This is a genomic window from Streptomyces sp. BK340, from assembly GCF_007827595.1.
Classification (GTDB): Bacteria; Actinomycetota; Actinomycetes; order Streptomycetales; family Streptomycetaceae; genus Streptomyces.
Map to the genome: position 1 here is coordinate 396,322 of NZ_VISR01000005.1, position 57,543 is coordinate 453,864.

Consider the following 57,543-nt stretch of genomic DNA (forward strand, 5'->3'; position numbering starts at 1 on the left):
GATCTGGGACTCGGGCGGCGGCGCCCACCAGCACTGGCACCTCAGGACTTCGACGCCCGCGCCGACGGGCGCCGCATGTGCTCTTCCGTCGACGTACCGGTGGTCGTCGACGGGTGCGTTGGCGCAGCCGGCGAACGGGTGGGACGCGGTGAAGGACTTCACCGACGTGACGTACAACGGCAAGCACCTGGTCTACGCGTCGAACGTGTCGGGGTCGTCGTACGGCTCGATGATGTTCAAGCCCTTCACGAACTGGTCGGACATGGCCTCGGCCGGCCAGACCGGGATGAGCCAGAAGGCGGTTGCGCCCACCCTGTTCTACTTCGCCCCCAAGAAGATCTGGGTGCTGGCGTACCAGTGGGGTCCGTGGCCCTTCGTCTACCGCACGTCGAGCGACCCCAGCAACCCCGACGGCTGGTCCGCGCCGCAGCCGCTGTTCACCGGCAGCATCCCCCGCACCGAATCCTCCACCGGCCCGATCGACCAGACCTTGATCGCCGACGACCAGAACATGTACCTGTTCTTCGCCGGTGACAACGGCAAGATCTACCGGGCGAGCATGCCGATCGGGAACTTCCCGGGCAACTTCGGCTCGTCGTACACGACGGTCATGAGCGATACCGAGAAGAACCTGTTCGAGGCGCCGCAGGTCTACAAGGTCCAGGGGCAGAGCCAGTACCTCATGATCGTCGAGGCGCGGGGTGCGAATGAGCAGCGCTACTTCCGCTCCTTCACGGCCTCCAGCCTGAGCGGTTCGTGGACCCCGCAGGCCGCCGGCGAGAGCAACTCCTTCGCCGGCAAGGCCAACAGCGGTGCCACCTGGACCAACGACATCAGCCACGGCGACCTGGTCCGCAACAACCCCGACCAGACCATGACCATCGACCCCTGCAACCTGCAGTTCCTCTACCAGGGCAAGTCCCCCACCGCGACCGGCCCCTACGACCGACTGCCGTGGCGGCCGGGCCTCCTCACCCTGCAGCGCTGACCCGCAACTGCCCCTGCTGACCGATATCGCCCCAAGGAACCCCAGCCGTGTGTCGGCTGGGGTTCCACTCTTTTGTGGAGCAGACGGAGGCCCGTAGGGGCTTGTCCGGCAGACGGGTGTGCTCCTGATCCTGCGCGGCGTGGGTGCCGGCGTCCCGGATCGGCGTTCTGCCGTCACCTGTCAACACCATCATCCCCTTCGCCGAGGCCGCCTCGATCGGCGCCCGCACCGACGGCGGCATGGCCGGCGCCGACCGAGAAGTCCTCAGCCCGACGAAGAGGACGAAATGCGCCCCCATCGAAGAGATGGGGGCGCATTTCATCAGCCTTGCCTACTTGAGCGGCGTGCCGCCCGAGTTGTGGTACGCGATCGTCTTCTTGATCAGGTTTCCGCCGTCGGTCTCGGCCGTGGTCTGTTCCTGCTGCCCTGGACCGAAGAGCAGCCCGGCGACATGGGCGTTCGCGACCTGGCCCATGTGTGCGAAGAACCAGTCCACCTTGTCGTCCTTGTAATGGTTGAGGGTGTTGTTCTGCGCCATGTTGCCCACGGGGATCTGCCACAGGACCACCGGCTTGCCCACGGACTCGGCCATCGTCTTGTAGAACTGCAGCGCGGCGGCGGCCTTCTGGTCGGTCCAGAAGTGGTCACTGCCGCCGTGGGCCGGCTGTGCGTACCAGCCTGCGTCGCGGTCCGACACATCGGTGACCAGGAAGTCGGCGTTCTTCGCTCCGAGGTCCGCGTAGTCCTTGACGCATGCCTGTGTGTTGGTCTGCCAGTCGAAGCAGGAAAGGTGCAGCCCCGCGGCGGTGTTCGGCGCGTACTTGTGCGCCATCGAGATCAGGCACTGGGCGAGTCCGGCGGCGCTGTTCTCCTGCGATCCACAATCCGTCGGATTTGCGCCCGAGACCTGCGCGGCGACGTGGTGCGGATTGCCGAGCGACCGGACGTAGCCCCAGAAGTCGGGCTCAAGGTCGATCGCGTCGTGCGACGTGCCGATCTTCTGGAGGAAGAAACGGTAGTCGTTCAGGTAGCGGGTGAGCAGGTCGGTCCTGTTGATGGCCTTGACCTCGCCCGGGCCGTCGCCCTCGCCTGCCGCATCCCCGAGGTCGCGCAACGAGTACCAGGTCCAGAGCATCTTCTGCGGACGCGGGCTGCCCTTGTACGTCGCCTGGGCCGCCACGGTGTCCCGATAGGTCACGTAAGTGCCGGGCGCCGTGGTGCTGCCGGTCCAGCAGCCCCACCAGCCCGACCACCCGTCGTGGCAGCGCGCTGCCGAGTAGTAGTCCGACGAGGGCGCGGGCTGGCTGTGCACATAGGCGTACCGCACGTCGAACGGCGCGGCGGCCGCCGAGGCGTCGGACACCGAGCCGCCGATGAGCACCGTGCTGCTGCCCATGAAGCGTGTCGTCGAGCCGGCGTCACCGGGCGTGGGAGACGACGGCTGCGTGCCGACACTCCCGGCCGGGACGAGTTGCCACTGCTGATCGGCGCCGCCCCGGTCGCGATCCTGGACGACGTCGCCCCCATCAGCCTTGGCGGCGTTGTGGACCCCGACGGCCATGCCACTGAAGCGATTGATCAAACGCACGTGGTCGTCCGACGACTCGGCCAGTTTGAACTGCTGGTTGGTGCCGTTCAGGTCTTTCCACTGCACGATGGCGGAGCCGGCGGTCTTCGACCAGCCGAGGTCGTCCAGCACCTTGCCGGAGTTCCGGTTCTGCAGCCGGTAGTACCCGTCACCCGCGTCGATGAACCGCCACTGCTGGTTGGCCCCGCCGTGGCGCGCCCACTGCACCACCGCCGCGCCGTCGTTCGCGGCGAAGCCGCGGTCGTCCAGCACCTTGCCGCTGTTGCGGTTGACCAGCACGTACCACTTCTTCAGATCCAGGGTCTGCTGCGCCGAAGCCTGGCTGACCACGACAGCCGAGCCGGCCACGACCACCATGACGAGGCCCGCCCAGAAACCCCGACGCGCGAGCAACCGGCGGCCACGATGCTTCGGGTGACCACCGCGGGCGTGGCCGTCGGCACCGCGGCCGCCGGCGCGGGGCGCCACCGATGGCGTGGGCGGCCTGGGGACATCTCTGTGCTCTCCTTCAAGGGGCATGCCTGTGCTCTCTTTCAGCCGTGCATCTGACCGGACCACCTGGCCGGACAACACTGAGTGGTCCGAGAGGCCGAAAAGGTTGCCGCGAAGAGCCACAGATTTTTTTCCGCCTCGACCGCTTCCCGTCCGCCGCGGAGCACGGCACGGCGAACGCCAGGCGCGGGGGTGTCTTCTTCTTTGTGCAAGCCCGGTGTGACGGGTGGTGTCAGTAGTCGGTGATGCGGGCGCCGGGTGGCCTGCCGGAAGCGGGAGTTGAGGGACTCGATCATGTTCCAGCGGCCAGATGTTCTGGATCGAGTCCGGCAGGCCCTTCAGGCCGTCGCAGCAGGCGATGAGTACGTCCTGCGCGCCGCGGTTCCTCAGCTCCGTCAGACAGGTCATCCAGGCTTTGGCGCCCTCGCCGCCGGTACCCACCCACATGCCCAGCACGTCGCGTTCGCCCTGGAGGTTGATGCCGATGGCGACGTAGACGGGCCGGTTGGCGACCGCTGCGTCTCGCTATTTGAGACGTTCGAGGGCGGATCGCCGAAATTGGCGCCCGCGCGCGCCCCGAATTGGACTAGACAACAAGCAAACCCCAGGCCGCTGACCTGGGGTTTCTCTCTGGAGCGGGTGACGAGAATCGAACTCGCGCTCTCAGCTTGGGAAGCTGATGTTCTACCATTAAACTACACCCGCGTAATACGGACAGTTCGACTCCGCTGAGTTGATGTCCGAACGCTCGCTCACTGTACCTCATCACGGACCCCCGGTGCTCGGACCGCGGGGTCCGTGTGCGTTGGGGGTGTGTCGGGGGTGGGTCCCAGGGGTGGGATCCCCGTGCGGGGCACGCGAGTTGGGGCGTACGGTGGAGGTGTTGGAGTGGGTCCGGGTGGGGCCGGAGCGCCGCCTGGAGAGTCGCCTCTTTGATCCCGTAATGTGGCTTTTGTCGTCAGGGCAGTAAGCCGGATGCGGCTCTTGGGGAAGGGACTTGAGGGACTTGATGGAACGCACCGTCGTTCGCTGTGCGGACGGGCACGTGTTCAGCACCGCTTCGTTCCCGATGCAGCAGGCCGAGCGGCTCGGCCCCGGCCGGCTGGTGAGGTGTCCGCAGTGCGCCCGGCTCCGCAGTGCGGTGCCGGTCACCCTGCAGAAGCGGTAGCGGGCTGGGCGTTGCAAGATCGAGAGGCGCGCGGAGTCGTCACGATTGTCATGGCTCCGCGCGCCTTGCGTATCCTCGGGACGTGCTTCTCTCAGACAAGGACATCCGGGCCGAGATCGACGCCGGGCGGGTGCGCATCGATCCCTACGACGAATCCATGGTGCAGCCGTCGAGCATCGACGTGCGTCTCGACCGTTTTTTCCGGGTGTTCGAGAATCACCGGTACCCCCACATCGACCCGGCCGTCGAGCAGGCCGACCTGACGCGACTGGTCGAGCCCGAGGGCGACGAGCCGTTCATCCTGCACCCCGGTGAGTTCGTGCTGGCCAGCACGTACGAGGTCATCACGCTGCCGGACGATCTCGCCTCGCGGCTGGAGGGCAAGAGCTCGCTCGGGCGGCTGGGGCTCGTCACACACTCCACCGCCGGGTTCATCGACCCGGGGTTCAGCGGTCACGTGACCCTGGAGCTGTCCAACCTCGCCACCCTGCCGATCAAGCTCTGGCCGGGGATGAAGATCGGCCAGTTGTGCATGTTCCGGCTCAGCTCGCCCGCCGAGTTCCCGTACGGCAGCGAGCGGTACGGCTCCCGGTACCAGGGCCAGCGCGGGCCGACCGCCTCGCGGTCCTTCCAGAACTTCCATCGGACCCAGGTGTGAGGTCGACGACGACATGAGTGACGTACGGGAGAACCTGACCTACGAGCGGTTCGGTGCCGCCATCCGTGAGCTGGCGCAGACCATCGCCGACGACGGGTACGAGCCCGACATCGTGCTCAGCATCGCGCGCGGGGGTGTCTTCGTCGCCGGCGGGCTCGCCTACGCCCTCGACTGCAAGAACATCCACCTCGTGAACGTCGAGTTCTACACCGGCGTCGGGACGACGCTCGAGATGCCCGTCATGCTGGCGCCCGTCCCCAACGTCATCGACTTCTCCGACAAGAAGGTGCTCATCACCGACGACGTCGCGGACACCGGCAAGACGCTCAAGCTCGTGCGCGACTTCTGCCTCGACACCGTCGCCGAGGTGCGCTCCGCTGTGATCTATGAGAAGTCCCACTCCCTCGTGAAGTGCGAGTACGTCTGGAAGCGCACCGACGAGTGGATCAACTTCCCGTGGAGCGTCTTGCCTCCCGTGGTGAAGCGGGCCGGACAGGTCCTCGACGCCTAGGCGGCGACAGCAGCGGCGACAACCGCGGTTACGCGAGAAGGGCCCCCGGCACAGTGTCAAGGGCCCTTCTTCTCGTCGTCACGTCTAGAACGTGCCCAGCTTCACTATCGACAGCAGCGCGATCAGCTGGATCGCCGACGCGCCCAGCGCCTTCGGCCAGGGCAGGTCGTGGGACCGGGAGACCATCAGCGTCAGCAGGGCGCCCGCGCCGATCCAGGTGGCCCAGCCGAGCAGCTGGACGAAGCCCGCGTCGCCGCCGAAGAACATGGCGAAGACCAGGCGGGGGGCGTCCGTGAGGGACATGATCAGCATGGACAGGCCGACCGTGGGCTGCCAGGCGCCGTCGCCGCCGAGCTGGCGGGCCAGGGTGTGGGTGACCACGCCCAGGATGAAGGAGCTTATGACCAGCGCGACGGCAGTGATCAGGACGATCGGGACCGCGTTGGACAGCGTCGCGTTGATCGCGTCCGAGCGGGCACCGTCGAAGCCGAAGACGGCGAGCAGGCCGTAGAGGAACGTGACGATCAGGGCCGGGGCCCACATCGTGTAGTCCCGCATCCGCAGGAAGGTCGGGGCCGGGGAGAGGATGATCCCCTTCAGCAGTTCCTTCCAGTGCAGCGGCGGGCCGGTCGGTCCGGACGGGGCGGCCGAGCCGGCGTGGTAGGTCGCGCCCTGGGTGTAGCCGGCGGCCTCGTCGACGGAGAAGGCCTGGGTGTGGCCCGGATTGTTCGCGGCGTACGGATCGTGGCCGCCGTGCGCCTGGCCCGGGTGGCCGCCGTCGCCGAAGTACTCCGGTCCGTCGTCGGCCTGGCCCGGGTAGCCGTACGACTGCCCCTGCGGCGGGTACGACGGCTGCGGCGCCGACGGGTAGCCGTACGACGGGCCCGGGGGCCGGCCTCCGGGCTGTCCGTAGCCCTGGCCCTGGCCCCGGCCGCCGGGTCCGCGACCCTGTCCGTGCCCGTACGACGGTCCCTGCGGAGCCTGTTGTCCCTGGGGGGTGCGGTTGTCCCGGCCCCCGCGTCCGTTCCTGAATCCAGCCACGTCATCGAACGTACCTGGTCCCGGAGAGTGACGTGCCGGGCCCAGGGGTACGGACCCGGCTTTGCGGCCGACCTGTGACATCCCCTAAGGGACCGTCAGGGGACGTGCCAGGGATTCCCCCGGTTCCACCGGCCCTTCACCCGCGCTTCATCGAGCCCTTCACTGGCCCATCAGGCGGCCCAGATGCGGGTGGCCCGTGGCCGGGACGCCGGTCGCCGCCGGGCCGAAGGACACCGCGCCCGTGGTCCGGATGCCGGAGGCCGAGCCGCGCAGGCTCCACACCGCGCCGTCGGAGTCGTTCTCCCCGTGGGCGCCGACGGACAGGTCCGCCCTGCCGTCGCCGTTCAGGTCGGACAGCCGGACCGCCGAGCCGAAGAAGTCGTTGTCCTCGGCGGAGCCGGGGACGCCGGCCGTGTCCTGGGAGAAGGACTGCGCGCCGGTGCCGGTCAGGCCCGCGGCCGAGCCGCGCAGCAAGGTGACGGCGCCGGTCTGCCAGTCGGGACCGATGGCCTCGTAGATCGCGCCGACGGCCACGTCCGCGTACCCGTCGCCGTTGACGTCGCCGACGGAGAGGGAGTGGCCGAACCAGTCCTCGTGCTCGTCGGTGCCGGGGACGCCGGGGCTGTTCTGGGTGATCGTCGCCTGGGGCGTGGTGCGCAGGCCGCTCGCGCCGCCCAGGTAGGCGCGGACCGAGCCGCCGTCGTTCGCGGAGACCGAGCCGGGGGCGGTGGCCGCGACCACGTCGTCGTAGCCGTCGCCGTTGAGGTCGCCGACGGCGGCCGTGCGCCAGGCGCCGCTGTGCACGAAGGTCTGCAGGGACAGGGGCGTGGCGGGGTCCGCCGAGCCCGTGTAGACCAGCTGGCCGTCGTCGTACGTCCGCTCGTCGGTGCCGCTGATCACCAGGTCGTCGATGTGGTCCCCGTTGACGTCGGCGGCGGCCAGGCCCTGGGCGCCGTGGATGACACCGGCCTCCAGCTCGGTCCGCAGCACGAAGCGGGACGCGGCGCCGGAGGCCTTGGTGAAGCCGCCCCTGAGGACCCACACGTCCTTGCCGAGGCTGCCCACGGCGAGGTCGGCACGCCCGTCGCCGGTGAAGTCGCCGACCGCCAGGGTCAGGCCGTACTGGTCGTGTGCCGCCGAGGACCCGGGGCCGGGGACGGTCCAGGCGCCGGAGAGGCCGGTCTTCCCGCCCCAGACGACGACCGCGGTGCCGGCGCCGCCGTTCTCGTCCGGGGTGCCCACGACGAGGTCGGCGTAGCCGTCGCGGTTGAGGTCGCCGGAGGCCAGAGCGGCGCCGAACTCGTCGTCCGTCTCGGCGGTGCCCGGGACGCCCGCGGTGTTCTGGGTGATCACCGTGTGCCGGGAGGCGCTGATCCCGGACTTGGAGCCGTAGTTCACGACCACCGCACCCGCCCGGGCCTTTCCGCCGACCGTGGCCGAGGGGGCGGCGGTGACCAGGTCGCGGTAGCCGTCGCCGTTGAAGTCGTCCGAGAAGCGGGCGGGGGCGGCGGTGGCCGCCGTGGCGGGCAGGGCGGTGAGCAGGCCGGTGGTCAGGGTGGCTGCCAGCAGGAGGGTGCGGGTGCGCAAGGCGGGGCTCCGGGACGAAGGAAGAGGCCGGGCCCGCGGGCGGGCCCGGCCTGTGGAGGGGGTGCTCAGTCGGCGAAGTTGGCGCCGAAGTACGGCGTGCCCGTCGTGGAGACGCCCGAGGCGCTCGGGGAGACGCTGCGGGAGCCCGCGGTGATGATCTTCGTGCCGTCGGAGGGCAGGTAGGTCACCGCGCCGTTGCCGGCGTTCTCCTCGGAGCCGACGAGCAGGTCGGCCTTGCCGTCGCCGGTGACGTCGTCGAGCTTGACGTCCTGGCCGAAGTAGTCGTCGTCCTCGTCGTTGCCGGGCACGCCCGCGCTGGACTGGGCGAAGAACTGGGCGCCCGAGTCGGTGTTCAGGCCGCTCGAGGTGCCGTAGAGGACGGTGACGGCGCCGGTGTTCGTCGCGCTGCCGATGTTCTCGCCCGCCACGCCGATCGCGAGGTCGAGGAAGCCGTCGCCGTTGACGTCGCCCAGGTCGAGCTCGTAGCCGAAGAAGTCGTTGCCCTCGGCCGTGCCGGGGACGTTGCCCGTGTCCTGGGTGATGCCGGTGGAGCTGGGGGTGAGGGGGCCGCCGTCGGAGCCGTACGTCACCCAGACCTTGCCGCCCTTGCCGGAGTCGGGCACGGAGGTGCCGTCCTCGGTGGTGGGGTTCCAGTAGGCGCCGCTGACGACGTCGCCGTAGCCGTCGTGGTCGATGTCACCGACAGCGGTGATCACGCCGGGCTTGAGTGTCATCGCCTCGGACATGTGGAGGCCGTTCACCCCGCCGGGGATGTAGTAGTTGCGGTTCCAGCCGGCGGCGGTGTCGGTCTCGAAGCCGTCGACGACCAGGTCCGTCTCCTGGCCGCCGTTGATGTTGCCGGCGGTCAGGTTGAGCGGGCCGTTCGCGTCGCTGCCCATGATCGGGGGCTTGATCGTGTACTTGCCACCGGGAGTGCCCGAGGCGTTGATGCCGCCCTTGAGGACGTAGATGGTGGCGGCGGAGCTGCCGACGGCCAGGTCGGCCTTGCCGTCGCCGTCGAAGTCACCGGCGGCGAGGTTCTTGCCCCAGAGGTCGTGCGCGGTGGGGGCCGGGTCGGCGACCGTGACGCCCTTGCCGGTGATGCCGGAGGCCGAGCCCCACAGGATGGCGATGGTGCCGCCGTCGGTGTCGCTGCCCACGTCCTCGCCGGGGGAGCCGACCGCGAGGTCGTCGTAGCCGTCGCTGTTGAAGTCGGCGTACGCGGTGTCCGTGCCGAAGTAGTCGCCGGTCTCGGCGGTGCCGGGGCTGCCGGCGGTGTTCTGGCTGATCGTGGAGCGCTTGGCGGAGGAGACGCCGGCGTCGGAGCCGTAGAGGACGACCACCTGGCCGGCCGCCTTCTTGCCGCCCACGTAGGCGCCCTGGGCGGAGAAGGCCGTGTCGCCGACCCCGTCGCCGTTGAAGTCGGCCTGCGGGACGCTTGTGGAGTCGGCGGCCGTGGCGGTCACGGCCGAGAACGTGAGCAGACCGCCCGTCAGCGCGGCGGCGCCGGCCGTCGCGAGGGCGAGTCGCAGAGGCTTGTGCATGCGTGTTTCTCCTGCGGCATGCGGGAACGCCTGGCGGGGCGTCCCCAGTCGATGGGGTGCGGACGTCCGTGTTCGTCGTGTGTTGTCCCACGGTTCACGGAGCGTTCGGTGATCAGGAGACAGGCGCCGGGGGGTAAGGGTTGTACAGGAGTTCGGTAACTTTTTGATGCTGCTGTGACCTGAGTGGTCACGGCTACGGCGTGCGGAACTCCGAGCTGGAGAAGGTCACGGCCGGCTCGGCCTCCAGAAGCCCCCTCTTCGTCCCCCGGTACACGGCGACCGTGTCCTTCGTCTCGCCCCGGTACGTCCGCACCACCAGGTCCGCCCGCCCGTCCCCGTCGAAGTCGGCGGCCGCGAGGACACGGGTCGTGCCGGGTGCGGGCGGTACGACGGTGACCGCGTCCTTCGCCGAGAGACCGGCCGTGCCGGCGTGGAAGAGGCGCAGCCGGGAGGCGCCGGCGACGAGTTCGTCGCGGCCGTCGCCGTCGAAGTCGGCGGCGCCGAGTATCGGGCCCGGGGCGGCGAGCGTGGCCCGCGCGGCTACCGGGAGGTCGTAGCGCAGGGACGTCTTCCCCGTGCCGCCGACCGCCGCGTCCAGCGCCGCGCCCCTGCCGAAGCGGCCGAGGGCGACATCGGTGCCGGCGGGAAGGACGGCTCCGGTGCGCGTCGGGCCGCCGGGGCCGCCGAGGACCAGCGCGGACACCGCGGTGCCTTCCGCTCCGCGGACGATCAGGTCGTCGCGGCCGTCGCCGTCGACGTCGGCCGCGGGGCCGACGGGCACCTCGCCGGGGGAGGCCAGAGGCGCGCCGGCCGCGCGCGGGGCGCCCCCGCGGCTGAACGGGCCGCGCGGGTACGACAGCCGGCCCCCGGACGCGTGCAGCACCAGGTCCTGCTTACCGTCCCCGTCGAAGTCGCCGCACACCGGCTGGTCCGGCCAGTCGTTGCCGAAGCGGGCCGCGTCCGGCACGGTCAGCTTCACGGCGCGGCCGGTCAGGCCGGCGGGGGAGCCGAAGAGGAGCTGCAGCGGCACCGGGGGCCGGCCCTGGCCGTCGTACGGCGGGTCGGTCGACACGACGAGGTCGGTGAAGCCGTCGCCGTCCAGGTCGCAGCTCTCCTCCGCGTCGAAGACGGCCGGGAGTCGTCCCTCGGTGGGTGCCGCCTGCTTCTGGGGGCTGAGCAACTGCCGGGCGCCGGGCGCGAGTCCGTGCGGGCCGCCGTAGACGATCCCGACACCGGCGTCGTCGGCGTGACTCTGCTCCTTGACCAGGTCGTCGATGACGAGGTCGCGGTGACCGTCGCCGTTGAAGTCGTCGGGGGTGCTGCTGCCCCTGCCGTGCGGGACGGGGAGCCGGGCGGGAGCGCCGGCGACGCGGGCGGGGGTGTCGTGGCCGGCGTCCGGGGCGGCGGGGCCGCAGGCGGCGAGGAGCAGGGGGACACAGAGGGCCGCCGTGGACACCCCGCCTCTTCGCACGCGCACCGTTCACCTCGTCAGCACCGTCGCCCGGCAACCTCGCAATGATGCACGTGTTCGAGGAGTGGGGTAAGGGGCGGGAGGTGCGCGGCGTGTGCGCGCCTTGGGGCTGGGTCAGTGGGCGCACTCCCTCAGAGATTGGACCCACCCCCGTGCCCAGACATGCGAACGACCGTCCACCACAGCGGGCAGACGGTCTCTCAAGCGGGCCAGGTTCACTCCGTGTCGGCAAGCGCCCGGTACAGCGTCGCGCGGGACACATTGAGCGCCTTGGCAATGGTCGTGACGCTCTCCCCCTTGGCCTTACGTGCCTTGGCCGCAGCGAGCTTGTCCGCATCCATGACAGTGGGCCGACCGCCGGTCCGACCCTGAGCCTTAGCAGCGTCCAGCCCGGCACGGGTCCGCTCAACGATCATGTCTCGCTCCAGCTCCGCAAAGGCGACCATCATCGTGAAGAAGAACTTGCCCTCACCCTTCGGGGAGTAGCTACCGGCCAGCGTGCCCGTCAGAATCCGCAGCGCGATCCCCCGGGCGTGCAGATCCTCGGCGATCGTGAGCACGTCCTTTGTCGAACGACCCAACCGGTCAAGTTTCCACACAGTGAGGGTGTCCCCCTCCCGCATGTAGTCGAGAGCAGCGCGCAGCCCAGCACGGTCGGCGTTCTTACCTGACGCCTTGTCCTCGAAGATGCGGGCGCACCCAGCCTCAGCGAGCGCATCCGCCTGAAGCTGCGCATCCTGCGCGTTGGTGCTCACTCGCTGGTAGCCGATCAAGGTTCCGGTGTTCGTCGTCATGACCCGATCGTCTCATAACTCGTCTCAAAACATCAAGCTTCTCGGGCGCGTTCTGAGACGGGTTTTGAACACCAAAAACGCCCCTTGGATCACCTTGCAGCGACCGTCTCAATAACCATCGATTGTGAGACTGTATCCGGCGGTCACTCTCCGCGGTGAGTGCGCCCTCCCCCAGGCCAATCCGCGATCACTCGGGCGTCACCTTCCCGTCTCGAAGGATCTGGCCCACGTCTCAAGTGTCCTGGTCTGATTCGTCGTTGATCTCACTTGATCTGGTTCGCGATCCTGATCACTGCACTACTCTGTCGAGCCATGAACGCGGACCGCTGGTTGGCAGACACCCGGACCTCCTACGACACGGTCGCGGACAGCTATGCCGACCAACTACGCGAAGCTCTGGCTGGGGCGCCGTATCTTCGGGCGGCTCTGGCGCTGTTCGCCGACTTGGTGCACGCCGCTGGCGGTGGGCCGGTGGCGGACGTGGGCTGCGGACCTGGACACGTCACCGCTCACCTGCACGAGCTGAGTGTGGACGCTTTCGGCATCGACCTTTCGTCCGGGATGATCGACGTGGCTCGACGTGACCACCCCCGCCTGCGGTTCGAGGTGGGCTCGATGACCGACCTCGACCTCGCCGATGCTTCAGTCGTCGGCCTGCTCGCATTTTGGTCGTTGATTCACGTCCCCGACGAAGCAGTACCCACGGTCTTCGGCCACTTCCGGCGCGTGTTGCGTCCCGGCGGACCACTGCTGCTCGGCTTTCACGTCGGCGACGGGTCGAGGCTGAAGACGCAGGGCTACGGCGGCCACCCGATGAATGTCCACGTTCACCGCCGCCAGCCTGACCAAGTGGCGGCCTGGCTACGCGATGCCGGGTTCACCGTCGAGGCCCAAATGCTGATCGACCCCGACGAGAGCGTTCCAGGTTCAGTCCTCTTTGCACGCCGTCAGTCCTAGCCACATCAGCGGTCCCGTTGCGGCCGACGACACAACGAAGTTGGACCACATCAACTGAAACAGCCTCCGGCATCCGCTCGCCCGGGGCCACATCACTTGAGATTCCCGGCTTCCCCACGTCTCAACTGAGCTGGTCGTCGCAGGTCAGCGGCCCGACTCGGAAGCAGATCATGTACGACGGGACAGTGCCGCGCTGCAATCCGGGGTCGGTCGAGCTTTGACCAGCGGTTTTCCCACCAGTTCGGGCGAATCTGCGCGCATTCGCATTTCGCGGAAGGCGGGGGTGCCAAGGAGGGAGCCGGAAAAGTTCCAGACCCCCCGTCCCGCCTGCCAGCGACCGTCAGTCGTTCAGCGCCACGCCCCTCCAACCCTCGTATCCGGCCAGCTTCCGGCGCGCACCAAAGCGACCGTCCATCGCGGCGAACAGCGCCCGCTTCCCCCCGGTGGTGCCTAGCGAGCGAGCAAGCACCGGCTCGGCGGCGCAGAACGCTTCCCAAACGGCAGACGTGCGCACGTGGACGCTGTGTGGCACTGAGCCGAGACGCTTGACCCACTCGGCAGGATCGCGCAGCGGAGCTCGGAAGGCGTCGAACTGTGAAGCCAGCGATAGGAGGTGAGTCGCGCGGCCGTCGGGCGCCGACAGTATCTCGGACGCCACGGTGTCAAGCGATTGCAGGGTTTTCAGCGTGAACGGAGCCGGGGGAGTGGTGACGGCGGCAGCGGCATGGCGCAGAGACGCAGCTTCCTGGTGCAGGAGCGCCCGTGCTTGCGCTTCGGCGAGCAGTGCGTTGGTCTCGATGGTGCCTGCCCGACGCTCCAACTCTGCGCGCCGCTCTCCGGCCTCAATGGCAGGGGCGTAGTACCAGCGAAGTCCGGCGGCCACGTCCGCCTTCCTCAAAATCCGACTCTCTGTAGTTACGTCCGAGCCTTGCCTTCCCGCTGTCCCCAAGATCGCGAAGCGACGGAGGGCCCACAGGTGACCGGAGGTGAACCAAAGGTCACCGTCAGGTGACTCCGTGGACTCACAAAACTCCAGGTCAACAGCAGAATAGGTGAAAGGAGAGATCAATATAAACATCTACCGCTGTAGGGCAAACCGAGAACGGTGTCACCATCGTCATTCGTCACCGGCCGACACGATCCACAGGGCCACAATGCCCGTAGGAACGCCCACGGCCCGTCGCCAGGGGGTTACCGACGACGGACAGTGAACGCGCTCAGGTGCCTACCTGGCTGGTGCCTCTGCCCAGTGCACGGCCACCCGTTCCGCCGTGTTCGCGTTCCGGCCCCTGCCCACGCTGCGTGCCACGCTCACACGGTCAACGAACAGCGCGAGGAACTCCCGTCGACGCGGAGTCGTCCTCACGCTTCCTTGACTGTCGGATGTAGGACACTGCGCGCACATGGTCCAGATTAGGGGTCCAGTCGGGGCCCCGTTTGACGAGAGGTGTCATGTGCCTAGCGTAGTAAAAATCAACGTGCTGACCGTCCCCGCCGAGCAGCGGGAGGTCCTGGAGAAGCGGTTCGCCTCGCGAGCCCACGCCGTGGAGAACTCCGACGGGTTCGAGTGGTTCGAACTGCTGCGGCCCGTCGAGGGGACCGACACCTACCTCGTGTACACGCGGTGGCGGGACGAGGAGTCGTTCCAGGCGTGGATGGAGGGGCCGATGAAGGCCGCGCACCAGGGTGGCGGTGAGGGCGCCGAGCGGCCCAGGCCCGCTGCCTCCGGCTCCACCCTGTGGTCCTTCGAGGTCGTGCAGCAGGCGGGTCCCAAGGGCGCCTGAGCGAGCCGCGGACACGACGGCGCCCCCTGCCTGTGCGGGTCAGGGGGCGCCGTCGGGCTTTCAGGGGCCGCTCGATGCCGGCCTCCGAGGGGCCGTTACTTCACCGGCTCCGGCTCCGGCTCGCTCTCGGTCTCCGGCTCGCCCGCCGGGTCGACCGGCGTCTTGACGGACTCCAGGAGCAGCTGGGCCACGTCCACGACCTGGATGGACTCCTTGGCCTTGCCGTCGTTCTTCTTGCCGTTGACCGAGTCGGTCAGCATGACGAGGCAGAACGGGCAGGCGGTCGAGACGATGTCGGGGTTGAGGGAGAGGGCCTCGTCGACGCGCTCGTTGTTGATGCGCTTGCCGATCCGCTCCTCCATCCACATCCGCGCGCCACCGGCGCCACAGCAGAAGCCGCGCTCCTTGTGGCGGTGCATCTCCTCGTTGCGCAGGCCCGGGACCTTGCCGATGATCTCGCGCGGGGGCGTGTAGATCTTGTTGTGGCGGCCCAGGTAGCACGGGTCGTGGTACGTGATGATGCCCTCGACCGGGGTCACCGGGATCAGCTTGCCCTCGTCCACCAGGTGCTGCAGCAGCTGGGTGTGGTGGATGACCTCGTAGTCGCCGCCGAGCTGCGGGTACTCGTTGCCGATCGTGTTGAGGCAGTGCGGGCAGGTCGCGACGATCTTCTTCGCCGACTTCGGCTTCTTGGTCGACTCGTCCTCGTCGTCCTCGCCGAAGGCCATGTTCAGCGCGGCCACGTTCTCCATGCCGAGCTCCTGGAACAGGGGCTCGTTGCCGAGGCGGCGGGCGGAGTCACCGGTGCACTTCTCGTCGCCGCCCATGATCGCGAACTTCACGCCCGCGATGTGGAGCAGCTCGGCGAAGGCCTTCGTGGTCTTCTTGGCGCGGTCCTCGAGGGCGCCGGCGCAGCCGACCCAGTACAGGTACTCGACCTCGGTGAGGTCCTCGATGTCCTTGCCGACGACCGGGACCTCGAAGTCGACCTCCTTGGTCCACTCGAGGCGCTGCTTCTTGGCCAGGCCCCAGGGGTTGCCCTTCTTCTCCAGGTTCTTGAGCATCGTGCCCGCCTCGGACGGGAACGCGGACTCGATCATCACCTGGTAGCGGCGCATGTCGACGATGTGGTCGACGTGCTCGATGTCCACCGGGCACTGCTCGACGCAGGCACCACAGGTGGTGCAGGACCACAGGACGTCCGGGTCGATGACGCCGTTCTCCTCGGCGGTGCCGATCAGCGGGCGCTCGGCCTCGGCCAGGGCCGCGGCCGGCACACCGGCCAGCTGCTCCTCGGACGCTTTCTCCTCGCCCTCCACGGTCTTGCCGCCACCCGCGAGCAGGTAGGGCGCCTTGGCGTGGGCGTTGTCGCGCAGCGACATGATCAGGAGCTTCGGGGACAGCGGCTTGCCGGTGTTCCAGGCCGGGCACTGCGACTGGCAGCGGCCGCACTCGGTGCAGGTGGAGAAGTCCAGCAGGCCCTTCCAGGAGAACTGCTCGACCTGGGAGACACCGAAGACGTCGTCGTCACCGGGGTCGGTGAAGTCGATCGGCTTGCCGCCGGAGGTCATCGGGAGCAGCGCGCCCAGCGCGGTCTCGCCCTTGGCGTTCCGCTTGAACCAGATGTTCGGGAAGGCCAGGAAGCGGTGCCAGGCGACACCCATGTCGGTCTTCAGGGCGACCGTGATCATCCAGATGAAGGAGGTCGCGATCTTCAGGCCCGCGAAGAAGTAGGTGAGGTTCTGGAGCGTGGAGACGTCCATGCCCTTCAGCCACGACACCACCGGGTACGAGATGAAGAAGGACGCCTCGTAGCTGTCGACGTGGTGCTGTGCCCCCTCGAGCGCGTGCAGCATGAAGATGCAGACGCCGACGATGAGGATGACGGCCTCGACGAAGTAGGCCTGGCCGAAGTTGGACCCGGCGAAGCGGGACTTGCGGCCCGGGCTGCGCGGGTGGCTCAGCTGGCGGATGACGATCAGGGCCAGGATGCCGAGCACCGTCATCGTGCCGATGAACTCGACGAAGACGTTGTACGGCGCCCAGTCGCCGATGACCGGCAGGATCCAGTCGGCCTGGAACAGCTGGCCGATGGCGTTGACGATCGTCAGCAGCAGGGAGAAGAAGCCCACCGCCACGAACCAGTGCGCGACACCGACGATGCCCCAGCGGTTCATCCGGGTGTGGCCGAGGAACTCCCTGACCACGGTGACGGTGCGCTGCACGGGCTCGTCGGTGCGGGTGCCCGCGGGCACGTTCTGGCCGAGCCGCATGAAGTTGTAGATCTGGAGGAGGGCGCGGGCGAAGAGGGCCACGCCGACCACGATCAGAACCAGCGACACGATGATCGCGGCGAGTTGCATTTCGGGGCTCCTCGGGCCTGCGAGGGACATTACTAAGCGGTAACTTATGCAGTCCGTTCGAGACTACCCGCATCTTTACTCGCACTGTAGCCAGGGCCGGGGTGATCTGGGTCGCTGAGGGGGGCCTGAGCGGGCCAGGCAATCGGATCGTGTTATTCATACCGAATTGCTACATTCGCGCCTAACTTAGACCCGTGCTATACGGGATCGCCGCGGCCTCCGCCGCCCTACTCCTCACCGCCGTGCTCGCGGCGCTGCTCCGGGTGCCCGCCCTGCGTGCGGGCATCGTCGACCGGCGGCGGCAGCGGCCCCTGCCGGTGCCCGGAGGGGTGGCCGTCGTGGTCGTCACCTGTCTGGTGGCATGGGCGGGGGTGTGGACGAAGGTCGCCCCGTTGGGGCAGGGGGTCGGCCGGCTGCTCGTCGCCGGCGCCGGGGTCGCCGTGCTGGGGCTGGTCGCCGACGTGTGGCGACTGCGCCCGCGGGTGCTGGTCGCCGGCACGGCTGTGGCGGCGGCCTGCGTGGTGCCGTACGACGAGACGGGCCTGTGGGGCGGGATCCTGGCCGTGGCCTGGATCGTCTTCGTCTCCCTCGCCTTCAAGGGGCTCGACCACGCCGACGGGCTGGCGGGCACGGTCGGGGTGGTCACCGCCTTCGGGGCGGGCGCCTGTGCCGCCGCCGAGGTGATGGACGGGCTCGCGGTGCTGCTGAGCGTCTTCGCGGCCGCCCTCACCGGCTTCCTGATGCACAACTGGCATCCCGCGAGGGTGGGAATGGGGGCCTGCGGCTCGCTGTTCACCGGGTTCCTGCTCTCCTCGGCCGCCGTCTTCACCCGCGCGGGCTACGCGCTCGGGCCGACCGCGGGTGTGCTGTTCTGCCTCGGTGCCGTGGCCGCCGCCGACGTCCTGCTCGTGGTCCTCGCGCGCGGGACGAGCCGCCGGCCGCTGCTCAGGCGCGGACCGGACCATCTCGCGCACCGGCTGCGGCGGCTCGGGCTCACCCCGCCGGGGGCCGTCGTGCTGCTCGGCGCCGGTTCCTTCTCCACGGTGCTCGTAGGGGTGCTCGTGCATGCCGGGTGGACGGGGGAGGGGGCTGTGCTGTGGGTGGCCGGTGGGGCGGTCCTCGCCGTTCTCGTACTCCTTCGCATCCCTGTCCAGCAGTCCCGGCGGACGGAATCGACGCAGGTCAGAGGCCAGTTGCGTGTAAGGAACGGATAAGAGTTGAGTCTGGCTGACTCAGGTCTGTTGACCCGGAGGGTCCGCTCGTGCACACTTGAGCCTGTTCCACTCAAGTCAGCTGGAGGAATCAACCATGGCACGTGCGGTCGGCATCGACCTGGGCACGACTAACTCCGTCGTCAGCGTTCTTGAAGGCGGCGAGCCCACCGTCATCACCAACGCAGAGGGCGCCAGGACCACGCCGTCCGTCGTCGCCTTCGCCAAGAACGGCGAGGTGCTCGTCGGCGAGGTCGCCAAGCGCCAGGCGGTCACCAACGTGGACCGGACCATCCGGTCCGTCAAGCGCCACATGGGCACCGACTGGAAGATCCAGCTGGACGGGAAGGACTTCAACCCCCAGCAGATCTCCGCGTTCATCCTGCAGAAGCTGAAGCGGGACGCCGAGGCGTACCTGGGCGAGAAGGTGACCGACGCGGTCATCACCGTCCCGGCCTACTTCAACGACTCCGAGCGTCAGGCGACGAAGGAGGCCGGCGAGATCGCCGGTCTGAACGTCCTCCGCATCGTCAACGAGCCCACCGCGGCCGCGCTCGCGTACGGCCTCGACAAGGACGAGCAGATCATCCTGGTCTTCGACCTCGGTGGCGGCACGTTCGACGTCTCGCTCCTGGAGATCGGCGACGGTGTCGTCGAGGTGAAGGCCACCAACGGTGACAACCACCTCGGTGGTGACGACTGGGACCAGCGCGTCGTCGACTACCTGGTCAAGCAGTTCATGGCCGGCCACGGCGTGGACCTGTCCAAGGACAAGATGGCCCTCCAGCGCCTCCGTGAGGCCGCCGAGAAGGCCAAGATCGAGCTGTCCTCGTCCACCGAGACATCGATCAACCTGCCCTACATCACCGCGTCCGCCGAGGGCCCGCTGCACCTGGACGAGAAGCTCACCCGGGCTCAGTTCCAGCAGCTGACGGCCGACCTGCTGGAGCGCTGCAAGACGCCGTTCCACAACGTCATCAAGGACGCCGGCATCTCCCTCGGCGAGATCGACCACGTCGTCCTCGTCGGTGGCTCGACCCGTATGCCCGCCGTCGCCGAGCTCGTCAAGGAGCTGACCGGCGGCAAGGACGCCAACAAGGGTGTGAACCCGGACGAGGTCGTCGCCATCGGCGCCGCGCTCCAGGCCGGTGTCCTCAAGGGCGAGGTCAAGGACGTCCTGCTCCTCGACGTCACCCCGCTGTCCCTCGGTATCGAGACCAAGGGCGGCATCATGACCAAGCTGATCGAGCGCAACACCACGATCCCGACCAAGCGCTCCGAGATCTTCACGACGGCCGAGGACAACCAGCCGTCCGTGCAGATCCAGGTCTACCAGGGCGAGCGCGAGATCGCGGCGTACAACAAGAAGCTCGGCATGTTCGAGCTGACCGGTCTGCCGCCGGCCCCGCGTGGCGTCCCGCAGATCGAGGTCGCCTTCGACATCGACGCCAACGGCATCATGCACGTGACCGCCAAGGACCTGGGCACGGGCAAGGAGCAGAAGATGACCGTCACCGGCGGCTCCTCGCTGCCGAAGGACGAGGTCGACCGCATGCGCCAGGAGGCCGAGCAGTACGCGGAGGAGGACCACCGCCGCCGCGAGGCCGCCGAGACCCGCAACCAGGGCGAGCAGCTCGTCTACCAGACCGAGAAGTTCCTCAAGGACAACGAGGACAAGGTCCCCGGCGAGATCAAGACCGAGGTCGAGGCCTCCGTCGAGGAGCTGAAGGCCGCGCTCAAGGGCGAGGACACCGCCGAGATCCGTACCGCCACGGAGAAGGTCGCGGCCGTCTCGCAGAAGCTGGGCCAGGCCATGTACGCCGACGCCCAGGCCGCGCAGGCCGCGGGCGGTCCCGAGGGTGCCGCCGCCGGTGGTGCCAAGGCCGCCGACGACGACGTGGTCGACGCCGAGATCGTGGACGACGAGCGCAAGGACGGTGCCGCGTGACGGAGGAGACCCCGGGCTTCGAGGAGAAGCCCGACGTCCCCTCCGGCGCGACCCCCGAAGACGCCGAGTCGAAGGCCGCTCCCGAAGAGGGGGCGGCCCCGGCCGGGGACGTAGCAGCAGACGCGGGTCTGGTGGCCCAGCTGGACCAGGTGCGCATGGCTCTGAACGAGCGCACGCTGGACCTCCAGCGGCTCCAGGCCGAGTACCAGAACTACCGCCGCCGAGTGGAGCGCGACCGGGTCGCGGTCCGGGAGGTCGCCATCGCGAACCTCCTGACCGAACTCCTGCCCGTGCTCGACGACATCGGCCGCGCGCGGGAACACGGCGAACTGGTCGGCGGCTTCAAGTCGGTGGCCGAGTCGCTGGAGACCGTCGCGGCCAAGATGGGCCTGCAGCAGTTCGGCAAGGAGGGCGAGCCCTTCGACCCGACGATCCACGAGGCCCTGATGCACAGCTACGCGCCGGACGTCACCGAGACGACGTGCGTGGCCATCCTGCAGCCCGGGTATCGCATCGGCGAGCGCACCATCCGCCCCGCGCGGGTGGCCGTCGCCGAGCCGCAGCCCGGCGCGCAGGCCGTCAAGGCGGAGGGCACCGAGGAGACCACCGAGGCGCCCGCGGCCGACGACAAGGAGAACGGTGGCCCGGAGGAGGGCTGACGTAATCACCGAAGACAGGAAGGAGGGACGTCGGGGATGAGCACCAAGGACTTCATCGAGAAGGACTACTACAAGGTCCTCGGCGTCCCCAAGGACGCCACCGAGGCCGAGATCAAGAAGGCGTACCGGAAGCTCGCCCGCGAGTTCCACCCGGACGCCAACAAGGGCAACGCCAAGGCCGAGGAGCGCTTCAAGGAGATCTCCGAGGCGAACGACGTCCTGGGCGACCCCAAGAAGCGCAAGGAGTACGACGAGGCACGCGCCCTGTTCGGCAACGGCGGCTTCCGCCCCGGGCCGGGCGCCGGCGGCTCCTTCAACTTCGATCTGGGCGACCTCTTCGGGGGCAACGCGCAGAGCGGGGGCGGCTTCGGCGGTGGCATCGGTGACGTCTTCGGGGGCCTGTTCAACCGCGGCGGGACCACGGGCACCCGTACCCAGCCGCGGCGCGGCCAGGACATCGAGTCCGAGGTCACGCTGAGCTTCACGGAGGCCATCGAGGGCGCCACGGTGCCCCTGCGGATGTCCTCCCAGGCGCCGTGCAAGGCCTGCTCCGGCACCGGCGACAAGAACGGCACACCGCGGGTGTGCCCGACCTGTGTCGGCACCGGGCAGGTCGCGCGGGGCTCGGGCGGCGGCTTCTCGCTGACCGACCCCTGCCCCGACTGCAAGGGCCGCGGCCTGATCGCCGAGCACCCCTGCCTGGAGTGCAAGGGCAGCGGCCGGGCCAAGTCGTCGCGCACGATGCAGGTCCGCATCCCTGCGGGCGTCACCGACGGGCAGCGGATCCGGCTGCGCGGCAAGGGCGCGCCCGGCGAGCGGGGCGGACCGGCGGGCGACCTGTACGTGATGGTCCATGTCGGCGAGCACCCGGTGTTCGGGCGCAAGGGCGACAACCTCACCGTCACCGTGCCGGTCACGTTCGCCGAGGCGGCTCTCGGCGGCGAGGTGCGGGTCCCCACCCTCGGCGGCCCCGCCGTCACCCTGAAGCTGCCGCCCGGCACCCCCAACGGCCGCACCATGCGGGCCCGGGGCAAGGGCGCGGTCCGCAAGGACGGCACCCGTGGCGACCTCCTGGTCACCGTCGAGGTGAGTGTCCCGAAGGACGTCTCGGGGAAGGCTCGTGACGCGTTGGAGGCGTATCGCGAGGCGACCGCGGACGAGGACCCGCGGGCGGAGCTGTTCGAGGCCGCGAAGGGAGAATGAGAGTGATGGACGGCCGTCGGCGCAACCCGTACGAACTGACCGAGGAGACCCCGGTCTACGTCATCTCGGTCGCGGCCCAGCTCTCCGGACTCCACCCGCAGACGCTGCGTCAGTACGACCGCCTGGGTCTGGTCTCCCCCGACCGCACGGCCGGCCGGGGCCGCCGCTACTCGGCCCGTGACATCGAGCTGCTCCGCCAGGTGCAGGCGCTGTCGCAGGACGAGGGCATCAACCTGGCCGGCATCAAGCGGATCATCGAACTGGAGAACCAGGTCATCGCGCTCCAGTCCCGCGTCGCGGAGCTGGAGGCGGCCCTGGACGGTGCGGCGGCCGCGATGCAGCAGCGCGAGGCCGCCGTCCACGCCTCCTACCGTCGCGACCTGGTCCCGTATCAGGAGGTCCAGCAGACCAGCGCGCTGGTGGTGTGGCGGCCGAAGCGGCAGCAGAACGACTGAGCGTCTGTGACAGCTGAGAGGGGCCCGGATTCCGGGCCCCTCTCACGTGCTCGGCGTGTTCGGAGTGTTCAGGGCGCGAGGGAGGCCCAGTCGGCGCCGGGTGCGGACTCGGTGCCGTCGGGCTGCAGGGCGGTCACCCGGTAGAAGTGGGTGGTGCCCCTGGCGGCGCCGGTGTCCTGGTAGGAGCTGTCCGTCGTGGCCGCCAGCTTCTCGTACGCCCTGGTGTCCGGGTTCCAGCGGTAGACCTGGTAGCCGGTGGCGTCCGCCACGGCGTTCCAGGCCAGCGCGACTCCGGTTCCCTCGGCGGTCGCCGACAGCCGGACCGGCGAGCCCCCGGGCGTCGGCTCGCCCGGCGTCATGTCCAGCTCGGCGACGGTCACGGCCTCGGCCGGGCCGTTCCACTTGATCGCGGAGTTGCCCTGGTCGTCCACGGCGTCGACGAAGAAGCAGACCTCGTCGCCGTCCGGGAGCGTGGTGTAGTCGTAGGACGTCGTGCCGGGGGAGACGTAGTCCGCGGTGCCGCCCCAGCAGACCTGGTCGCCCGGGTCGCCCAGCACCTCGCCCCGGTGGATCTCGTAGTACTTCAGGTCCGTGGCGGGGCTCCTGTCCCAGTCCAGGTGGAAGCCGTACTCGGTCGGGGTGACGTTCAGCCCGGTGACGAGGGCGGGCGGGTCGTTGTCCCAGATCTTGCCGTACCCGGGCTCGGACCGGGCGGACTCGTTGCCCGCCGCGTCGACCGCCGAGACGCGGTAGTAGTAGACGACCTTCTCGGCGGCCGAGGTGTCCAGGTAGGAGAGCTGGTCCGTGGTGCCGAGCGCGGTGTACGTGCCGTTCTCGCTCGCCGCCCGGAAGACGCGGTAGGACACCGCGCCCGTGACCCTGTCCCAGACGACCTTCAGCCCGCCCGTGCTGTCGGCCGGACCGAAATGGCCCCCGGCGCTCACGTTGGCCGGCGCGTCGGGCGCCACCCGGTCGACGGTGGTCACCGCCTGGTCCGCGGTGCCCGCCGACTCGTTGCCGGCCCGGTCGTAGGCGCGGACCTCGTAGTAGTACGTCTCGCCCGTCTTCGGGAGGGTGGCGTCGGTGTACGAGGTGGAGGTCGTCGTCGCGAGCGGCTTGCTGCCGAACGACATGCCCTTCAGCCGCCGGTAGACCCGGTACCCCGCGAGGTCCATCTCCTTGTTCTTGGTCCAGCTCGGCTTCGCCCTGCCGGTCGCCGTGTCGTACGACACCGAAGTCCCCGTCGGGACGAGGGGCTTGACCTTGTCGTCGGCGGCCGAGAGCCGGGGCAGGTACGAGAAGGCGACGTCGGCGGTGCCGGTCCAGTTGACGTAGTCGACGCGCAGCGTGTGCCTGCCGGACGGGATCGTGACGTCGACGGACTTGCTCTGGTCGGTCGAGACGTTCTTCCAGATGTCCACCTTGCGCACGCCGTCCAGGTACACCCGCACCCCGTCCTGGGTGCTGACCGGCAGCGAGAACGGCCCGCCGGAACCGAAGTCCCGGGTCACGCTCCAGCGCACGCCGAAGTTGTCCCTGGGCAGGCCGGTGGCCGGGGCGCCCGTGCCCCAGTGCTCGGAGATCCCGGAGTCGCAGTCCGTCTTCTTCGGGGCGCCGGAGAAAGTGGTGTTCGCGTAGAACATCCGGATGTACGAGGGTGACGGGCAACTCGGGGCGGCGGAAGCGGCGGTGGTGGCCGTGCTCAGCAGGGCGCCGGTTGCGGAGAGCACGACGGCCGTGGTCGTCGTGCGTCTGGCTGGGTTCATTCGGTCCTCTGCTCGAGTCGGGGGAACGGTGTGCGACCGCCGGTGATCACGACTCGCGGGGATTGCCATTGGTTGTGCGGATCTTTGCCTCCCTGTGAACTCCGTTTGAATGGAGGGTCCGTAAAGAGTGTTTGGAGATGATTCCGCTCCTCCTTCACAGGTGCAGCGGAGCGTGCTGTTGCGCACTCGTTAAGTAGTTCCGCTTGACGCCGGGTAGCGGCTCCGCGTTGTCTTTTCAGACACCTGGGTCGTAAAGCAGCACCCACGTCCGGAACGCACCTGAAGTGAGCCCTCGAATGCGTCGTATCGCCATAGCCGTGGCTGCATCCACGATGACCCTTTCGCTTGCCGGCTGCGGCGTGCTGGACGCGACGGGGGACGGTGCGAGCGCGAGCCCGACGAAGGGTGACGACGTCACCATCGGGCTGCTGCTGCCGGAGAAGGCGAACAGTCGCTACGACAAGTTCGACTACCCCATCATCAAGAGCAAGGTCGAGGAGCTGACCGACAAGAAGGGCAAGGTCGAGTACGCCAACGCCGACGCGGACGCCGCCCGGCAGGCCGGCCAGATGCAGTCGATGATCGACGACAAGGTCGACATCATCCTGGTCGACGCGGTCGACTCGCACGCCATCGCGGGCCAGGTGAAGAAGGCCAAGGACGCGGGCATCCCGGTCATCGCCTACGACCGGCTGGCCGAGGGTCCGATCGACGCCTACATCTCCTTCGACAACGAGCTGGTCGGCGAGGTGCAGGGCCGCACGCTGCTGGAGGCGCTGGGCTCGAACGTCGACACCTCCGACAAGGTCGTCATGGTGAACGGCTCGCCCACCGACCCGAACGCCAAGCAGTTCAAGCAGGGTGCGCTGTCCGAGCTGAACGGCAAGGTGACGATCGCGGACACCTTCGACACCCCGGACTGGAAGCCGGAGAACGCCCAGACCGAGATGGCCGAGGCGATCGGCAAGATCGGCAAGAGCAACATCGCCGGGGTCTACGCCGCCAACGACGGTATGGCGGGCGGTGTCATCAAGGCGCTGAAGGCGGCCGGTGTCACCAGCCTGCCCCCGATCACCGGCCAGGACGCCGAACTGGACGCGGTGCAGCGGATCATCGGCGGCGAGCAGTACATGAGCGTCTACAAGTCCTACCCGGACGAGGCCGAGGCCGCGGCCCAGATGGCCGTCACCAAGGTGCAGGGCAAGGACATCCAGTTCGACGCCCTCACCCAGGACAAGGTGGACAGCCCCACCGCCAAGGACATCCCGGCCAAGCTGGTCCAGGTGAGCCCCCTGGTCAAGAGCAGCATCAAGGACACGGTCATCGCCGACGGGATCTACACGATCGACGAGATCTGCACCCCCAGGTACAAGGCGGCCTGCGCGGCCATCGGCCTGAAGTAGGCCCCGGAGCGGTGGCCCGCCGCCCCGGAGCGGGGCGCCGTGGCAGAGGGCTCGCACGTGACGCGGCGGGCGCCGGAAGGTCTCGGCGCCTGCCGCGCCACGTGCTGAGCGGCCCTCCCGTATCGCGCCACCCCCGTGGGCGCGATACGACGGTCCCGGCCGAACGGGGGGTGCCCGACCGGGACCGCTCCGGGTGCTGGTGCACCCGGGGGAAGCGAGATCAACGATGCCCCGGTGGCGTGCGCCCCACCACCATCATCTTGTTGCAATGCGACGGGCGGTCTCGCAGTGGCCCGGAGTGAGATCGCCCCGCCGACGCCAACGTCATGGTGCCTTGCCTGTCGACCACACCTCCGAGTCACCCATGTACGGTCACGCGCGGAGTTGTAGTGGGCCGTGGGCCTGTGTCGGCGACGGCTGAATCGCGCGTCGCCGACAGCCCGCCTCTGTAACGTGAGCGCGTCGGCCAGACCATCTCCCGGCGGAAGCGGCTCACTCGGTGCCGGAGGCGGAACCAACAGCAGCCGACGGCTTCCAGAATTGTCCAAGAACCGGCAAATTACGGAGACCACTCAGAATCTGACAGCTACGGGAGATCGCCCGGCTCACCCGGTGGGAGTGGTGGTGGCGGTCGGCCCATGATGGCTGTCATGGAGAACGAGGCCGGGAAGATCGAGGTCTGGTTCGGGTTCGTCCGTCGTGAGGGGTGGTTCCCGCAGGACACCGAGGGCCTGTGGGGCGACGAAGGTCGGTGACAGCATGGCCAGGGTGCAGAATGCTCCCTTCCTTCAGGGCGGGGTGGCCGAGGGTGACGTAGTGCGGTACCAGACCGACTCCGACGGGCTCCACAGGGCTGTCGGGCGGGTCAGTTCCGGGAACGGCGCGATCCGTTCTTCTTGCGCAGGGTCATGGGTGCCTCGCGTGTGGCGGTAAGGCGGTCGCCGCCTTCTGGTGCATCCATCCATGCGGGGCCGCGGGATGGACGCCGAGCTCCTGGGCCGCCCTGCGGATGACCTCGGGGCAACCGTCGGCGGGGCTCCTCTCGCGAGACCTGCTTCATCCGTCACTGCACCCGGAGCTTGACAGCACACATATCGCTTATCGATACTATCGATAAGCGATATGTGTGCTGCGGACAACAGGGGGAACCGTGGGTACGAAGTCCTGGTGGGCCCGGACCGACAATCGGCTGCTGGAGGCGACTCTGGGCCTGGCCGCTCTGTTTGTCGGCGTCTTCGGGGTGCTGACCCCCGCCCTCGGGGTGGTCGGCCTCATCGACCCCGTGGACACCCGCGAAGTCGAGGTCGAGACCACGACTCGGGTACCGAGCACCGTGACCGATACGGTGGCGGGCAACGGCATGACCCTCACCGGCACCCACCAGGCCGACCTCGCCTTCGCTCACCCCGACCTGAGCCAGCGCCTGTTGCTCGCGCTGCCGGAGGTTATCGGCAGTCTGCTCCTGCTCCTCGTCCTGGCCCTCCTCCTTCAGGTGGCCAGGACGCTGCGAGGCGGCGACGTCTTCGTGCCGAAGAACGCCCGCCGCCTTAGCGCCATAGGGCTCACGGTGCTAGTGCAGGCCTTCCTCTCCCCAGTGCTGCCAGCGCTCACCACGGCTGCACTGGTGAGCGGCACCCCCATGGCCGATCAGATCCCCTCCTCGATCACGTTCACCGGCGAGTACGTCCTGCTCGCCTTCCTCATCCTGGCCCTGGGCGAGGTCTTCCGGCGTGGTACGAAGCTCCGCGCCGACACCGAGGGGCTGGTCTGATGCCGCCAGAGGAGGAACACCGGGTCAAGGTCCACCTGGACCGACTGCTGGCAGAGCGCGGCATGACTCTGTCCGAGCTGGCGGCCAAGGTCGAGGTGACGGTCGTCAACCTCTCTGTCCTGAAGAACGACCGGGCTAAGGCAATCCGCTTCTCCACCCTCACCGCGATCTGCCGCGAACTGAACTGCCAACCCGGCGACCTGCTCAGCATCCGCGAGGACTGACCCCGGCTACCGGCATGGCCGACGTTCCGTACGAGAGCGCCGTGCACTGCCTCCTACCGTGTGGCCTTCGCCGTACAAAGCTCATAACTGCGCTATCTAGACAAGGGATTACTCATGGAGATGACCTCTGGCCGGCGTCTGGCACAGGTTGGTGTGGTCGCTGTGTGTGCTGCCGCTCTTGCGGCGTGCGGGACCTCCTCGCGTTCCTACAACGTGTCGGGAGCTCCGGGCGGTGCCAGTGCCGAGTGCTCCAGTCTGGTGAGCAAAGCGCCGCAGAAGCTAGGGGGCCGTGAGCGTAATGATTCCGACCAGAAGGGAACGGCCGTGTGGGGGGACGGTGATGTGATTCTCCGCTGCGGCAACATCTCGGACGTCCCGGGCTCGGCTTCGTGCACGTTGGTGAAGGGGGTCGACTGGGTCGTGAACGCGAAGAAGACCCACGGCGGGACCAAGACGGTTCTGTCGTACGGGCGTAGTCCTGCGGTCGAGGTCACGATGTCGGACCGAATCAAGGACAAGGACGCCGTCATCGGTGAGGTGTCCGGGATCGTGTCGGGGCTGACCAGGCAGAAGGCGTGCGCGAAGCAAGACTGAGTCTCTGAAGTCGGGGCTCCTGAGGCAGCCCTGGCGGGCAGGATGCCCGAAGGTGCAATGGTCGTCGGCGTGGCCAGGACGTAGAAATTCAGTGGAACGTGCGTGCGGGTGCCGTCTGCGGTGCCGGGCGCATGGTCAAGGAAGCATTTCCACTTCTACGGGGAGGAAACATGCGTCATCTCTCGCGCCTGGTCTCTGGTGGTGCCGCTGCGGCAGCCGCTGGCGCTCTGCTGCTCGCAGCCGCGCCCGCGCACGCCACGCAGGCCTCGCACACCTGGGGCATCCCGGGCCACAAGATGCAGGTGAACGCCTGGCACTGTGGTTCGTACGTGACCGCCTGCGACTGGAAGGCGTCGACCAAGCTGTACAAGGGCCGATCCCACGACAGTGCCCAGTGGGTGCAGAACCGGGCCATCCTCGCCGCTCATGGTGTCAGCGTCTCCATCAAGATCTCGAAGAACCCTGAGGCGACGCTGACGATGAACAGCAGGTCGCAGGGCACGGTCCGCTGGAAGAACTACGGCGGCCACAAGTGGATCGCGGACACCTACGGTCAGATGAAGCCCAGCATGCTGACCGTGTACGTGTCGACGAAGTCCTGTGGTTCGGCCCAGATCAACAGCAGGATCAAGTTCACGGAGAAGTGCGTCTACGCCGGCGCTTCCTGATCCGCGCTTGACTCTGCGCACCACCTGAACGTCTCTGCCCCCGCCCCTGGCGGGGGCAGAGTTCTCTTACGGGGGAGAACGAGTGTGTCTCACGCCAAGAAAGTCGCGAGGAAAGCGGCGTGGGCTGCTGCCGCGGCCTGCGTCCTCATGCTGGCCGTGTCCTGCACCTCGCAGGGCAACCAGAATGAAAGCAGGGAAACGGCCTACTTCCAGAGTCTCGTCAGCCAGGCCAACGGCCTGTACTACCACCCCTTCCTGAGGGAAGGGCGCGGCAGCCCCGAAGCCCAGTCCTACGCGCTGCGCATCCTGGAGGAGACCGGCGCAAAGCCGAAGGTCACAGTGGGAGCCACGACGGCCGCGGCGCTGCGCTCCGACGCGCTCAAGACGTCAGCGCTGTGGGGGAGATACTGGCTTGTCCCGCTGCGCGACGCCGGGGCTGCGACGGTGCTGGGGCGCGGCGACGCGCAGGCGGTGGAGAAACTGCGGACCGGCAGGGGGTGGTACGAGGATCCCGCGCTCGGAGCGAAGAGCGACGAAGGACGCCTGGGTGCCACGTGGGCCGCGCTGGAGGTGGAGGCGGCCACCGGAACTCTCGCTATGCTTCCCGCTGCCGACAAGGCGGCCACTGCCGACTGGCTGGGTCGGCTGGCAGACGGCAAGCCGCAACTGGACGAGGCCGCGGCCCTGGCACGCTGCCTGCACCTGCTGGGCAAGTCCGTCCCCGGCTCCCTGACGTCGCTTGCGGCTCCGGACGCGAGCCGATTCACCGAGCGGCCGGACAAGGAACGCGCCGACCTGCTGGACGACACGTACAACTACGTACTACTCCAGGAGTCGGCCGGCAAAGAGCCGCATGTGGACCGGAAGACATGGCAGCAGGCGTTGTCCCACAACGTCACAAGCCTCGACTACGACCAGCTCTACAGCCTGGTGCACATCCTGCGCGCCACCGGCAGCTCCAAGGGAGCGTTCTCGGCGGTCACCCGCCGTCTCGAGCGGCAGCGCATGCAGGACGGAACGGTGCGTGACCCGTCCTCCTACCTGGGCACGCCCGACGCGTCGCTGTTCGTGCAGCGACTGCGGAGCGTGGCCGGCTGGCCCGAGCGGGACAAACGTCTCCTAGCCGCCGTCGAGGAACAGGCCAACACCCAGGACGCGCCCCGCGACGGCGCTGCGCGGCTGAACCTGGCCACGCTCAAGCACAGCGCCGGCGGTGAACCGCTTTCCCATCAGGAGGCCGCACTGTGCCAGGATCCGTCGACGGTGCCGACCACGATCACCACGGACAACGTGGCGGCCTGGCAGCGTGCGGCATGGGACTGCGCGGAGTCCGGCGTACCGATACCGGTTCCCTCTGTCACACGCTGGAGTGTTGACGATCTGGAACGCGCGCAGGCGGCTGCCACGCTGGTGGTCGGTCTGCACCAGGCCGGCCAGGAGGACCGGACACCTGGATGGCTGACCGCGGACGTGCTCAGGCGATGGGCAGGCGACCCGGGACCCCGCGCGAGCGTCTATGACCGTGCGCTGATCGTCCGCGCCTACCTGCTGCTCGGCGGCCATGCCGACGACTCCATGGTGAAGCACCTCACGAGTCAGTTCAGGGCGCACCGGGGCTGTCCGGGGCTCCCCGACCTGTACCGGCCTGATGGCGAGCCCGGCTGCGATCTCAAGACGACGTGGGCGGTGTGGGAGCTGGACAAGGCACTGGGCCGGAAGCTGGGAACTCTGCCCTCACAGGGCCCTTGAGACAGAAAGTGAGCAGAACCTCCTTGAACGCACTGCTGACAGCGAGTGGGGTAGGCAAGTCCTATACGCTGGGCGGCCAGCGGGTCGACGTCCTCAAAGACATCGATCTCGCTGTCGCGCCGGGATGTGTCACCGCGCTCGTCGGACACTCGGGATCGGGTAAATCCACCCTCATGCATATTCTCGGGCTGCTGACGAAGCCCGACACCGGCCGCGTGGTTCTGGAGGGCCACGACACCCATGGCCTGGCGGGCAGTGCACTCGCGGACCTACGGCGTCGGCGTCTGGGGTTCGTCTTCCAGTCCTACAACCTGCTGCCGCAGCACAGCGCCCTGCGGAACGTCCTGCTTCCGTACACCGGCAGGCGCCGGGAGGCAGAGGCCCGGGCGCGCGGTCTGCTGGAGCGCGTGGGGCTGGGGGACCGGTGCGAGCACCGGCCCAGCGAGCTGTCAGGGGGCGAACAACAGCGCGCGGCGCTGGCCCGGGCACTGGTGAACGATCCGCCACTGCTGCTGGCCGACGAACCCACCGGAAACCTGGACACCGAGAACGAGGCCCTGTTGTTGGGCTTGTTCCGGGAGTTGGCGGACGACGGGCGGGGGGTGCTGGTCGTCACCCACAATCAGGCGGTCGCGGATGCGGCTGACGTCGTTCACCGACTGGGCCGGAGAACCGGCCTTTCGGCACAGGGCGAGGCTCTTGCGGCGCATAAGGAGACGAAGGGCCGCTCCCGGGCAGCCACCCGGAGTTCGCGGGAGGGTGAGCTGTGAACCTGCTTCAGTTGGCGTGGTGGAACGTGCGAGCGCTGCGTAGGCGGTTGCTGGGGCTTGTGGCCATGGTCGCGGTCGCCAGCGCGGTGTGCCTGAGCGCGATCGGTATCGCCTCGAACGCGCAGGGGACGACGACCAGCCAGGTCGGGGAGTCGACGGCGAGCCGGTCGGTCACGGTGGACTCCCCAGAGGGGCGTCCTGACACCGCTCAGCTGACGGACGCGACGGAGACGCGCCTGGCGAAGATCGCTCATGTGGAGTCGGTCCAGCACAGGCTTCAGGTGTCCATGCCGGTGCGGGACAACCCTGAGGGGGCCGACCTGCTGTATGCGACGACCTACCGCAAGGCGCTGGCGCCCCCCGTGATCAAGTCGGCACGCAAGCAACTGTTCCCGCTGCACCGTGGAGAGGTGGTCTTTCCAGCCTCCACGCATGGGGTGGACCTGTCTTCGATGGTGGGCAGGACGGTGACGGTGGACGCGCACCGCTATGTGCGGCCCGGCGTGGGGGACACGGTCAGCGACCGGGTGAAGGTGGTGGGCCTGTACGACCCCAGCTGGCAGTTCGACGGCCCGGACACCGCGTATGCGGACGACGCGACCGTGGTGAAGTGGGCGGCTGCCGCGGCCGGCAAGACGTCCGACGACTACCTGCGCACGTCGGGGTGGGATCAGCTGACGGTGGTGGCTGACAGCGCCGCCCACGTACCGGACGTGCTCAAGGCTGTGCAGACGATGAACTACCCGGCCAACTCCCTGCAGCAGCAGCTTCAGGCTCTTCCCGGAGTGCTGCAGCTGGTCAGGCTGACCGGGAACGTGCTGCTCGGCGTCCTAGGCGTGCTCGCCTTCGTCGGGGCGGTCACGGTGACGGGTGCGCTGGGGCGGCAGCGGGCCCAGGAAGTGGGCATCCTCAAGGCGGTCGGTTTCCGTAGCTGCTCGGTGATGGGGATGCTCGTGACGGAGATGGCGATCGCCGGGGTGGTGGCGGCCGCGGCCGGCGTCGTGCTCGCGATGGGCGCGTCCAGTGCGGCGGCGGCTGGTCTTCGGCGTATCGGCGACGTCGCCCCGTATGTGCACGACACGGTGCCGCTTCCGGGGATTTCGACGCTGATCTCCCTGTCGGTCACGACCGTTGTCGTCGTAGCGGCCGGCGCCGTGCTCCCGGCGCGCCGTGCCGCGCGCATGTCCCCCACAGAAGCCATGAAGGATTGGTGATCCCTGTTATGCGGCGCAAGACGTCGTACGCCGCGCTCGCGGTGTCCGTTGCCCTGTTGGCTTCCTGTTCCGATTCCGACGACGTGGAGTTGGGAACGGACTGGAAGGGCTCGCAGACCTTTGTGACCGCGAGCGTGTCCGGGCACACCGTGGTGGTCGGAATCAATCCCGAAACCCACCACGCGCAGGCGCTGGTTGTTGTGCCGCAGAAGGACGGCGACGACGACGTGCTGGCTCCTCAGCTCGTGCAGTTGGCCGACGGGACCTGGTGGCTGTCCACGCCCCGCGAAGGGGAGCGTCCAGACCGGCTCTTCACGCTGAACACCGCCCGGCACGCCCTAGATGAGAAGGACGGTACGGAGCGGCTGCGTGAACTCGTGCCGGGCAAGCGCCTGGTCGCGGCCGTTCATGGCTCCTCCCAACGCGGTCAGGGCGCTGCCGCGGCGGACAGTAAGACCACCAGTGTGCTGGTACGCGATGCGAAGACGTGGAAACAGGTCCGGGACGTGCGGGTTCCGGGTTCGGTCACGCTGGCGGCGTCCGATCCGTCCAGTGACACGGTGTGCCTGGCCACGGGACAGGGATCCGGCATAAAGGTAAGTGTGCTCGACCTCACCACAGGCAGGACCAGGCAGGCCGGGCAGGCCGGCGGCGTGCAGGTGCAGCAACTGGCATGTCCGGCAGGAACCCCGGTCCTGGCCGGTACCCCCACCCGGAACAACCCGGGAACCAGGGTGAAAGTGACCCTGAAGAACACGGACGGAGCGACGGTGGTGAGCGCGGTCGGCGGAAGGGTCGATGCCGTGCAGGCGTCGAAGAACACCGTCGTGGTCGCAGTGAACATCGGGGAGGACAGCGATCTCATCGAGCTGGACCGGAGAAGCGGGCGTGAACTGCGGCGCGTGACGGTCAAAGGCATGGACAGCTCGTCTCTGCTGCGGCACACGCGGGACGGCTGGGTGATGGTCTCAGACAACACCGCGACCGTGGTGGACCTGGACAAGGGGACGTCCCAGACGTTCAACCTGCCGGGGACGCTGACGAGCTTCTGAGTCTGTGCGCAAGGGGGCTCCGCGCGTTGTCTGAACCGCTCCGGGTCTGATGGAGGCTCGATTCCCTGAGAGGATCGAGCCATGGCACGTCCGTCCCCCTACCCGCCCGAGCTTCGTGCGCGCGCGGTACGCATGGTCGCGGAGATCCGTCCCAACTACCCAACCGAGTGGGCCGCGATGAAGGCAGTCGCAGCCAAGCTGGGCATCGGTGCGGCTGAGACGGTGCGGACCTGGGTCCGCAAGGCCGAAGTCGACGCCGACCAGCGGCCCGGTGTCACGTCCGAGGAGGCCGCGGAGATCAAGCGGCTGCGGGCCGAGAACGCCGAACTGCGGCGGGCCAACGAAATCTTGAAAGCAGCGTCGGCTTTCTTCGCGGCCGAGCTCGACCGGCCGTCGAAACGCTCATAGCGTTCATCGACGCACACCGCCCGGTCGGTCCGCGACGCGGAGCTGAAGACGCAGATCAGCCGCGTCCACACGGACAACTTCAGCGTCTACTGGGTGCGGAAGGTCTGGCGGCAGCTGCACCGCGAAGGTATACCAGTGGTTTGCTGCACGGTCGCCCGGCTGATGCGCGATCTCAGTCTCCAGGGCGCTCGACGCGGGAAGAAGATCCGCACCACCATCCGGGACGACGGCCAGGAGCGGGCTGGTGACCTGCTTAGGCACGACTTCACCGCGTCCCGTCCGAATGAGCGGTGGGTGGCTGACTTCACCTACGTGGCAACCTGGTCCAGGATCGTCTACGTCGCGTTCGTCGTGGACGTGTTCTCCCGGGCGATCGTGGGCTGGTCCGCCTCCACCAGCAAGCGGGCCAAGCTCGTCCTCGACGCCCTCGGCATGGCGTTGTGGTGCCGGGACCGTGCCAGCACTCCCGCTGGTCCAGGCCTGGTTCATCATTCGGATGCGGGCAGTCGGTACACGTCGTTCGCGTTCATCGCGCAACTCCTCGAGGCCGGCATCGATGCCTCGATCGGCACCGTCGGCGATGCTCTGGACAACGCGCTCATGGAATCCCAGATCGGCCTCTACAAGACGGAGCTGATCAAACCCCGCAAGCCCTGGCACGGCCTTGCCGACGTCGAACTTGCCACCGCGGAATGGGTCGACTGGTTCAACAACCAGCGTCTCCACACGGCGATCGGATACATCCCGCCCCACCAGTACGAAACCAACTACTACGCTCAACTCCAGCCCCAACCGGCGGCTGGAGTCAACATATAGAGCCACCACCGATCCCGGAGCGGTTCAGTCCGGCGTGTGGGCCCCTCTCATTGAAGATCCCCCATCTTGAAGTCGCTGGTCCACGGGGCTGGTCAGAGTTGTTGGTCGTACACTCGTGCTAGGCGGGGGCGGTTGCCGGAGCTCAAGAGCGTCTGTGGTTTCGGTGATTGCTGAGCTCTTTCAGTGTGGCCACTGATCGTGTGACCGGCCGGCGTCCCGCAACGCACGAGGCTCCTGCGCCGTTGAGAGAGATGTTCGACGTCTCAACTCCTCGGCACAGGAGCCTCCTTGGTCCCCTATCCTGCCGCACTCGACCTCCCGCACGCCCTGGTCGAGTGGGTAACTATGCTCATCGTCACCCGTGAGGGTGACCGCCGCTGCAAGCTCCCGCCTCACCGTGTTGCTCTCGTCGGCTTGGTCTACCTTCGCCGGCACGACACGCTCGCGCAGATCGCCGCCGGTTTCGGTATATCCGTCGGCACTGCCCACGCGTACGTCACCGCCGTCGTTGGCCATCTGTCCCGCCGGGCGCCCGGACTGCTGCGGGTCCTGCGGGAAACGGACCCCGATCACGTCCTGCTCGACGGAACGCTCGCCGAGTGCGACCGGGTCGGTGACAGCCGGGCCGACTTCTCCCAGAAGCACCGCCGCCACGTCGTGAACGTGCAGGTCGTCGCCGACCCTGCGGGCAAGCTGCTGTGGATCTCGCCCGCACTGCCCGGCCGCACCCACGACCTGACCTCGGCCCGCACCCACCGCATCATCCGGATCTGCGAACGCCAGGGCGTGCCCGTCCTCGCCGACCGCGCCTACATCGGGGCCGGCTCCTGGGTGACCACGCCGATCAGACGTCTTCCCCACCAGGACCTCACCGAGACCCAGCGGACGATCAACCGGGCCCTGTCAGCGGCACGAGCTCCGGTCGAACGAAGCATCGCAAGGCTGAAGGCCTGGCGTGTCTTCCGCAGAGCCCGCTGCAGCCCTAACCGCATGACGGTTATCGCCGCTGCCGTCCTCACCCTGGAGCGTCAACGCTGAAAACGCTCACTGTTCCGGGAATTCCCCGGCGTGCGTGGAACGCCTGTCCGTACGATCCGGGCGAGAGGTGCGTGAGGTGGCCCAGGATGCGATGCCTGACCTTCGTGAGCTGATACCCGCCCGTAGGGTCGAGCTGTAGGAGCGCTCTGATTGGCACTGCTGCCGCTCAGGGTGCCTATGACCTTGACACCATCGTCGCCGCGGGCGACCGCGGCCGAGCCTTCTTGACTACTTTCCAGCCCGAAAGGTCATCGCCAGGACAAACGGCGGCCTCCGGATGGTGCTCGCCACCGACCTGCTTGCCGCAAGTTACATCTGAGCGGACCACGAGCTCGACGCTGGGGCGGGCGAGCGCACCGCTCAGCACGAGCGGACGCTTCGCCCGACGGCCGAAACCACCCTGGGTACCCGCCAGGTATTTGGCTTGACGGCTACCGGATCGGTGGCTGGCCGCCGAGCGCTGTGTGTCGGCGGCCAGAGTTGTAGAAGTCCAGCCAGGGTGCGAGTGCTCGCGCGCTTGGCTATTGCTGATGAAGACCTTCCCGTAGGCCCATTTGGTCTCCAGGGCGTTACTTCTCCGCCGCCGGGCCGAACATCAAGCGCATGGGCGACATCACCTACTCGCCCGTGGAGGACGGTGAGTCTCTTTACCTCGCCACCGTGTTGGACTGCTTCACCCGCCGGGTGGTCGGCTGGTCGATCGCCGACCACATGCACCAGCCTTGCTGCCGACGGGATGCGCCTGGCAGTTGTCACCCGCAGCAGCCCCACCGGAGTCGCCTTCCGCTCCGATCACGGCGCCCAGTGCCTCTCGCGTGAACTCGCCGAATTCTTCTACGGCAGGTACCGAGACTACGAAACGACCCCCCTCGGCCCGCACTCTGCGTGCGGCCGAGCGGGTCGAGTCTTTGGCGTTGCGCCATGCACTACTGTTTGCAGGTCCGGCGGTTGATGCCTGCGATCAGGATCTCGAAGGCCATCGCATCCATGGAGGTTGGGTGGCGCGGTGATCGCAAGGACCCAAGAGTGGTCGGCCTTGCAGGCGTTCCGACATGTCAAGCCGCAGCGCAGGCATCGCCGTGGCGGGCGATGTGGTGGTGGTGAACATAGGCGAAGAGGGCTGCTTCGGTTCGGCAACTGACGCTGATCTTGGTCATGACGCTGGTCAAGTGCGCTTTGACGGTGCGTTCGGCTATGCCGAGCCCGCGGCTGATTTCGCGGTTCGATGCCGCAGTGGACAGCGCCATGAGCACCTCACATTCGCGCGCTGTCAGGGAACTGATGGCATTGGGGTCTCCTGGTGTCGGCGGCGGCCCTTTTCGGTCACTGGGCTGCCCTTTATCTGGCTGCTCGGCGTGGGTGAAAAGTTGCGACAAAACAGTCTTGCCTTCCCCGTGGTGTAGAACTGGATCGCTTTTTTAGGTGATTCCCCCTGATGTGGAACAGGTAATCTTCTCGTGGTGCATGTGCATCTTGTGCCCATGAGCAAGCGTCTCGTATATCTCATATGAACCGTGTCGCTGGGGAAATCCGCTGTAGCGCAGCTTGGTCAGTGACGCTTGATTCGGCGATCTCGGTACTCAATGACAACGATGCTTCATCCAGCATGGCGTTGCAATCGGATGCATCGCGGCCCAGCACAACCCAATAGGCTAGGCGGTCGTCTGGCCTTGCCTCAGGCATCGCCACCACATGATTGCCTATCTGTTGAAGCAGAACCATGCGTTCGAGAAAAGGCCGGTGGGAAGCACCGAGGGGTACGGCGAAATTCTGGATGCGGCCGGTTGTTGAGGAATAGGCGAAGTGGATCGCTGCCGCCCGTTGCCGGGTGGGAGTAAGGTCGGGCGACTTGCCAGCGGCCAGGCGCGCGGCAATCTGGGGCAAGTCGATCCCGGTGGCCCGCTTGACCAGTGCTGGAACCAAGTCGTGGGCTAGGCGGCCTTGAATGTCTGTGATGAGCGGTCCCCGAGGGCTCAGCTTCATGGTGATGTGAAGTACGCCAGGCGCGACACCGATGGCACGTACGGCAAGTGTGACGATTTGGCGGAGGACGGGGTTGTGCAGCAGGCCGTCGTGAGCGTCCACGCAGTAACGTATCGCCTGATGGTTGGGCGTCGGGCTGAAAGTAGTCCGCGCGATGGCAACCATCCGGATCTCGCCGTCGCCGAGGACGACGGTCTCAACGGAGATGGAGGGGCCGTCCGGATACTCTTCGACCACCATTTCCCTAACAGGACTCGACGTAACTGATCGTGAGTCCCGGATCAAGCGCTCGCGTGCATCCAGGACCCCCTGCTGGCTATGGGCCAGAGCAACTCCGGTTTCCACGTTGGTTCGTGGCCTAACCAGAACGGGATACCCGAGTAGGTCCGCATACGCGATGGCCGCCTCTGCATCGACGGCCTCCGCCCAGCGCGGCTGAGGCACCTGGTGCCGTGCCAGTAGTTCGCGAAGCGCGACTAGATCGGTAAGCGTGGCTAAGGATGCGGCTGGGGCCGATGGAAGCTCCAGTCGGTCAGCGACGTGTGCCGCTGTAACCAGATGTTCCGGCATGTAGGTGAGAACGCCACGAACTTCGTGGCGCGAAGCGTAGTTTTCGACCACGCCAGCGGTGATCGTGCATTCGGTGAGGTTGGCTGCAATATGCTTCACCAGGTATGGCTTAGCCCAGGCCGGGGCGGTGGCGTCGACGAGTACGACTGGGTGCGTGGCGGCAATTCCTGTAAGCAGACATTCTGCACCGGCCGCTACTGATCCAGCCCCGAGGAGCATCAGGAGTTCAGGCATCATTTCACCTCTGAGTGGTTTGGCGCGAAGCTGAGTCTCTCGCCTGAACAGGACGAGCAGCGAAGAGAAGGTGCCGAGCGAAGACCGCGCATCAAGATCCGAGATGTGTAGGCTCGGGCGACCCTCTATTGTCCTCCCGGTGTATTGCGCGAGAGATGATCGCCCGAACCGTCGAGAGTAGCCTGGTTACCCGGGATTCCTTTCGGTTTACTGTCGCAAGGCGCAAACGCGTTTTAGGAGCTTTCTGTTCCGTTCGCAGCCGACAATTCGATGGCCGGACAGGGGCCGGCCCCGGCGAGGACAGGGGGGTTCCTGCCGGGGCCGCCCTGGGTGCTGTCGCACCCGGGAGAAGCGGGAACCACGATGCCTCGGCGGACTCTCGCTCACCACCATCATCTTGTTGCAACGTGAGGGGCGGAGGCCGGGATATATCGGATCATACCGGTGGTTTATGGCGGCCTCGGCGGGGTGAGTCGTGTTGCGGACCCGGTCAGGGGCCGCGCATAGTTGCGCTGCGGAAGTGGCAGGAATCGGGGGGGTGGAATGGGCGATGGCCGGGCACAGGGCTCAGGAGCATCCACACGGTGCCGACCAACTGTGTGAGGCCGGGGACCACGTGTATTCCCGGGCCGTGCGCCGGGGGCGGGTACCGCGCACGGACGCCGCGCTGGTCCCTTGTCTGTTGGAGCTTGCCCTGCTGCACCCGGACCCCGATGACATGGACTGGCTGGTGCCGACCTCTCCGCAGGAGGTCATGACCCGGTTGCTGCGCGTGGTCTACGAGGAGGCCAGGGAGAGCCAGCGGCGGGTGGGTTCGGCGGCGGCCGCGTTCGAGCGGTACGCCGGTCTGGGCCGCCAGTTCCAGGCGTTGTCGGCTCCCGCCGAGGGCGCCGCGATCCGGGTCCTGGACGGGTTGTCCCGCATCCAGGCCGCGATGGACGAGGCCACCGCGGCGTGCACCACCGAGGTGCTGACCGTGCAGCCCGGCGGCATCCGGCGGGAGGACGAGCTGACCGAGGGACTGCACCGGGCGCTGACCCTGCGCAGCCGGGGCGTGCGCATGCGCGACCTGTACACGCACGTCGCCCGGCACGGGCAGGGGCTGCTCAACTACCTGGAACTGATGGGTGACGCGGTGGAGGCCCGCACCCTGGACGAGGTCATCGACCGGCTGATCCTCTTCGACCGCCAGGTCGCCTTCATCCCCGCGAACACGGACCGCACGATGGCCCTGGAACTACGCCACCCATCCCTGGTCGAGTACCTGGTGACGGTCTTCGAACGGCTGTGGCGGCTCGCGCTGCCGCTGACCACCCCGCTGCCAGACACCGGCATCGAGGGCATCTCGCACCGCGAACGGGTCATCGCCGCGCTGCTCGCAGAGGGCCATCAGGACGCGGTGATCGCCGAGCGCCTCGGCATAAGCGTTCGTACTTGCCGGGCCCATATCGCCCGCCTCTCGGACACCCTGGGCGCGGCCAGCCGTACCCAACTCGGCGTGCGCATCGCCCACGTGGGCCTGGACGGACCCCCACACCCCGGCCCGCTCATGATTCCTGATCAAGAATCCCCGAGCATGCGATGAGATAACCGAGCTGCGTGCGGCTCTCGCTGCCGAGAGTGGCGGCGAGTTTGGCGATGTGGACGCGGGCGGTGCGGACGTTCAGGCCGAGGCGGTTGGCGATGGCGGCATCGGCGTGGCCTTCGACGAGTAGGGCAGCGATGGCCTGTTGGCGAGGGGTGATGCCGTTTGGGGACGCTTTCTGGACTGTCTGCGGGTACAGGGGGGTGGCCAGGTGCCAGAAGCGGTCGAAGACGGTCACGAAGTACTCGACCAGTGCGGGGTGCCGGATCTCCAGGGCGAGGGTGCGGTCCGTGTTCGCGGGGATGAAGGCGACCTGGCGGTCGAAGACGAGGAGCCGCTTGGTGACCTCGTTCAGGGTGCGGGCCTGTGCGTCGCCCCGCAGCCGTTCGTAGCGGGTGTGGACGGTGGGAGCGTGGCGAAGTGTGTGCTGGTACAGCGTGCGGATCCGGCCGCCGCGGTCCAGCAGGGCCTGGTCGCGTTCGAGGGCCAGGGCGAACAACGCGGGGGGCGTGCGGGTGTGGGTGGGGTGCGAGTGGATCGCGAGGAGCTCCTCGTCGGCGTCCGCCATCGCATGGGAGATGGCCTGGTTGATCCGGTCCAGCCCACTGTGCATGCGGATCGCCGCGGTAGCGCCGGCCGCCCCAGCGCTCGGGGGCTGTGCCCGTAGCAGCGGAGCGAAGGTCTTGGTCAGGCGCGCCTCACGGCGTCGTTCGTCGGCGATGCGCTCCTCGGAGGTCCGCAGCAGCTCGTGCAGGGCGACGGCTGCGGTGACGGGCTCCAGCCGGCTCGGGTCGTCGACGGTGGGCTGCAGCAGCCCGAACTTCAGCAGACAGGGCGCCGTCTCGACCTCCGCGGCGGTCAGTCGGCCCTCGCGCAGCGCTCGTGCGTACAGCTCCGATCCTGCCGCGCACAGCTCCTCAGCGCCGTGCTCCGGGTGTGCTGGCGTGCTCACGCATCCTCTTTCCGTATTCTGTGGATTCCCGACTCGCCGATGAGGTAGCCGAGTCGGGCACGGCCCTCGCTGCCAAGGGCGGCGGCGAGCTTGGTGGGGAGGCAGGCGGTGCGGACGTTCACACGTCCCGGCCCGCGTCGGCGTCGCGGGGCGGGATGTGCCCCTACCATGGCGCGCGGGTGTAGAGCTCCAGACCCGCCTCGCACAGTTCCTCCGGTCCGTGGTCGTGCGCTCTTGCGGTCAACGACGGCTCTCCCCCTGTGGTTCAGGGCTCCTGCTTCAGGATTCCGGACTGGGCGATGAGGAATCCGAGCTGGGCCCGGCTTCCGCTGCCCAGGGCCTGGGCGAGCTTGGCGATGTGGGCGCGGCAGGTGCGGACGTTCATGCCCAGGCGGCGGGCGATGGCCTCGTCGACATGGCCCTCGACCAGGAGCTTGGCGATGGAGTGCTGGATGTCGGTGATGCCGTCGGGCGCGGTCTCGTAGGGCGCGCCGGCGCTCAGCGGTACCGCCCGGTTCCACATGAACTCGAACACTTTGATCAGGTAGCCCACCAGTCCGGGGTGACGGAGTTCCAGGGCCACCTGACGGTCGTCCCGGATGGGGATGAACGCCACGGTGTCGTCGCAGATGATGAGCCGCTCCACCAGTTCGTCGATGGTGCGGTACTCCACCTTGCCGTTGGTGAACTGGTCCACGTACGCGAGTCGCTCGGGGCTGTACCTGGCGGTGTGCTGGTAGAGGGTCCGGATCCGGACCCCTCGGTCGATCAGCGGCTTGTCACGTTCGAGCCCTTCGATGAGTCTGCGCTCGGGATGACGGGCGCTGGGCTGTACCGTGAGAACCTCGCTCTGGCACTGGGCCGTGGCCAGGTCGAGTGCCGCGTTGATCCGGTCGAGCCCCTCCAGCACGGTGACGGCGTCGGCGGACGTCGTCGTCTGGGCGCTGAGGTCCATGAACGGATCGAACGCCTCGGCGAGTTCGGTTGACAGCTTCCTGCGCTCGGTGATTTCGCGCTCAAGGGGGTTGAGCCGCTGGGCCAGGGCGACCGATGCGGGGACGGGCCGCAGCCAGTTCGGATCGTCAGGATCGGGATGGAGGAGGTCGAACTCCACCAGACACGGGGCGACCTCCGCGTCTGCGCGGGCGATACGGCCTGTGCGCAGTGCGTTCGCGTAGAGACGGCTCCCTGCCTCGCACAGATCGGTCAAGGCATGGGGATGTGTCTCTTTAATGCGATTCGTCACCAAATCTCCACCCCCCAGGGTCCTGAACATGCAGGAACATGATGCACTGAATGTGTGGCCATGACGTGCCCGAATGAGCCATCGTCTTGTTCGACGGGGGAAGAGGGGACTTTCAAGTGAGGACGAAGCCGACTATGCGAAAGAGAATGCTTCGCTCGATACTTGTCGCCGCCTTCTCCGCCGTTGTGGCCTTCGGATCGCTGAGTGGCCTCTCTGGCGCGAAGGGTGACGCTCGAGCGGACACCGTCTGGTCCGTCGTCAAGGCCGACGAGGGCCACGTTGCCGCAGATGCCGCTCCCGCCTTGCCGGATGACACGGTGTGGAGTTGACGTGACTATTCCACCGGACGACCGCTCCTTCCGGCGTGAGATGGCCACCGCCTACCGCTCAGGCTGGCACTTCATCGACCTGGTCACCGCCATCCCCCACAGCGGTGACTCGCTGATGGTGACCGTGTTCGGAGAGCCGGTCGTCGTCACCCGTGACGAGGAAGAGGACGTACGGGCGTACCGGTGTCTGCGCAAGCCCCGCGGGGCGCCGCAGCCGGTCCGGTGTGCCATCCGGTACGGCATGATCTTTGTGAACCTGGACCAACGTGACCACCGGCTGGCAGAACCGGAGGTCGCGGACTTGAGGACCATTTCGGCCACCCCCCGCAGTGCCTGACGCGATTCCCCCGTCGTAAAAGATCGCTCAGGTACTTCCCCCCGCAGCGGCGTCACCGTGACCTGAACACGGTGACGCCGCTGCAGTTTGTGGCGACATTTCGGTGTATGGGAGCGATCCCAGGTGGCTGAAACCGACCGGTTGACCGCCTCGCCTCAGCCCCTCCCGAGCGCCCGCTCCAATTCGATCTCGATCACCACCCGGGAGGGGTTCTCCCCGGGCTCCCGGTGGTACCGCTCGGCGTACCGCCGCTCCGCCTCGGCCACCCGCTCCGGCTCGGAGTGCACGTGCGCCCGGCCCTCCAGCGTGGCCCAGCGCTGGCCGTCCACCTGGCACACGGCGACCCTGGCGCCCTCGGCCCCGGCCGCCAGGACGTGGGACACCTTCGCGCTCGTCTTGTTCGTGATCACCCTGGCCAGCCGTGCCTCGGGGTCGTAGGTCACCCCGACCGGCACCACGTGCGGGCTGCCGTCGGGGCGCAGCGTGGTCAGGGTGCACAGGTGCCGTTCCCGCCAGAAGGCGAGGTACGGCTCGTCCGGCGCGGCCGGGTCCTGGGAGTAGGTGGGCATGGGGCGAAACCTAATTGCAGGAAGCTGCAATCCCCAAGAAGCCACAGCCGGCCGCACCTTGAGTGGAGTAGACTCAACTTTGTGTACGCTGGTTAAGTCAGCAGTGGGAGAGTGACAGCGGAGACACGGCCTGCGAGCCGACGCCGAGGAGGAGAACGCGAACGTGGACGCCGAGCTGACCAACAGGAGCCGGGACGCGATCAACGCGGCCAGTAACCGGGCCGTGACCGAGGGGCACCCGGACCTCATGCCCGCCCACCTGCTCCTCGCGCTGCTCGCGGGGCAGGAGAACGAGAACATCACCGACCTGCTGGCCGCCGTGGAGGCCGACCAGGCAGCGGTACGCTCCGGGGCCGAGCGGGTGCTCGCCTCGCTGCCCAGCGTGACCGGCTCCACCGTGGCGCCACCGCAGCCCAACCGTGAGCTGCTCGCGGTCCTCGCGGACGCCGCCGAGCGGGCGAAGGCACTGGGTGACGAGTACCTGTCCACCGAGCACCTGCTGATGGGCATCGCCGCGAAGGGCGGGGCGGCCGGTGAGGTGCTCCAGGGGCAGGGAGCCGATGCGAAGAAGCTGCAGGAGGCCTTCCAGAAGGCCAGGGGAGGACGCCGCGTGACCACCGCCGACCCCGAGGGCCAGTACAAGGCCCTGGAGAAGTTCGGCACCGACTTCACCGCCGCCGCCCGTGAGGGCCGGCTCGACCCGGTCATCGGGCGGGACCAGGAGATCCGCCGGGTCGTGCAGGTGCTGTCGCGTCGTACGAAGAACAACCCCGTCCTCATCGGTGAGCCCGGTGTCGGCAAGACCGCCGTGGTGGAGGGCCTCGCCCAGCGGATCGTGAAGGGGGACGTCCCCGAGTCGCTGAAGGACAAGCGGCTGGTCTCCCTCGACCTCGGCGCGATGGTGGCCGGCGCCAAGTACCGCGGTGAGTTCGAGGAGCGGCTGAAGTCCGTGCTCGCCGAGATCAAGGACTCCGACGGCCAGATCATCACGTTCATCGACGAGCTGCACACCGTCGTGGGCGCCGGCGCGGGCGGCGACTCCGCCATGGACGCGGGCAACATGCTCAAGCCGATGCTGGCCCGCGGCGAGCTGCGCATGGTCGGCGCGACCACCCTCGACGAGTACCGGGAGCGGATCGAGAAGGACCCCGCCCTGGAGCGCCGCTTCCAGCAGGTGCTGGTGGCGGAGCCGAGCGTCGAGGACACCATCGCCATCCTCCGCGGTCTGAAGGGCCGGTACGAGGCTCACCACAAGGTGCAGATCGCGGACAGCGCGCTGGTGGCCGCGGCCACTCTCTCCGACCGCTACATCACCTCCCGCTTCCTCCCCGACAAGGCCATCGACCTGGTCGACGAGGCGGCCTCCCGGCTGCGCATGGAGATCGACTCGTCGCCCGTCGAGATCGACGAACTCCAGCGCTCCGTCGACCGGTTGAGGATGGAGGAGCTGGCGATCGCCAAGGAGACCGACCCGGCCTCCCGCGAACGCCTGGAGAAGCTGCGCCGCGACCTCGCCGACAAGGAGGAGGAACTGCGCGGCCTCACCGCCCGCTGGGAGAAGGAGAAGCAGTCCCTCAACCGGGTCGGTGAGCTGAAGGAGCGCCTCGACGACCTGCGCGGCCAGGCCGAACGCGCCCAGCGCGACGGTGACTTCGACACCGCGGCCAAGCTGCTGTACGGCGAGATCCCGCAGCTGGAGAAGGAACTGGAGGAGGCTTCGGAGGCCGAGGAGGAGGTCGTCAAGGGCACGATGGTCAAGGAGGAGGTCGGCTCCGACGACATCGCCGACGTCGTCGCCGCCTGGACCGGCATCCCGGCCGGCCGCCTGCTGGAGGGCGAGACGCAGAAGCTGCTGCGCATGGAGGACGAGCTGGGCAAGCGCCTCATCGGCCAGACCGAGGCCGTCCGGGCGGTGTCGGACGCGGTACGGCGCTCCCGCGCCGGCATCGCCGACCCCGACAGGCCCACCGGTTCCTTCCTCTTCCTCGGCCCGACCGGCGTCGGCAAGACCGAACTCGCCAAGGCACTGGCCGACTTCCTCTTCGACGACGAGCGGGCCATGGTCCGCATCGACATGTCGGAGTACGGCGAGAAGCACAGCGTGGCCCGCCTGGTCGGCGCGCCCCCCGGGTACGTCGGCTACGAGGAGGGCGGCCAGCTCACCGAGGCCGTCCGCCGCCGCCCCTACACCGTCGTGCTGCTGGACGAGGTGGAGAAGGCCCACCCCGAGGTCTTCGACGTCCTCCTGCAGGTGCTGGACGACGGCCGTCTGACGGACGGTCAGGGCCGTACGGTCGACTTCCGCAACACCATCCTGGTGCTCACCTCCAACCTGGGCAGCCAGTACCTGGTCGACCCGGTGCTCGGCGATGCGGAGAAGAAGGAGCAGGTCCTGGAGGCCGTACGCACCTCCTTCAAGCCGGAGTTCCTCAACCGGCTCGACGACCTGGTGGTCTTCTCGGCCCTGGACAAGGACGAGCTGGCCCGGATCGCCCGGCTGCAGATCGACCGCCTGGCCAGGCGGCTGGCCGAACGCCGGCTCACCCTGGACGTCACCCCCGAGGCGCTGGCCTGGCTGGCGGACGAGGGCAACGACCCGGCCTACGGAGCCCGCCCGCTGCGCCGTCTCGTCCAGACCGCCATCGGCGACCGCCTCGCCAAGGAGATCCTCTCCGGCGAGGTCAAGGACGGCGACACGGTCCGCGTGGACCGCTTCGGCGAGGGGCTGATCGTGGGCCCGGCAACGGGCAAGACGCTGTAGCCGCGTCGGAGTGCGGCCCCTTCCTCCGCGCCGCCTTCCGGTGGCCGCAGGAAGGGGCCGCCGCGTCCCGGCGGCCGGCTCAGACGCTGCTCATGGCGACGTACAGCGTCCAGAAGAACCAGACCGAGAACCCGAGACAGCCCAGCCACAGAGCCCACAGCGCCCACCGCGCCGGTCTTGGTATGTGCATGACCGCATCATCGCTCATGGCAGGCGGCCGGCGGGCGTCACACGGTGAACGCGGAGAAGATCACCCGCGCCGTGTCCGGGCCCTCGTAGGTCACGTTCACGACGACCGCGTCCGCGTCGGCACCGGCCGGGGGCCGGTGCTCCTCGGAGTCCAGGTTCAGACACAGGTCCGCCCCCTCGTCGCAGTACTCCGTGCCGGGCGCCGGCCCCTTCGGGTAGGTGCCCTTCAGCCAGTCGCGCACGCTCGCCCGCGGCATCCGGAAGCTCGCGCTGTAGTCGGTGTCCATCCAGGCCCGCACGGTGCACTCGGTGTCGTACGCCCCCTTCGGCAGCTTCGCCCCGCCGAAGTCCAGCGCCTCGGCGCACGGCACCTTCTCCGGGCCCCCGCCCAGCGGATGGTCCGAGGTCGCGAAGCGGACCACCGCCACGGCCAGCCACACCACGGCCAGGGCGGGCAGCGCCATGATCAGTGCGAACCGGCCCCATCTGGCCCACCCTCTCGCCGCCACACCGACCTCCATCGCCCGCCGACCCTCCACCCGACCAGACGGATCATGTCAGCCGACGGCTGACAGACCCCGTCGGGGCTTGCCACCCCCCTCCCCGCATGGGGGAGGATGACGGAATCCGTACGAAGGGAAAAACACGGTGACCATCGACCCGTCCTCGATTCCGAACTTCGGGGGCCAGCCCGAGCCGCAGCCCCAAGGACCGGCGGGCCCCGTCGTCCCGGATCAGGACCTCGTGAAGCAGCTCCTCGACCAGATGGAGCTGAAGTACGTCGTCGACGAGGAGGGAGACCTCGCGGCGCCGTGGGAGCTGTTCCGTACGTACTTCATGTTCCGCGGAGAGGCCGAACAGGCGGTCTTCTCGGTGCGGACCTTCTACGACCGCCCCCACCAGATCGACGAGAAGCCGCAGCTGCTGGAGTCCATCGACGACTGGAACCGCCGCACGCTGTGGCCCAAGGTGTACACCCACACCCACGACGACGGCACCGTCCGCCTCATCGGTGAGGCCCAGATGCTGATCGGCACCGGCGTCGACATCAACCACTGGGTCTCGTCCACGGTCAGCTGGGTGCGGGCCGCGATCGAGTTCGACAAGTGGCTGGTCGAGCAGCTGGGTCTGGAACAGGAGATCGACGACACGGAGAAGCCCGAGGAAGACGGGGAGTAACCAGGTCGGCCGGATCCGGGGGCTGTCGGCCCCCGGACGGCCCTCACATGCCCCGCAGTCGCTCCGCCGCCTCCCGCAGGACCTCCTCGCGCTTGCAGAACGCGAACCGCACGAACGGCGCTCCCGCCTCGCGGTCGTCGTAGAAGACCGCGTTGGGGATGGCCACCACGCCCGCCCGCTCCGGCAGGGCGCGGCAGAAGGCGAAGCCGTCCTTCTCGCCGAGGGGGCGGATGTCGGTCGTGATGAAGTAGGTGCCGGCCGGCTTGAAGACCTCGAAGCCGGCCTCCGTCAGACCGGCCGCCAGGATGTCCCGCCTGGCCAGCATGCCGGCGCGGAACGCCTCGAAGTACGTGTCCGGGAGAGCCAGGGCCTCCGCCACCGCGTACTGGAAGGGGCCGGAGGAGACATAGGTCAGGAACTGCTTCGCCGAGCGGACCGCGGTCACCAGCTCCGCCGCCTTCGTCACCCGGGCGACACCTCGTTGACCTAGCTGTTGTTGGCGGCGCGACAGGCCCCCTGCGGATCTCCGGCATCCTCGGTGAGCCGGCCGCACAAGCCGTCCGGACCGGTCTCCCGGCCGTATCGCCGGGCTCGGCGACGCGGCACTGTCCGTCGTATCCTGACCACACACGGGAAGGAGCCGTTGATGAGCGTCGATGCGATTGTGCACACCGAGTTCCCCAAGGGGTACACGGTCCTGTTCGGGGCCGACGGAAAGGTGATCATGACCCCGCAGAGCTTCGAGCACTCCAGCACGATCAAGTCGATGCAGTACGACACGATCGTGTCGCTCGGACGCCACGCGAAGACCGCCTCCGACGTCTACATCGACTTCCCCGCCGACGAGAACTCCGCCCCCGATCTGGCGATCCTTCGTGAGGACGCCCGCCGGGAGGGCAAGCGCTACGGCTTCGAGGACGTCCTGCTGATCTCCGAGGTCGTCTCGACCTCTTCCGCACGCAAGGACTACGACGACTGCACCGCGAAGTACGGCCGCTACGGAATCCCGATCTACCTGGTCGTGGACCCCTACGCCCAGGAAGTCGTCCTTCACACCCAGCCGACCGCCACCGGTTACATCGCAGCGCACACCCACAAGTACGGCACGGGCAAGCTCCCCATCCACCTGGCCGACGGCCGCACTTTCACCCTCGACCTCGACGAGCTCCCGCGCCCGGAGCCCGAGGCGGACGCCCGCTGACGAAGGCTCCCGGTGTGGCCGTGCCCTTGGCACGGCTCTCGTCGGACGTGGTCGTTCAGGGTCGGGCGCGACTGGCCGTGGTCGGCGGGGGCGACTGCCCACGTACCGCCCCGAGGCAGCGGGTTGCTCGTCCTCGGCAGAGTCCACGGCCGTGGTGCGGCGGTAGCGTGGCACGGCAGGGACTGCTGGAAGCCCTTCGCGTAGACCCGCTGTCGCGGGCCAACTGGAACCGCTGGCCGACTGTGATCCTTGTGTACGCTTCCCCGCGACACCCGAAGGACACCGAATAACCCCGGCTGTCCCACGTCGCTACCCTCATCGACGAGATACCCGCAAGTAGGGCGTCCGGAATGGTGACTTTCGGTATCGGCGATGCATGCGGATGAACCTGCCGGACAGCAACAGGGTGACAGCAGCAGTGGCACTGGCGGAATGCGGTGACGGTCGGGGCACGGCCCTCCTCGATGCCCAGGCGGCGGCCGATCAGTTCGGAGGCGGACAGCGGCTCCGCGCGGCCACGGAGTTGACGCGGTTCGCTCCGGCGCGTGGCCGGGACGTGCTGTGCGCGCTGACCGTGGAGCAGCGATTGGAGGACGTGTACCGAGTCGGGGCGGCGAATGAACTCACCCGCCTGCGTGACCCCTGGACGCGGGACGCGTGGGCGGGGCTTGCAGCCGACGCAACCCTGACCGCAGGACATAGGGTTGAGGCGGCTCGTACGCTGCAGGGCCTCGGGGATCCCCGTGGCGCCGACCTTCTCGCCGGCCTCGCCGCCCTGGACGGATTGCCTGCCGCCCAGCGCATTCGGGCCGCATCCTTCCTCATGGAATCCGCTGACCCGCGGGGGGCGGACGCGTTGAACACGCTTGCTGCCAGCCCAGGCATCGACGGTGCTCACCACATCGAGGCCGCTGCGGCTCTGGCACGGTTCGGTGACCCACGCGGCGGCGATGCGCTCCGCGCGCTCGTCATCGCCTCTACGCTGGCAGCGGGACACCGTATCGCGGCGGCGCGGGTCCTCGCCGAACTCGGTGATCCTCGCGGCGCCGATCTCCTTGAGTCGCTCGCGCGGTCGCGGCAACTGGAGAACTCGCATCGGGTCGATGCCGCCCTGGCACTGACGGATATGGGGGATGCACGCGGTCCCGACACGCTTGCGGCCCTGGCCTCGGACCCGGCATTCGACGTCGGCTCCCGGATTCGTGCCGCCCAGCTGCTCGATGAGGCGGGTGACCCACGTGGGATCGCCGCCCTCCATGCCATTGCATCGGCTCCCCGGATCGCAGACCCGCAGCGTATCCAGGCTGCTGAGGCACTGGGCCGGCTCGGTGATTCCCGTGGAGCCAATGTCCTGTTCGTTCTGGCATCTGACACAGGCAGGAAGGGGGGCGACCGGGTCGATGCGGCCAAAGCCCTGGATCGGCTGGGGAATCCGTCCGGCAAGCAGTTGCTGACCGAGCTGGCGGCCGATGACAGGATCGGCCGTCTGGCCCGGTTCAAGGCGCGCGAGGTGGTGAGCAATCCCTTGCGGTTCAGAAGGAAGTGATCAACTAGGCGCCGAAAGCGGTGATCCCTCTTCGGCGCCGATGAGTCCGGGGGCTGTCGGCCCCCGGACGGCCCTCACATGCCCCGCAGTCGCTCCGCCGCCTCCCGCAGGACCTCCTCGCGCTTGCAGAACGCGAACCGCACGAACGGCGCTCCCGCCTCGCGGTCGTCGTAGAAGACCGCGTTGGGGATGGCCACCACGCCCGCCCGCTCCGGCAGGGCGCGGCAGAAGGCGAAGCCGTCCTTCTCGCCGAGGGGGCGGATGTCGGTCGTGATGAAGTAGGTGCCGGCCGGCTTGAAGACCTCGAAGCCGGCCTCCGTCAGACCGGCCGCCAGGATGTCCCGCCTGGCCAGCATGCCGGCGCGGAACGCCTCGAAGTACGTGTCCGGGAGAGCCAGGGCCTCCGCCACCGCGTACTGGAAGGGGCCGGAGGAGACATAGGTCAGGAACTGCTTCGCCGAGCGGACCGCGGTCACCAGCCCCGGCGCCGCCGTCACCCAGCCGACCTTCCAGCCGGTGAAGGAGAAGGTCTTGCCGGCCGAGCCGATCGTCACCGTCCGCTCGCGCATCCCGGGGAACGCGGCCAGCGGCAGGTGCTCGGCGTCGTCGAAGACCAGGTGCTCGTAGACCTCGTCCGTCACCACCAGCAGGTCCCGCTCCACCGCCAGCTCGGCGATCGCGGCCAGCTCCGCACGCGTGAGGACCGTTCCGGTCGGGTTGTGCGGGGTGTTGATCAGCAGCAGCCGGGTGCGGTCCGTGACCGCCGCGCGCAGCTCGTCCAGGTCCAGCCGGAAACGCGCCCCTCCGTCGAAGGACGGCCGCAGCGTCACCGGCACCCGCCGGCCGCCCGCCATCGCGATGCTCGCCGCGTAGGAGTCGTAGTAGGGCTCGAGGGCCACGACCTCGTCGCCCGGCTCCAGCAGCGCCAGCAGCGAGGCCGCGATCGCCTCCGTCGCGCCCGCCGTGACCAGCACCTCGGTGTCGGGGTCGTACGACAGCCCGTAGCGGCGCCGCTGGTGCGCCGCGACGGCGGTGCGCAGCTCGGGGACGCCCGGGCCCGGCGGGTACTGGTTGCCGCGCCCGTCGCGCAGTGCGCGTACGGCGGCCTCCCGGACCTCCTCGGGGCCGTCGGTGTCGGGAAAGCCCTGGCCCAGGTTGATCGACCCGGTCGCCACGGCGAGGGCGGACATCTCCGCGAAGATCGTTGTCCCGAACTCGGCGAGACGGCGGTTGAGGTGCGGGCGTGCGCTGGACGTCATGCCGGCCATCCTGCGCCCAAGCTCTGGAGTTCCTCAACTCTGCTTTGCTGATGGGCGCCTGCGCCGGTACCCAAAGCACCATCGCTGAGCAGCGGCAGGGCTGGCGTCGACTGTCGTCATCCGTCGTCGTCGGCCGCCCTCGGACGGCCCACAGACGGCCCCGACGGGTCGATGCTACGGCGAGTTGGCGGCACCTTCACCTGGCTCCGGAGGGCTTTCGGCTGGGACGTTGCGTTGCGTTCTGTCGAGCAGCCTTAGGTACAGCTCAACGCGGTCTGGGCCGTCGGGAAGGTGGCTTATCTCCTCCGCTATGCGACGGTGAAGCTCGCGCCGGTCGATTTCAGTGCGGAGAATGCGATCCTCCGTCCAACGATCCCTGATCCGCCCGTGGTGATCTGCCTGCCAGGTCCGCCACTCCTTGAAGATCAAGGGAAGTAGCCCCGCTGCCGCGAGCACGATGATGAGCCAAAGAGGAGCCCCGCTCGCCGCTGCTCCAACTGAGCCAGTAACGCCAATCAGTGGAGACGTGAGGGATGAACCCATGATCGCTTCCTTTCGCACCTCGCGCTGTAGGCGTGGCGCTGGTAGGCCGGAATGTCTGAAGTGCGGATGAATCGCCAAATTCCGGGCATGAAAAAGGCCCGAGCTAGCGGCTCGGGCCTTGGAGGAGTGGTTGGATCCTGTGCGGTTTCTACAGCTGCTGGGGCAGCAAAAAGGCCGTCCCGACGCTTCGGAACGGCCTACAGGGATGCACCGCGTACAACGCGGCTAGCGTAGCGAAAGATCTCGTCACGCTGCGGGTGATTCTCAGGATTCTGGGGCTGGCTGGCGTCCCCGTGGTGTCTCCGGCATCGGAGGCGTCTCCCCAGGGCTGATCAATTCGCGAGTCCACTCATCCCGATGTGCCTTAGGGAGCTCTGCCAGGTCGTACCGGATCTGCCCTCGTCCGGATCCGTAGGTAGTGATGCGCCCTTCGTACGCCCAACGCCGTAACGTGCTCGTGGGGCGACCAGTCCAGTAGGCGGCGGCCTCTGGGTCGATCAGAACCATGCAGCCGCTCTCCCAACAGGTCGAGTATCGAGCCGTCTTGGCATGCAGATCACACGAGGATGACAGACTCTATGCTCGCCCAGGTCAGAAGCGCAAGGGTCACGGCTGATCGATGGTGCCGAGAGGCTGGCGGAATCTCATAGCCGAGTCAAGGTGACGGGCGCCGGCCGACAGTGAGGACGGCGCCCGTGCGAGACCGAAGCTTTGAGGCCTGTGCTCATCCTTATCAGGTCGATCACCGCGAGCTCTAGGCACTGGATCTTGGCCGCCATGCGGCGTGAGAGTGGTCGCTAGGGTTCGCCCTGATCCGCCTTCGTCCGGCGCTGTTGGTGTCAGCCGCTGGTGTCAGACATCAGTGGCCCACTTGACGGTCGCCTTAGATAGGGAGTAGAGCGCCACTCAGTCGCCGTTGCCAGCACGACGAGCCTTGCCGAACGCTCCGCCCCAGACCAGAAGCACCGCACCAAGCACGGCGAGCCCCAGAGCTACCGTGGAAAGCACCATCGCCGCTCCGGAAGGGAAGCCGAGGAGTTTGGGTCCTCCGTCCAGGACGGGGCCGCCAGCCATCGCTATCCAACCTCAACCAGCCCTAGGCGACGGCGCATACGCCGCGGTTCCCCGGCCATTCAAAGTCAACACGCCCAGAACTACGAAAACGCAGCCGGAACCCAACATGATCCACGCGGACATGGCACCCCTCCATGGGGAGGCTACTGCACGGGCGGAACGGCTTTGGTCTGTGGCCTGGCGGTGCTGTAGAGCACCAGTTTGGAAGATCGCGTATGCGGATGTGCGGTGACCGGGTGAGACGCTGACCTGAGCTTTTCTAGGCTAGTTGCCGTGACTCCCCGCCGTTCCCCGTGCGATACCCACTCATCGGGCACGCAGGGGGCACGTGTGCGGGTCGAGAGTGGTCACAGATCGGCGTACAGCTCCTCCAGGTCGCCCGACAGCGCAGCGCGTACCCGGCGGGTGGCGTCGTCGACCAGCACTTCGGGTTCGTCATTGAGCAACCCGGTCATCGTCTGCTCGGCGACGTCGACCGCAAGGACTTTCGGGGAGTCGATATCTGCCGTCAAGTCGGTGTCGACATAGCCGGCATGCACGCCGACTACCAGCGTTCCCTGCTCTCGCAGCGCTAGTCGGAAAGCGTTCGTAAGCGACCACTCGGCGGACTTGGAGGCCGCGTAGCTGGGAAGCCGCCTGTTGGCCACCCACGACGCCCGGGACAGCATGTTGACCAGCGCTCCGCCGCCATGGGCGGCCAACACGGGAGCGAACGCGCGCGAGACAGCCCAAGTGCCGAAGTAGTTGACCTCCATCTCGCGCCTGGCACCGTCGAATGACCCCTCGAGGAGGGGCGGGCCACCGGTGACCCCGGCGTTGTTGATGACGATGCTCACATCGTCGGCGACACGTGCGGCCGCGGCGACCTGCTCCTCGTCGGTGACGTCCAGCCGCAACGGGGTGAGCCTGGAGTTCCGGACGGTCTCCGGCTCCCGGACACCGGCGTAGACCTTGGCGGCGCCGTGATCGAGTAGTGCCTGGGTGAAGGCCAGACCAATGCCACGGTTGGCTCCCGTGACAAGGGCTACCGAACCTTTGATATCCATGATCACCCTCCCTGCGGGTGGATGTGGACGTGCATGTCAGAGACCCCTTCTTCCGACGCTAAGCCTCGGACAGCGGCTGATCCACTCGACACTGACTGCGCCTTCGACACCTCTGAACGCACTCGATGGCCGAACCGCGCGGGCCGGACTTTGTCCTCCACCACCACCCTCCCCAGCTCCCATCCCGTACGCCGTCGACCCACACACCGTGGAGCGGGCGTGGTTCCTGGCGTCCAGGTGGAGCGCGCCACTGTACGAACGACCTGGACGCCAGGGGCCGCGTCTGCTCGGCTCTGCCTGGGTCGATGGTGTGCGGGATGGGAGCCCCCAGCATCCGCCACAACGGACCCGCAGTCGGCGACGGCGCCCCCTCCATCCCGGTGCCGGCCGATCCCCCGCCGGAGGCACTGTTCTGGCCGTCGCGTCGCGGTGATCGACTCATGGCCACCGGCCCTATCCACCAGTGGGCGCGCGTCGGCGCAGCGCGGGCGGAGCGGGCCGAAGGCAGGAGCGTCGCCCGCAGCGGAGCCGGGAAGCGCGCCCGGCGGAGCGGAGCGCAGCCGGGGCTTGATGAGGTAGAGAAACCTGTAACAGCACAGGTCACGCGTCGAAGTCGTACTCCAGGATGTAGGAGGCGGCGTCGAGCGTCATCTCGTTGATTTCGACGGGGCGGCCTTCGTCCGCGAATGCGGTGCGGCAGATGAGGATGACCGGCGTGCCGGAGGACATGCTCAACTGTGCCGCCTCATCCTTCGACGGCATGCGTGAGCGGATCTCCTCGCGGAAGTGCACCGGCTTGTAGCCGAGTTCGGCAAGCCGGGCGTACGTTCCGCCTGGTCCCGTGTCCTCCTGAGTGATGGCGGATCCGGCAACCACTGACGTGGGCAGATAGCTCGTCGCGAGCAGGACGGGCTTCCCCTCCAAGACGAAGCGCCGACGCCTCACGCACACCGTCTCGTCGTCGGCCAAGTCCAGAACCGCGCTGATGCGGTCGGGCGCGGCCTCCTCGGACACGGTGACCTGGTCCACCTCAAGTGCGCGGTTCTCGATGTCCGCGGACCAGATGGAACGGCCGCTGCCCCACTGCTGCTGGGAAAGCCGCTGAATGCCTCGGCGCCGAAGGGGGCGGAACGCTCGGACGAACACGCCGGCACCCTTGCGGGCCTCGGCGACGCCTTCGTCTCGGAGCACGCTCAGCGCCTGTCGGGCCGTCATGCGGGCCACGCCGTGCGCGGCCATCAGTTCGTTCTCTCCGGGGAGGCGATCACCGGGGCCGTACTCGCCCGACTGGATCGCCTCGCGCAGGGAGTCCGCGATCCGCTGGTACTTCGGCCGACGGTCGTCGTCGGTATTGGCCATTCCGGAGCCCTCCTCTCTTCTCTAGACAGCCTAGGCCATGGGTATGGCGCTCGCCCTCTGCGGGTTACCGCGATCTTCGATTGACAACCTCTCTAGACAGCACGCTTGACATCTCTAGAGATGTGCGTCCAAGGTGGAGATGTCTAGAGAGGTCGCATCGGGTGGCCTCCTGAACGAGGGATGCGTTCATGCCTTCTTTCAAGATCGACACGTCGACCGCTGTGGTGTTCGTGGCGACCGCGCCGACGCCGAAGCTGGCCAACGCCAAGACCGGTGAGCGGGCGATGGACCGGGAGTCCGGTGCCGCGCTGTCGACGGTGGGTCTGCTGGTCTCGGACGAGGGGGAGGGGAACCTCTACCAGGTCACGGTCCCCGAGAACGGTTACCCGGAGGGACTGGCGCCGGGCATGCCGGTGAAGGTGGTCGGCCTGAAGGCCCGGGACTGGGAGAACGAGTTCAACGGCCAGAAGCGGCACGGGATCTCGTTCCGCGCGGTCGCGATCACCCCGGTGGCCTGACCATGACGGATCTGTCCATGGTCCTGGAGACCGCCGGAGTCCTCGCGGGGGCCGGTGGTCTCGGCTACGCGAAGGTCCGCGCTCCGCGCGTGTACTGGTCGCTGGTCGGGCTGCCCGTCACCTGGGGCCGGTTCACCTTCACCTACCGCTCCACGATGGACGTGTGCGGGCTGACGGTGCAGCCGTCGCGGATGCGGGCCTTCATCGCCCGGAACGTGGCCAGGCGTGAGGTGCTGCCGGTCCCGCCGAAGGTGCGCCGCGTCCGGGGCACGTCGACCGGGCTTCGGGTGACGCTGCGGCTTCCCGCCGGCCTGGAACCTGCCGACCTGATGGCCGCCTCGGAGCGGCTGCGGCATGCCTGGGGCGTGCACTCGGTGACCATCGCCGAGACCAAGCCGGGGTACGTCGAGCTGCGGATGACCGGCTACGACGTACTGCGTCAGGTCCGGATGCCGCGCGGGGCTCGCCCTGAGGGTCTGGCGGTTCCGGTGGCGCTGCGAGAGGACGGCACCGCGTTCGTCCGTGACTACCGCCAGGTGCCCATGGCGCTGACGCTCGGCGCCAACAGCTCGGGCAAGTCCGTGTATCAGCGAAACCTGATCAAGGGCTTGGCGCGGCTACCGGTGGCACTGGTCGGGATCGACTGCAAGCGCGGTGTCGAACACTCCGCCTACGCGCCCCGGCTGTCGGCCCTGGTCACCACCCCCGACGACTCGGCCTCCCTGCTGGACGTCCTGGTGGGCGAGATGGAGTCCCGCTTCGACCTGCTGAGCGCGCACGGCGTCTCGGACATGTGGGACCTGCCCGAGCGCTTACGGCCGGTGCCCGTCGTCGTCCTGGTCGACGAGGTGGCCGAGCTGTTCCTGATCTCCTCGAAGAAGGATGAGGAGCGGCGGGAGCGGATCGTCACCGCGTTGATCCGGCTGGCGCAGATGGCCCGCGCGGTCGGCATCTACCTGGAGGTGTGCGGGCAGCGCTTCGGCTCCGAACTCGGCAAGGGCGCCACCATGCTCCGCGCCCAGCTCACCGGCCGTGTCGTGCACCGGGTCAACGACAAACAGACCGCCGAAATGGGCTTGGCGGACGTCGCTCCGGACGCCGTCGCGGCCGCCAGCCTCATCCCCGCCGAACGCCCCGGCACCGCCGTGGCGGCCGACTCCTCCGGAGG

49 protein-coding genes, 1 tRNA gene and 3 pseudogenes (2 of these 53 cut by a window edge) are annotated in these 57,543 nt (G+C 68.2%); 32 read left to right on the forward strand and 21 right to left on the reverse strand.

What is annotated here, in order from left to right:
• On the forward strand, positions 1–988 hold the 3' portion of the coding sequence (locus FB157_RS13705; protein WP_261386298.1) for a non-reducing end alpha-L-arabinofuranosidase family hydrolase. It extends 1,448 nt beyond the left edge of the window; the window shows 988 of its 2,436 coding nt (coding positions 1,449–2,436); the start codon falls outside the window, past its left edge; its stop codon occupies positions 986–988.
• A 331-nt stretch (positions 989–1,319) separates the two neighbouring features.
• On the opposite strand, the gene FB157_RS13710 is transcribed toward FB157_RS13705, so the two are convergent.
• From FB157_RS13710 to FB157_RS13720, 3 genes and pseudogenes are all read right to left on the reverse strand, one after another.
• Complete coding sequence (locus FB157_RS13710; protein ID WP_398946655.1) at positions 1,320–3,095, reverse strand: RICIN domain-containing protein; 1,776 nt, start codon at positions 3,093–3,095, stop codon at positions 1,320–1,322.
• Between the two features lie 273 nt (positions 3,096–3,368).
• Positions 3,369–3,593, reverse strand: a pseudogene (locus FB157_RS13715) (transposase); the annotation flags it as partial.
• A 106-nt stretch (positions 3,594–3,699) separates the two neighbouring features.
• Positions 3,700–3,773: transfer RNA gene (locus FB157_RS13720), tRNA-Gly, on the reverse strand.
• A gap of 304 nt (positions 3,774–4,077) precedes the next feature.
• Between FB157_RS13720 and FB157_RS47270 the strand changes: the two genes are divergently transcribed.
• The 3 genes from FB157_RS47270 (at position 4,078) to FB157_RS13730 (ending at position 5,405) form a co-directional block, all read left to right on the forward strand.
• The gene (locus FB157_RS47270) at positions 4,078–4,236 is read left to right on the forward strand and encodes a hypothetical protein (protein WP_186581490.1); all 159 of its coding nucleotides are present in this window, start codon (positions 4,078–4,080) and stop codon (positions 4,234–4,236) included.
• A gap of 82 nt (positions 4,237–4,318) precedes the next feature.
• Positions 4,319–4,894, forward strand: coding sequence for a dCTP deaminase (gene dcd / locus FB157_RS13725; RefSeq protein ID WP_145879304.1), 576 nt, complete (start codon positions 4,319–4,321; stop codon positions 4,892–4,894).
• Between the two features lie 13 nt (positions 4,895–4,907).
• Positions 4,908–5,405 carry a phosphoribosyltransferase gene (locus FB157_RS13730; RefSeq protein ID WP_145879306.1) on the forward strand — a complete coding sequence of 166 codons (498 nt, stop codon included), beginning with the start codon at positions 4,908–4,910 and terminating at the stop codon, positions 5,403–5,405.
• A gap of 84 nt (positions 5,406–5,489) precedes the next feature.
• Here the strand turns inward: FB157_RS13730 and FB157_RS13735 are convergent, their stop codons facing one another.
• The 5 genes from FB157_RS13735 to FB157_RS13755 all read right to left on the reverse strand — a co-directional run bounded on the left by FB157_RS13735 (position 5,490) and on the right by FB157_RS13755 (position 11,842).
• Positions 5,490–6,527, reverse strand: coding sequence for a Yip1 family protein (locus FB157_RS13735; RefSeq protein ID WP_145879308.1), 1,038 nt, complete (start codon positions 6,525–6,527; stop codon positions 5,490–5,492).
• A gap of 78 nt (positions 6,528–6,605) precedes the next feature.
• A complete protein-coding gene (locus tag FB157_RS13740) occupies positions 6,606–8,033 on the reverse strand; it encodes an FG-GAP-like repeat-containing protein (protein WP_145879309.1) in 1,428 nt (475 codons plus the stop codon).
• 65 nt (positions 8,034–8,098) lie between these two features.
• Entirely contained in the window at positions 8,099–9,577 is a 1,479-nt protein-coding gene (locus FB157_RS13745) for a VCBS repeat-containing protein (RefSeq protein WP_145879311.1), read from the reverse strand.
• 193 nt (positions 9,578–9,770) lie between these two features.
• A complete protein-coding gene (locus tag FB157_RS13750; protein WP_145879313.1) occupies positions 9,771–11,054 on the reverse strand; it encodes a VCBS repeat-containing protein in 1,284 nt (427 codons plus the stop codon).
• 209 nt (positions 11,055–11,263) lie between these two features.
• Positions 11,264–11,842 (reverse strand): recombinase family protein, encoded by a 579-nt coding sequence (locus tag FB157_RS13755; protein ID WP_145879315.1) that lies wholly within the window; start codon positions 11,840–11,842, stop codon positions 11,264–11,266.
• Between the two features lie 312 nt (positions 11,843–12,154).
• Here FB157_RS13755 and FB157_RS13760 point away from each other — a divergent pair, with 312 nt between their 5' ends.
• Positions 12,155–12,799 (forward strand): class I SAM-dependent methyltransferase, encoded by a 645-nt coding sequence (locus FB157_RS13760; RefSeq protein WP_145879317.1) that lies wholly within the window; start codon positions 12,155–12,157, stop codon positions 12,797–12,799.
• Positions 12,800–13,139: 340 nt separating this feature from the next.
• Here FB157_RS13760 and FB157_RS13765 read toward each other — a convergent pair whose 3' ends face one another.
• Positions 13,140–13,682, reverse strand: a complete 543-nt coding sequence (locus tag FB157_RS13765) for a hypothetical protein (RefSeq protein ID WP_145879319.1) — start codon at positions 13,680–13,682, stop codon at positions 13,140–13,142.
• Between the two features lie 571 nt (positions 13,683–14,253).
• On the opposite strand from FB157_RS13765, the gene FB157_RS13770 reads away from it, so the two are divergent.
• Positions 14,254–14,583: an antibiotic biosynthesis monooxygenase gene (locus FB157_RS13770; RefSeq protein ID WP_053661174.1), complete on the forward strand. Its 330-nt coding sequence runs from the start codon at positions 14,254–14,256 to the stop codon at positions 14,581–14,583.
• A 95-nt stretch (positions 14,584–14,678) separates the two neighbouring features.
• Here FB157_RS13770 and FB157_RS13775 read toward each other — a convergent pair whose 3' ends face one another.
• Positions 14,679–16,946, reverse strand: a complete 2,268-nt coding sequence (locus FB157_RS13775) for a (Fe-S)-binding protein (protein ID WP_145879323.1) — start codon at positions 16,944–16,946, stop codon at positions 14,679–14,681.
• Positions 16,947–17,140: 194 nt separating this feature from the next.
• Here FB157_RS13775 and FB157_RS13780 point away from each other — a divergent pair, with 194 nt between their 5' ends.
• The 5 genes from FB157_RS13780 to FB157_RS13800 all read left to right on the forward strand — a co-directional run bounded on the left by FB157_RS13780 (position 17,141) and on the right by FB157_RS13800 (position 22,422).
• Positions 17,141–18,160, forward strand: coding sequence for an MraY family glycosyltransferase (locus FB157_RS13780; RefSeq protein ID WP_145879325.1), 1,020 nt, complete (start codon positions 17,141–17,143; stop codon positions 18,158–18,160).
• A gap of 94 nt (positions 18,161–18,254) precedes the next feature.
• A complete protein-coding gene (dnaK, locus tag FB157_RS13785) occupies positions 18,255–20,105 on the forward strand; it encodes a molecular chaperone DnaK (RefSeq protein WP_145879327.1) in 1,851 nt (616 codons plus the stop codon).
• Positions 20,102–20,764, forward strand: coding sequence for a nucleotide exchange factor GrpE (gene grpE / locus FB157_RS13790; protein WP_145879329.1), 663 nt, complete (start codon positions 20,102–20,104; stop codon positions 20,762–20,764). Before dnaK ends, grpE begins: the two co-directional genes overlap by 4 nt.
• A gap of 36 nt (positions 20,765–20,800) precedes the next feature.
• Positions 20,801–21,967 carry a molecular chaperone DnaJ gene (dnaJ, locus tag FB157_RS13795; protein WP_145879331.1) on the forward strand — a complete coding sequence of 389 codons (1,167 nt, stop codon included), beginning with the start codon at positions 20,801–20,803 and terminating at the stop codon, positions 21,965–21,967.
• Between the two features lie 5 nt (positions 21,968–21,972).
• The gene (locus tag FB157_RS13800) at positions 21,973–22,422 is read left to right on the forward strand and encodes a heat shock protein transcriptional repressor HspR (protein ID WP_145879333.1); all 450 of its coding nucleotides are present in this window, start codon (positions 21,973–21,975) and stop codon (positions 22,420–22,422) included.
• A 68-nt stretch (positions 22,423–22,490) separates the two neighbouring features.
• Here the strand turns inward: FB157_RS13800 and FB157_RS13805 are convergent, their stop codons facing one another.
• Complete coding sequence (locus FB157_RS13805) at positions 22,491–24,188, reverse strand: fibronectin type III domain-containing protein (RefSeq protein ID WP_145879334.1); 1,698 nt, start codon at positions 24,186–24,188, stop codon at positions 22,491–22,493.
• 296 nt (positions 24,189–24,484) lie between these two features.
• On the opposite strand from FB157_RS13805, the gene FB157_RS13810 reads away from it, so the two are divergent.
• The 13 genes and pseudogenes from FB157_RS13810 to FB157_RS48385 all read left to right on the forward strand — a co-directional run bounded on the left by FB157_RS13810 (position 24,485) and on the right by FB157_RS48385 (position 36,714).
• Positions 24,485–25,591 carry a sugar ABC transporter substrate-binding protein gene (locus FB157_RS13810; RefSeq protein ID WP_145879336.1) on the forward strand — a complete coding sequence of 369 codons (1,107 nt, stop codon included), beginning with the start codon at positions 24,485–24,487 and terminating at the stop codon, positions 25,589–25,591.
• Positions 25,592–26,350: 759 nt separating this feature from the next.
• Positions 26,351–26,524, forward strand: coding sequence for a DUF4265 domain-containing protein (locus FB157_RS49635; protein ID WP_398946643.1), 174 nt, complete (start codon positions 26,351–26,353; stop codon positions 26,522–26,524).
• A 217-nt stretch (positions 26,525–26,741) separates the two neighbouring features.
• Positions 26,742–27,362 (forward strand): DUF2975 domain-containing protein, encoded by a 621-nt coding sequence (locus FB157_RS13820; RefSeq protein ID WP_145879338.1) that lies wholly within the window; start codon positions 26,742–26,744, stop codon positions 27,360–27,362.
• Entirely contained in the window at positions 27,362–27,586 is a 225-nt protein-coding gene (locus tag FB157_RS13825) for a helix-turn-helix transcriptional regulator (RefSeq protein WP_145879340.1), read from the forward strand. The genes FB157_RS13820 and FB157_RS13825 overlap by 1 nt, the downstream gene beginning before the upstream one ends.
• A 114-nt stretch (positions 27,587–27,700) precedes the next feature.
• Positions 27,701–28,180 (forward strand): DUF3515 domain-containing protein, encoded by a 480-nt coding sequence (locus tag FB157_RS13830; protein WP_145879341.1) that lies wholly within the window; start codon positions 27,701–27,703, stop codon positions 28,178–28,180.
• Between the two features lie 170 nt (positions 28,181–28,350).
• On the forward strand, positions 28,351–28,848 hold the full coding sequence (locus tag FB157_RS13835) for a hypothetical protein (protein WP_145879343.1): 498 nt from the start codon (positions 28,351–28,353) through the stop codon (positions 28,846–28,848).
• A gap of 84 nt (positions 28,849–28,932) precedes the next feature.
• Positions 28,933–30,597, forward strand: a complete 1,665-nt coding sequence (locus FB157_RS13840; RefSeq protein WP_261386299.1) for a hypothetical protein — start codon at positions 28,933–28,935, stop codon at positions 30,595–30,597.
• 23 nt (positions 30,598–30,620) lie between these two features.
• On the forward strand, positions 30,621–31,367 hold the full coding sequence (locus FB157_RS13845) for an ABC transporter ATP-binding protein (protein WP_145879345.1): 747 nt from the start codon (positions 30,621–30,623) through the stop codon (positions 31,365–31,367).
• A complete protein-coding gene (locus FB157_RS13850; RefSeq protein WP_145879346.1) occupies positions 31,364–32,581 on the forward strand; it encodes an FtsX-like permease family protein in 1,218 nt (405 codons plus the stop codon). Before FB157_RS13845 ends, FB157_RS13850 begins: the two co-directional genes overlap by 4 nt.
• A gap of 8 nt (positions 32,582–32,589) precedes the next feature.
• Entirely contained in the window at positions 32,590–33,633 is a 1,044-nt protein-coding gene (locus FB157_RS13855; protein WP_261386300.1) for a hypothetical protein, read from the forward strand.
• 81 nt (positions 33,634–33,714) lie between these two features.
• Positions 33,715–34,857, forward strand: a pseudogene (locus FB157_RS13860) (IS3 family transposase).
• A gap of 288 nt (positions 34,858–35,145) precedes the next feature.
• Positions 35,146–35,895: a transposase family protein gene (locus FB157_RS13865; protein WP_145879350.1), complete on the forward strand. Its 750-nt coding sequence runs from the start codon at positions 35,146–35,148 to the stop codon at positions 35,893–35,895.
• Positions 35,896–36,489: 594 nt separating this feature from the next.
• A complete protein-coding gene (locus FB157_RS48385; RefSeq protein WP_398946656.1) occupies positions 36,490–36,714 on the forward strand; it encodes a hypothetical protein in 225 nt (74 codons plus the stop codon).
• Positions 36,715–36,950: 236 nt separating this feature from the next.
• Here FB157_RS48385 and FB157_RS48390 read toward each other — a convergent pair whose 3' ends face one another.
• Together FB157_RS48390 and FB157_RS13875 are read right to left on the reverse strand one after the other, a co-directional pair.
• Positions 36,951–37,271, reverse strand: coding sequence for a helix-turn-helix transcriptional regulator (locus FB157_RS48390; RefSeq protein ID WP_261386301.1), 321 nt, complete (start codon positions 37,269–37,271; stop codon positions 36,951–36,953).
• A gap of 127 nt (positions 37,272–37,398) precedes the next feature.
• Positions 37,399–38,685: an acetyl-CoA carboxylase biotin carboxylase subunit family protein gene (locus FB157_RS13875; RefSeq protein WP_145879354.1), complete on the reverse strand. Its 1,287-nt coding sequence runs from the start codon at positions 38,683–38,685 to the stop codon at positions 37,399–37,401.
• 547 nt (positions 38,686–39,232) lie between these two features.
• Here FB157_RS13875 and FB157_RS13880 point away from each other — a divergent pair.
• Positions 39,233–40,267, forward strand: coding sequence for a helix-turn-helix transcriptional regulator (locus tag FB157_RS13880; RefSeq protein WP_145879470.1), 1,035 nt, complete (start codon positions 39,233–39,235; stop codon positions 40,265–40,267).
• On the opposite strand, the gene FB157_RS13885 is transcribed toward FB157_RS13880, so the two are convergent.
• Positions 40,230–41,219: a LuxR C-terminal-related transcriptional regulator gene (locus FB157_RS13885; protein ID WP_145879355.1), complete on the reverse strand. Its 990-nt coding sequence runs from the start codon at positions 41,217–41,219 to the stop codon at positions 40,230–40,232. The genes FB157_RS13880 and FB157_RS13885 overlap by 38 nt on opposite strands.
• Before the next feature lie 265 nt (positions 41,220–41,484).
• Positions 41,485–42,495: a helix-turn-helix transcriptional regulator gene (locus FB157_RS13890; protein ID WP_186581492.1), complete on the reverse strand. Its 1,011-nt coding sequence runs from the start codon at positions 42,493–42,495 to the stop codon at positions 41,485–41,487.
• Between the two features lie 300 nt (positions 42,496–42,795).
• On the opposite strand from FB157_RS13890, the gene FB157_RS13900 reads away from it, so the two are divergent.
• Positions 42,796–43,131: a hypothetical protein gene (locus tag FB157_RS13900; RefSeq protein WP_145879358.1), complete on the forward strand. Its 336-nt coding sequence runs from the start codon at positions 42,796–42,798 to the stop codon at positions 43,129–43,131.
• Between the two features lie 155 nt (positions 43,132–43,286).
• Here FB157_RS13900 and FB157_RS13905 read toward each other — a convergent pair whose 3' ends face one another.
• Positions 43,287–43,700 (reverse strand): pyridoxamine 5'-phosphate oxidase family protein, encoded by a 414-nt coding sequence (locus tag FB157_RS13905; RefSeq protein ID WP_145879360.1) that lies wholly within the window; start codon positions 43,698–43,700, stop codon positions 43,287–43,289.
• 163 nt (positions 43,701–43,863) lie between these two features.
• On the opposite strand from FB157_RS13905, the gene clpB reads away from it, so the two are divergent.
• A complete protein-coding gene (gene clpB, locus FB157_RS13910; protein WP_145879362.1) occupies positions 43,864–46,461 on the forward strand; it encodes an ATP-dependent chaperone ClpB in 2,598 nt (865 codons plus the stop codon).
• Positions 46,462–46,688: 227 nt separating this feature from the next.
• Here clpB and FB157_RS13915 read toward each other — a convergent pair whose 3' ends face one another.
• Complete coding sequence (locus FB157_RS13915) at positions 46,689–47,159, reverse strand: hypothetical protein (RefSeq protein WP_145879364.1); 471 nt, start codon at positions 47,157–47,159, stop codon at positions 46,689–46,691.
• 139 nt (positions 47,160–47,298) lie between these two features.
• Between FB157_RS13915 and FB157_RS13920 the strand changes: the two genes are divergently transcribed.
• Positions 47,299–47,829: a YbjN domain-containing protein gene (locus FB157_RS13920; RefSeq protein ID WP_145879366.1), complete on the forward strand. Its 531-nt coding sequence runs from the start codon at positions 47,299–47,301 to the stop codon at positions 47,827–47,829.
• A 43-nt stretch (positions 47,830–47,872) separates the two neighbouring features.
• Here FB157_RS13920 and FB157_RS13925 read toward each other — a convergent pair.
• A pseudogene (locus tag FB157_RS13925) lies at positions 47,873–48,304 on the reverse strand (aminotransferase class I/II-fold pyridoxal phosphate-dependent enzyme); the annotation flags it as partial.
• Between the two features lie 171 nt (positions 48,305–48,475).
• On the opposite strand from FB157_RS13925, the gene FB157_RS13930 reads away from it, so the two are divergent.
• Positions 48,476–49,030, forward strand: coding sequence for a Uma2 family endonuclease (locus FB157_RS13930; RefSeq protein ID WP_145879368.1), 555 nt, complete (start codon positions 48,476–48,478; stop codon positions 49,028–49,030).
• A gap of 376 nt (positions 49,031–49,406) precedes the next feature.
• Complete coding sequence (locus FB157_RS13935; RefSeq protein ID WP_145879370.1) at positions 49,407–50,576, forward strand: HEAT repeat domain-containing protein; 1,170 nt, start codon at positions 49,407–49,409, stop codon at positions 50,574–50,576.
• A gap of 74 nt (positions 50,577–50,650) precedes the next feature.
• Here the strand turns inward: FB157_RS13935 and FB157_RS13940 are convergent, their stop codons facing one another.
• The 3 genes from FB157_RS13940 to FB157_RS13955 all read right to left on the reverse strand — a co-directional run bounded on the left by FB157_RS13940 (position 50,651) and on the right by FB157_RS13955 (position 55,857).
• Positions 50,651–51,844 (reverse strand): pyridoxal phosphate-dependent aminotransferase, encoded by a 1,194-nt coding sequence (locus FB157_RS13940; RefSeq protein ID WP_145879371.1) that lies wholly within the window; start codon positions 51,842–51,844, stop codon positions 50,651–50,653.
• Positions 51,845–53,799: 1,955 nt separating this feature from the next.
• On the reverse strand, positions 53,800–54,498 hold the full coding sequence (locus FB157_RS13950; protein WP_145879375.1) for an SDR family oxidoreductase: 699 nt from the start codon (positions 54,496–54,498) through the stop codon (positions 53,800–53,802).
• Positions 54,499–55,098: 600 nt separating this feature from the next.
• Positions 55,099–55,857, reverse strand: coding sequence for a GntR family transcriptional regulator (locus FB157_RS13955; RefSeq protein WP_145879377.1), 759 nt, complete (start codon positions 55,855–55,857; stop codon positions 55,099–55,101).
• Positions 55,858–56,045: 188 nt separating this feature from the next.
• On the opposite strand from FB157_RS13955, the gene FB157_RS13960 reads away from it, so the two are divergent.
• The gene (locus FB157_RS13960; protein ID WP_145879378.1) at positions 56,046–56,375 is read left to right on the forward strand and encodes a hypothetical protein; all 330 of its coding nucleotides are present in this window, start codon (positions 56,046–56,048) and stop codon (positions 56,373–56,375) included.
• Positions 56,376–56,377: 2 nt separating this feature from the next.
• Positions 56,378–57,543: the 5' portion of an FtsK/SpoIIIE domain-containing protein gene (locus FB157_RS13965; RefSeq protein ID WP_145879380.1), read on the forward strand. Its footprint extends 175 nt past the window's final position; only the first 1,166 of its 1,341 coding nucleotides appear in the window; it begins with the start codon at positions 56,378–56,380; its stop codon lies beyond the right edge, outside the window.

What these genes read in the sequence shown, in the direction of transcription:
- FB157_RS13960 (WP_145879378.1), top strand. Translation starts at nt 56,046, where the DNA reads ATGCCTTCTTTCAAGATCGACACGTCGACCGCTGTGGTGTTCGTGGCG.
- FB157_RS47270 (WP_186581490.1), top strand. Translation starts at nt 4,078, where the DNA reads ATGGAACGCACCGTCGTTCGCTGTGCGGACGGGCACGTGTTCAGCACC.
- FB157_RS13810 (WP_145879336.1), top strand. Translation starts at nt 24,485, where the DNA reads ATGCGTCGTATCGCCATAGCCGTGGCTGCATCCACGATGACCCTTTCG.
- FB157_RS13710 (WP_398946655.1), bottom strand. Translation starts at nt 3,095, where the DNA reads ATGCCCCTTGAAGGAGAGCACAGAGATGTCCCCAGGCCGCCCACGCCA.
- FB157_RS13805 (WP_145879334.1), bottom strand. Translation starts at nt 24,188, where the DNA reads ATGAACCCAGCCAGACGCACGACGACCACGGCCGTCGTGCTCTCCGCA.
- FB157_RS13760 (WP_145879317.1), top strand. Translation starts at nt 12,155, where the DNA reads ATGAACGCGGACCGCTGGTTGGCAGACACCCGGACCTCCTACGACACG.
- FB157_RS13775 (WP_145879323.1), bottom strand. Translation starts at nt 16,946, where the DNA reads ATGCAACTCGCCGCGATCATCGTGTCGCTGGTTCTGATCGTGGTCGGC.
- FB157_RS13875 (WP_145879354.1), bottom strand. Translation starts at nt 38,685, where the DNA reads ATGATGCCTGAACTCCTGATGCTCCTCGGGGCTGGATCAGTAGCGGCC.
- FB157_RS13755 (WP_145879315.1), bottom strand. Translation starts at nt 11,842, where the DNA reads ATGACGACGAACACCGGAACCTTGATCGGCTACCAGCGAGTGAGCACC.
- FB157_RS13890 (WP_186581492.1), bottom strand. Translation starts at nt 42,495, where the DNA reads ATGTTCAGGACCCTGGGGGGTGGAGATTTGGTGACGAATCGCATTAAA.
- FB157_RS13935 (WP_145879370.1), top strand. Translation starts at nt 49,407, where the DNA reads ATGCGGATGAACCTGCCGGACAGCAACAGGGTGACAGCAGCAGTGGCA.
- FB157_RS13730 (WP_145879306.1), top strand. Translation starts at nt 4,908, where the DNA reads ATGAGTGACGTACGGGAGAACCTGACCTACGAGCGGTTCGGTGCCGCC.
- FB157_RS13825 (WP_145879340.1), top strand. Translation starts at nt 27,362, where the DNA reads ATGCCGCCAGAGGAGGAACACCGGGTCAAGGTCCACCTGGACCGACTG.
- FB157_RS13830 (WP_145879341.1), top strand. Translation starts at nt 27,701, where the DNA reads ATGGAGATGACCTCTGGCCGGCGTCTGGCACAGGTTGGTGTGGTCGCT.
- FB157_RS49635 (WP_398946643.1), top strand. Translation starts at nt 26,351, where the DNA reads ATGGCCAGGGTGCAGAATGCTCCCTTCCTTCAGGGCGGGGTGGCCGAG.
- FB157_RS13835 (WP_145879343.1), top strand. Translation starts at nt 28,351, where the DNA reads ATGCGTCATCTCTCGCGCCTGGTCTCTGGTGGTGCCGCTGCGGCAGCC.
- FB157_RS13940 (WP_145879371.1), bottom strand. Translation starts at nt 51,844, where the DNA reads ATGGCCGGCATGACGTCCAGCGCACGCCCGCACCTCAACCGCCGTCTC.
- FB157_RS13855 (WP_261386300.1), top strand. Translation starts at nt 32,590, where the DNA reads ATGCGGCGCAAGACGTCGTACGCCGCGCTCGCGGTGTCCGTTGCCCTG.
- dnaJ (WP_145879331.1), top strand. Translation starts at nt 20,801, where the DNA reads ATGAGCACCAAGGACTTCATCGAGAAGGACTACTACAAGGTCCTCGGC.
- FB157_RS13950 (WP_145879375.1), bottom strand. Translation starts at nt 54,498, where the DNA reads ATGGATATCAAAGGTTCGGTAGCCCTTGTCACGGGAGCCAACCGTGGC.
- FB157_RS13880 (WP_145879470.1), top strand. Translation starts at nt 39,233, where the DNA reads ATGGCCGGGCACAGGGCTCAGGAGCATCCACACGGTGCCGACCAACTG.
- FB157_RS13905 (WP_145879360.1), bottom strand. Translation starts at nt 43,700, where the DNA reads ATGCCCACCTACTCCCAGGACCCGGCCGCGCCGGACGAGCCGTACCTC.
- FB157_RS13800 (WP_145879333.1), top strand. Translation starts at nt 21,973, where the DNA reads ATGGACGGCCGTCGGCGCAACCCGTACGAACTGACCGAGGAGACCCCG.
- FB157_RS13745 (WP_145879311.1), bottom strand. Translation starts at nt 9,577, where the DNA reads ATGCACAAGCCTCTGCGACTCGCCCTCGCGACGGCCGGCGCCGCCGCG.
- dnaK (WP_145879327.1), top strand. Translation starts at nt 18,255, where the DNA reads ATGGCACGTGCGGTCGGCATCGACCTGGGCACGACTAACTCCGTCGTC.
- FB157_RS13735 (WP_145879308.1), bottom strand. Translation starts at nt 6,527, where the DNA reads ATGTCACAGGTCGGCCGCAAAGCCGGGTCCGTACCCCTGGGCCCGGCA.
- FB157_RS13955 (WP_145879377.1), bottom strand. Translation starts at nt 55,857, where the DNA reads ATGGCCAATACCGACGACGACCGTCGGCCGAAGTACCAGCGGATCGCG.
- FB157_RS13930 (WP_145879368.1), top strand. Translation starts at nt 48,476, where the DNA reads ATGAGCGTCGATGCGATTGTGCACACCGAGTTCCCCAAGGGGTACACG.